The organism is Burkholderia sp. AU33803 (genome assembly GCF_002223095.1).
GTDB lineage: Bacteria > Pseudomonadota > Gammaproteobacteria > Burkholderiales > Burkholderiaceae > Burkholderia.
This window is the reverse complement of record NZ_NKFJ01000009.1, coordinates 459,144-516,814: the sequence shown is the minus strand read 5'-3', so window position 1 is coordinate 516,814 and position 57,671 is coordinate 459,144. Positions and strand designations below refer to the sequence as shown.

The 57,671-nt window shown below is 66.5% G+C and carries 52 protein-coding genes (2 of these 52 cut by a window edge); 24 read left to right on the top strand and 28 right to left on the bottom strand.

Translation table 11 applies throughout. The features are described from left to right. The 4 genes from argE to CFB41_RS36835 form a co-directional block, all read right to left on the bottom strand. Positions 1–904, bottom strand: the 5' portion of a protein-coding gene (gene argE / locus CFB41_RS36850; protein ID WP_089460102.1) for an acetylornithine deacetylase. The gene continues 260 nt to the left of window position 1, outside the view; only the first 904 of its 1,164 coding nucleotides appear in the window; the start codon lies at positions 902–904; the stop codon falls past the left edge of the window. Beyond that, positions 897–1,574 carry a DUF1028 domain-containing protein gene (locus tag CFB41_RS36845; RefSeq protein ID WP_089460101.1) on the bottom strand — a complete coding sequence of 226 codons (678 nt, stop codon included), beginning with the start codon at positions 1,572–1,574 and terminating at the stop codon, positions 897–899. The genes argE and CFB41_RS36845 overlap by 8 nt, the downstream gene beginning before the upstream one ends. An 8-nt stretch (positions 1,575–1,582) precedes the next feature. After that, complete coding sequence (locus tag CFB41_RS36840; RefSeq protein WP_011349682.1) at positions 1,583–2,020, bottom strand: RidA family protein; 438 nt, start codon at positions 2,018–2,020, stop codon at positions 1,583–1,585. Between the two features lie 68 nt (positions 2,021–2,088). Next, positions 2,089–3,429, bottom strand: coding sequence for an NAD(P)/FAD-dependent oxidoreductase (locus CFB41_RS36835; protein ID WP_089460100.1), 1,341 nt, complete (start codon positions 3,427–3,429; stop codon positions 2,089–2,091). 568 nt (positions 3,430–3,997) lie between these two features. Between CFB41_RS36835 and CFB41_RS36830 the strand changes: the two genes are divergently transcribed. Together CFB41_RS36830 and CFB41_RS37995 are read left to right on the top strand one after the other, a co-directional pair. Next, entirely contained in the window at positions 3,998–5,047 is a 1,050-nt protein-coding gene (locus CFB41_RS36830) for a YhcG family protein (RefSeq protein WP_089460099.1), read from the top strand. A 433-nt stretch (positions 5,048–5,480) separates the two neighbouring features. Continuing rightward, positions 5,481–5,888, top strand: coding sequence for a hypothetical protein (locus tag CFB41_RS37995; RefSeq protein ID WP_144030002.1), 408 nt, complete (start codon positions 5,481–5,483; stop codon positions 5,886–5,888). A 224-nt stretch (positions 5,889–6,112) separates the two neighbouring features. On the opposite strand, the gene CFB41_RS36825 is transcribed toward CFB41_RS37995, so the two are convergent. From CFB41_RS36825 to CFB41_RS36805, 5 genes are read right to left on the bottom strand one after another with little or no spacing between them, the layout of a single operon-like run. Further along, entirely contained in the window at positions 6,113–6,616 is a 504-nt protein-coding gene (locus tag CFB41_RS36825) for a pentapeptide repeat-containing protein (protein WP_089460098.1), read from the bottom strand. Continuing rightward, entirely contained in the window at positions 6,613–6,915 is a 303-nt protein-coding gene (locus CFB41_RS36820) for a hypothetical protein (RefSeq protein WP_089460161.1), read from the bottom strand. Before CFB41_RS36820 ends, CFB41_RS36825 begins: the two co-directional genes overlap by 4 nt. A 10-nt stretch (positions 6,916–6,925) precedes the next feature. Continuing rightward, entirely contained in the window at positions 6,926–8,557 is a 1,632-nt protein-coding gene (locus CFB41_RS36815) for a tetratricopeptide repeat protein (RefSeq protein ID WP_256941411.1), read from the bottom strand. A 38-nt stretch (positions 8,558–8,595) separates the two neighbouring features. Continuing rightward, the gene (locus CFB41_RS36810; RefSeq protein WP_089460096.1) at positions 8,596–10,671 is read right to left on the bottom strand and encodes a phospholipase D-like domain-containing protein; all 2,076 of its coding nucleotides are present in this window, start codon (positions 10,669–10,671) and stop codon (positions 8,596–8,598) included. A gap of 35 nt (positions 10,672–10,706) precedes the next feature. Beyond that, the gene (locus CFB41_RS36805; protein ID WP_089460160.1) at positions 10,707–13,574 is read right to left on the bottom strand and encodes a type VI secretion system Vgr family protein; all 2,868 of its coding nucleotides are present in this window, start codon (positions 13,572–13,574) and stop codon (positions 10,707–10,709) included. A gap of 473 nt (positions 13,575–14,047) precedes the next feature. Here CFB41_RS36805 and CFB41_RS38405 point away from each other — a divergent pair, with 473 nt between their 5' ends. Together CFB41_RS38405 and trpS are read left to right on the top strand one after the other, a co-directional pair. Continuing rightward, positions 14,048–14,203, top strand: coding sequence for a hypothetical protein (locus CFB41_RS38405; RefSeq protein WP_179250327.1), 156 nt, complete (start codon positions 14,048–14,050; stop codon positions 14,201–14,203). Positions 14,204–14,415: 212 nt separating this feature from the next. Continuing rightward, complete coding sequence (gene trpS, locus CFB41_RS36800) at positions 14,416–15,429, top strand: tryptophan--tRNA ligase (protein ID WP_089460095.1); 1,014 nt, start codon at positions 14,416–14,418, stop codon at positions 15,427–15,429. A 121-nt stretch (positions 15,430–15,550) separates the two neighbouring features. On the opposite strand, the gene CFB41_RS36795 is transcribed toward trpS, so the two are convergent. From CFB41_RS36795 to CFB41_RS36770, 5 genes are all read right to left on the bottom strand, one after another. Then, entirely contained in the window at positions 15,551–15,961 is a 411-nt protein-coding gene (locus CFB41_RS36795; RefSeq protein WP_089460159.1) for a VOC family protein, read from the bottom strand. A 270-nt stretch (positions 15,962–16,231) separates the two neighbouring features. Then, positions 16,232–16,618: a VOC family protein gene (locus CFB41_RS36790; protein ID WP_089444124.1), complete on the bottom strand. Its 387-nt coding sequence runs from the start codon at positions 16,616–16,618 to the stop codon at positions 16,232–16,234. 219 nt (positions 16,619–16,837) lie between these two features. Then, a complete protein-coding gene (locus CFB41_RS36780; protein WP_089460094.1) occupies positions 16,838–17,758 on the bottom strand; it encodes a bestrophin family protein in 921 nt (306 codons plus the stop codon). Between the two features lie 190 nt (positions 17,759–17,948). Further along, positions 17,949–18,956 (bottom strand): cytochrome d ubiquinol oxidase subunit II, encoded by a 1,008-nt coding sequence (cydB, locus tag CFB41_RS36775; protein ID WP_089444122.1) that lies wholly within the window; start codon positions 18,954–18,956, stop codon positions 17,949–17,951. A gap of 2 nt (positions 18,957–18,958) precedes the next feature. Continuing rightward, the gene (locus CFB41_RS36770) at positions 18,959–20,359 is read right to left on the bottom strand and encodes a cytochrome ubiquinol oxidase subunit I (protein WP_089460093.1); all 1,401 of its coding nucleotides are present in this window, start codon (positions 20,357–20,359) and stop codon (positions 18,959–18,961) included. 427 nt (positions 20,360–20,786) lie between these two features. On the opposite strand from CFB41_RS36770, the gene fdhD reads away from it, so the two are divergent. From fdhD to moaD, 5 genes are all read left to right on the top strand, one after another. Further along, positions 20,787–21,665: a formate dehydrogenase accessory sulfurtransferase FdhD gene (gene fdhD / locus CFB41_RS36765; RefSeq protein ID WP_089460092.1), complete on the top strand. Its 879-nt coding sequence runs from the start codon at positions 20,787–20,789 to the stop codon at positions 21,663–21,665. Next, positions 21,665–22,879 (top strand): gephyrin-like molybdotransferase Glp, encoded by a 1,215-nt coding sequence (gene glp / locus CFB41_RS36760; protein ID WP_089460091.1) that lies wholly within the window; start codon positions 21,665–21,667, stop codon positions 22,877–22,879. Before fdhD ends, glp begins: the two co-directional genes overlap by 1 nt. A gap of 202 nt (positions 22,880–23,081) precedes the next feature. Further along, positions 23,082–24,206, top strand: a complete 1,125-nt coding sequence (gene moaA, locus CFB41_RS36750) for a GTP 3',8-cyclase MoaA (protein WP_089460090.1) — start codon at positions 23,082–23,084, stop codon at positions 24,204–24,206. A 47-nt stretch (positions 24,207–24,253) separates the two neighbouring features. Then, on the top strand, positions 24,254–24,823 hold the full coding sequence (locus tag CFB41_RS36745) for a molybdenum cofactor biosynthesis protein MoaE (protein ID WP_089444117.1): 570 nt from the start codon (positions 24,254–24,256) through the stop codon (positions 24,821–24,823). 52 nt (positions 24,824–24,875) lie between these two features. Further along, positions 24,876–25,133 (top strand): molybdopterin converting factor subunit 1, encoded by a 258-nt coding sequence (gene moaD / locus CFB41_RS36740; protein WP_039342384.1) that lies wholly within the window; start codon positions 24,876–24,878, stop codon positions 25,131–25,133. 74 nt (positions 25,134–25,207) lie between these two features. Here the strand turns inward: moaD and CFB41_RS36735 are convergent, their stop codons facing one another. Next, entirely contained in the window at positions 25,208–26,125 is a 918-nt protein-coding gene (locus CFB41_RS36735) for a LysR family transcriptional regulator (protein WP_089460089.1), read from the bottom strand. 147 nt (positions 26,126–26,272) lie between these two features. On the opposite strand from CFB41_RS36735, the gene CFB41_RS36730 reads away from it, so the two are divergent. The 3 genes from CFB41_RS36730 (at position 26,273) to CFB41_RS36720 (ending at position 29,976) form a co-directional block, all read left to right on the top strand. Further along, positions 26,273–27,211, top strand: a complete 939-nt coding sequence (locus tag CFB41_RS36730) for a hydroxymethylglutaryl-CoA lyase (RefSeq protein ID WP_089460088.1) — start codon at positions 26,273–26,275, stop codon at positions 27,209–27,211. Between the two features lie 7 nt (positions 27,212–27,218). After that, positions 27,219–28,370 (top strand): CaiB/BaiF CoA-transferase family protein, encoded by a 1,152-nt coding sequence (locus CFB41_RS36725; protein WP_089460087.1) that lies wholly within the window; start codon positions 27,219–27,221, stop codon positions 28,368–28,370. Positions 28,371–28,536: 166 nt separating this feature from the next. Beyond that, the gene (locus tag CFB41_RS36720; RefSeq protein WP_089460086.1) at positions 28,537–29,976 is read left to right on the top strand and encodes an MFS transporter; all 1,440 of its coding nucleotides are present in this window, start codon (positions 28,537–28,539) and stop codon (positions 29,974–29,976) included. A gap of 53 nt (positions 29,977–30,029) precedes the next feature. Here CFB41_RS36720 and CFB41_RS36715 read toward each other — a convergent pair whose 3' ends face one another. Continuing rightward, positions 30,030–31,454, bottom strand: a complete 1,425-nt coding sequence (locus CFB41_RS36715; protein WP_089429568.1) for a PLP-dependent aminotransferase family protein — start codon at positions 31,452–31,454, stop codon at positions 30,030–30,032. Positions 31,455–32,061: 607 nt separating this feature from the next. Here CFB41_RS36715 and CFB41_RS36710 point away from each other — a divergent pair. The 3 genes from CFB41_RS36710 to CFB41_RS36700 are packed head-to-tail and all read left to right on the top strand — an operon-like array spanning position 32,062 to position 36,191. Beyond that, positions 32,062–32,643, top strand: coding sequence for a helix-turn-helix domain-containing protein (locus tag CFB41_RS36710; RefSeq protein WP_089460085.1), 582 nt, complete (start codon positions 32,062–32,064; stop codon positions 32,641–32,643). Further along, positions 32,636–33,958 carry a HipA domain-containing protein gene (locus CFB41_RS36705; protein WP_089460084.1) on the top strand — a complete coding sequence of 441 codons (1,323 nt, stop codon included), beginning with the start codon at positions 32,636–32,638 and terminating at the stop codon, positions 33,956–33,958. Before CFB41_RS36710 ends, CFB41_RS36705 begins: the two co-directional genes overlap by 8 nt. Before the next feature lie 55 nt (positions 33,959–34,013). Further along, positions 34,014–36,191, top strand: a complete 2,178-nt coding sequence (locus tag CFB41_RS36700; protein ID WP_089460083.1) for a DUF4132 domain-containing protein — start codon at positions 34,014–34,016, stop codon at positions 36,189–36,191. Positions 36,192–36,217: 26 nt separating this feature from the next. On the opposite strand, the gene CFB41_RS36695 is transcribed toward CFB41_RS36700, so the two are convergent. The 3 genes from CFB41_RS36695 to CFB41_RS36685 form a co-directional block, all read right to left on the bottom strand. Continuing rightward, positions 36,218–37,129 (bottom strand): hypothetical protein, encoded by a 912-nt coding sequence (locus tag CFB41_RS36695; protein WP_089460082.1) that lies wholly within the window; start codon positions 37,127–37,129, stop codon positions 36,218–36,220. Between the two features lie 90 nt (positions 37,130–37,219). Next, complete coding sequence (locus CFB41_RS36690) at positions 37,220–37,543, bottom strand: TfoX/Sxy family protein (RefSeq protein WP_089460081.1); 324 nt, start codon at positions 37,541–37,543, stop codon at positions 37,220–37,222. Positions 37,544–37,883: 340 nt separating this feature from the next. Beyond that, positions 37,884–39,617: a site-specific integrase gene (locus tag CFB41_RS36685; protein WP_089460080.1), complete on the bottom strand. Its 1,734-nt coding sequence runs from the start codon at positions 39,615–39,617 to the stop codon at positions 37,884–37,886. Here CFB41_RS36685 and CFB41_RS36680 point away from each other — a divergent pair. Continuing rightward, a complete protein-coding gene (locus tag CFB41_RS36680) occupies positions 39,616–41,103 on the top strand; it encodes a M48 family metallopeptidase (protein ID WP_256941407.1) in 1,488 nt (495 codons plus the stop codon). The genes CFB41_RS36685 and CFB41_RS36680 overlap by 2 nt on opposite strands. A 126-nt stretch (positions 41,104–41,229) precedes the next feature. Here the strand turns inward: CFB41_RS36680 and CFB41_RS36675 are convergent, their stop codons facing one another. After that, positions 41,230–41,421, bottom strand: a complete 192-nt coding sequence (locus tag CFB41_RS36675) for a DUF2964 family protein (RefSeq protein ID WP_089460078.1) — start codon at positions 41,419–41,421, stop codon at positions 41,230–41,232. A gap of 13 nt (positions 41,422–41,434) precedes the next feature. Beyond that, positions 41,435–41,914, bottom strand: a complete 480-nt coding sequence (locus tag CFB41_RS36670) for a universal stress protein (RefSeq protein ID WP_089460077.1) — start codon at positions 41,912–41,914, stop codon at positions 41,435–41,437. 295 nt (positions 41,915–42,209) lie between these two features. Between CFB41_RS36670 and CFB41_RS36665 the strand changes: the two genes are divergently transcribed. The 3 genes from CFB41_RS36665 (at position 42,210) to CFB41_RS36655 (ending at position 45,370) form a co-directional block, all read left to right on the top strand. Continuing rightward, positions 42,210–42,971, top strand: coding sequence for a 2-keto-4-pentenoate hydratase (locus CFB41_RS36665; protein WP_089460076.1), 762 nt, complete (start codon positions 42,210–42,212; stop codon positions 42,969–42,971). 292 nt (positions 42,972–43,263) lie between these two features. Beyond that, positions 43,264–43,818, top strand: a complete 555-nt coding sequence (locus CFB41_RS36660) for a GNAT family N-acetyltransferase (protein WP_089460075.1) — start codon at positions 43,264–43,266, stop codon at positions 43,816–43,818. A gap of 139 nt (positions 43,819–43,957) precedes the next feature. Further along, positions 43,958–45,370, top strand: coding sequence for a 3-deoxy-D-arabino-heptulosonate 7-phosphate synthase (locus CFB41_RS36655; RefSeq protein WP_089460074.1), 1,413 nt, complete (start codon positions 43,958–43,960; stop codon positions 45,368–45,370). A 45-nt stretch (positions 45,371–45,415) separates the two neighbouring features. Here CFB41_RS36655 and CFB41_RS36650 read toward each other — a convergent pair whose 3' ends face one another. The 3 genes from CFB41_RS36650 to CFB41_RS36640 form a co-directional block, all read right to left on the bottom strand. After that, positions 45,416–46,468, bottom strand: a complete 1,053-nt coding sequence (locus tag CFB41_RS36650; protein WP_089460073.1) for a helix-turn-helix domain-containing protein — start codon at positions 46,466–46,468, stop codon at positions 45,416–45,418. 249 nt (positions 46,469–46,717) lie between these two features. Next, entirely contained in the window at positions 46,718–46,912 is a 195-nt protein-coding gene (locus CFB41_RS36645; RefSeq protein ID WP_256941406.1) for a hypothetical protein, read from the bottom strand. Between the two features lie 55 nt (positions 46,913–46,967). Then, complete coding sequence (locus CFB41_RS36640; protein WP_089460157.1) at positions 46,968–48,488, bottom strand: hypothetical protein; 1,521 nt, start codon at positions 48,486–48,488, stop codon at positions 46,968–46,970. Between the two features lie 455 nt (positions 48,489–48,943). Here CFB41_RS36640 and CFB41_RS36635 point away from each other — a divergent pair, with 455 nt between their 5' ends. Together CFB41_RS36635 and CFB41_RS36630 are read left to right on the top strand one after the other, a co-directional pair. After that, a complete protein-coding gene (locus CFB41_RS36635) occupies positions 48,944–51,112 on the top strand; it encodes a hypothetical protein (RefSeq protein ID WP_089460072.1) in 2,169 nt (722 codons plus the stop codon). Positions 51,113–51,128: 16 nt separating this feature from the next. Then, complete coding sequence (locus CFB41_RS36630; protein WP_089460156.1) at positions 51,129–51,836, top strand: DUF3142 domain-containing protein; 708 nt, start codon at positions 51,129–51,131, stop codon at positions 51,834–51,836. Positions 51,837–51,864: 28 nt separating this feature from the next. Here the strand turns inward: CFB41_RS36630 and CFB41_RS36625 are convergent, their stop codons facing one another. Beyond that, complete coding sequence (locus tag CFB41_RS36625; protein ID WP_089460071.1) at positions 51,865–52,515, bottom strand: LysE family translocator; 651 nt, start codon at positions 52,513–52,515, stop codon at positions 51,865–51,867. Positions 52,516–52,680: 165 nt separating this feature from the next. Between CFB41_RS36625 and CFB41_RS36620 the strand changes: the two genes are divergently transcribed. After that, on the top strand, positions 52,681–53,601 hold the full coding sequence (locus CFB41_RS36620) for a LysR substrate-binding domain-containing protein (protein WP_089460070.1): 921 nt from the start codon (positions 52,681–52,683) through the stop codon (positions 53,599–53,601). A gap of 105 nt (positions 53,602–53,706) precedes the next feature. Here the strand turns inward: CFB41_RS36620 and CFB41_RS36615 are convergent, their stop codons facing one another. After that, a complete protein-coding gene (locus tag CFB41_RS36615) occupies positions 53,707–54,543 on the bottom strand; it encodes an alpha/beta fold hydrolase (protein ID WP_089433600.1) in 837 nt (278 codons plus the stop codon). 156 nt (positions 54,544–54,699) lie between these two features. Then, complete coding sequence (locus CFB41_RS36610; protein ID WP_089460069.1) at positions 54,700–55,530, bottom strand: oxidoreductase; 831 nt, start codon at positions 55,528–55,530, stop codon at positions 54,700–54,702. Between the two features lie 94 nt (positions 55,531–55,624). Between CFB41_RS36610 and CFB41_RS36605 the strand changes: the two genes are divergently transcribed. Continuing rightward, positions 55,625–56,596 (top strand): AraC family transcriptional regulator, encoded by a 972-nt coding sequence (locus CFB41_RS36605; protein ID WP_089460068.1) that lies wholly within the window; start codon positions 55,625–55,627, stop codon positions 56,594–56,596. A 32-nt stretch (positions 56,597–56,628) separates the two neighbouring features. On the opposite strand, the gene CFB41_RS36600 is transcribed toward CFB41_RS36605, so the two are convergent. After that, positions 56,629–57,285, bottom strand: a complete 657-nt coding sequence (locus tag CFB41_RS36600) for a CoA pyrophosphatase (RefSeq protein WP_089460067.1) — start codon at positions 57,283–57,285, stop codon at positions 56,629–56,631. Positions 57,286–57,532: 247 nt separating this feature from the next. Between CFB41_RS36600 and CFB41_RS36595 the strand changes: the two genes are divergently transcribed. After that, positions 57,533–57,671: the start of a PhzF family phenazine biosynthesis protein gene (locus CFB41_RS36595; protein ID WP_089460066.1), read on the top strand. Its footprint extends 719 nt past the window's final position; 139 of the gene's 858 nt are visible here — the first part of the coding sequence; it begins with the start codon at positions 57,533–57,535; its stop codon lies beyond the right edge, outside the window.

The following is a 57,671-nucleotide window of genomic DNA, read 5'->3' as shown; positions in this document are numbered from 1 at the left end:
CGCCCAGCGGCTGCAGTTGAATGTCGGTATCGGGCTGCACCGCGCGCATCCTCGGCAACAGTTCGGATTCCGCATAGTCCTGCAACTTCCTCGGCACGTCGTGCGCATCGAAATCCGGCAGCGCGCGCACCTCGAAATCGAACTCGCATTCGGCCGGCACGATGTTCAGCGCGCGGCCGCCCTTGATCAGCCCCGTCTGCACTGTCGAGAACGGCGGATCGAACCGCGCATCGTGCCGTTCCGGCCGCGCGAGCGCCGCGCCGATCTCGCCGAGCCGGCCGATCAGCTTCGCCGCATAGTCGATCGCGTTGACGCCCGACGGCGCGTACGCCGAGTGGCAAGCGGCACCCTTTACATGGCAGCGCATCGCGAGCTTGCCCTTGTGACCGAGCACCGGCTTCAGCTCGGTCGGCTCGCCGATCAGGCACAGGCGCGGCCGGTGCTCGCGCGCGGCCAGTGCATCGAGCATCGGCCGCACGCCGAGGCAGCCGACTTCCTCGTCGTACGAGAACGCGAGATGCACGGGCATGCTCAGCGGCCGGGCCACGAACGCCGGCACGGCCGCGAGCACCGACGCGATGAAGCCCTTCATGTCGGCCGTGCCGCGGCCGTACAGGCGGCCGTCGCGCTCGGTCAGCCGGAACGGCTCGACCGTCCACGCCTGCCCGTCGACCGGCACCACGTCGGTATGGCCCGACAGCGCGATGCCGCCGCGGTCGCGCGGCCCGATCGTCGCGTACAGGCTCGCCTTCGTGCTTTCCGCGTTGTAGAACAGTTCGCTTTCGACGCCGAAGCCCGCGAGATAGTCGCGGATGAAGCCGATCATCTCCAGGTTCGACTCGCGGCTGACCGTTGCGAAACCGATCAGCCGTTCCAGCAGCGCGCGGCTCGACGTGTCATTCATCGCCCGGCACTCCGTAGCTCGGCGCGGCGGTGGGGTTCAGCGCGCGCGTCTGGTAGTCCTGCATCTGCGGCCGATACGCCTGCCACAGCGCATCGAGCTGCCCGATCGGATCGGCCTCGGCCCAGTCGACGCGCAGGTCGACGATCGGCCAGGTCACGTCGCCGGCCACCTTCAGCGCGGCCGAATGCACCGGCCCTGCCTCGCCGCCGGCTGCCATCGCCGCGCGCATCGCGGCCAGCAGGCGATCGGCGAGCAGGCCGGGCGCCTGTTCGAAGGCGCGCGCCATCGCGTCGATCACGGCCGGCGCGGCCAGCAGGTTGCCCGCCGCCACGCATTGCTCGCCCTGCACCGCGTGATGCGTGCCGAGCGCTTCCTTGCCGGTAAAGCACGCCGTCTGCCCCTGCCCGTCTATCACTGTGACCTGCCGGTACTGGCTCCAGCCGTTCGCGCTGAGCGCGCGGTCGAGCGCCGCGGCGGGCGCGAGTTGCTCGTGCTCGATCAGGTCGAGGATCTGGGGCCCAAGCGCCGGCAGCGTGATGTTCTGCGTCGCGACGGCGCCGACGCCCGCGCGCACCCACGGGCAGCGCGCGCCCACCGCGATGCTCGACGAGCTGATCGCGATGCCGAGCTGGCCCGTCTCCGGGCAACGCCCGACGATGGAGAAAGTCATGTCGCCCCCTATGCGCGGTTCGGCTGCCAGTTGTCCGGGATCACGGCGATCACGTCGATTTCCATCAGCCACTGCGGCTGGCCGAGCGCGGACACGACGAGCCCCGTCGAGATCGGATACACGCCCTTCAGCCACTTGCCGACTTCCTGGTACACCGGCTCGCGATAGCGCGGATCGATCAGGTAGGTCGTCGTCTTCACGATGTGCGTGAGGTCGCTGCCGGCTTCCTCCAGCAGCTGCTTGACGTTCTTCATCGCCTGCTCGGCTTGCGCGCGCGGATCGCCGAGGCCGATCAGTTTGCCGTCGAAATCGGTGCCGACCTGGCCGCGCACGTAGACGGTATTGCCCGCCCGCACGGCCTGGCACAGGTCGTTGTCGAGCGTCTGGTTCGGATAGGTATCCTTCGTGTTGAACATGCGGATACGGGTATGGGTGGGTTGGCTCATCGGAATCCTTCAGTCGTCAGGGGTCACGCCGCCGCACCGGAAGCAGACGCGGTGCGGCGGGGGTTCGGTCAGTTCACCGCGTCGGCGAGCGGCTGCGTGTCGGCGTGCGGCGCGGCGCCGCGCTGTTCCGCGTGCACGGTCAAGCGGCGCTGCGACGCGTCGTGGTACTCGAGGTAGGTGCGCTGGATCGCGATGTGATCGGCGATGTGCCGCGCGTCGTGCCACACGCCCCAGATGAAGCTGGAGCCGCGCCGCGACAGCCACGGCAGCCCGAGGAAATAGATGCCCGGCTCCTTCGACACGCCGCGCTGGTGCTGCGGCTTGCCGTTGTCGGCGAACGCGTCGACCTTCAGCCAGCCGTAGTCGACCGCGTAGCCGGTCGCCCAGACGATCGACGTGACGCCAGCGCCGGCAAGGTCGAGCGCGAGGATCGGATGCGCGACGCAATCGGGATTCGGCAGGATGCGGCGGGCTTCCGGTTCTTCCGGCAGGTCGAGGCCGTTGCGCGCCGCATAGGCGTCGGCCGCGTCGAGCAGCGACAGGTAGTTGTCGTCGCCGCGTGCGAGATTGATCGCGAGGTCACGTTCGAACACGGCCACGCCGCCGTCGAACGACTTCGTCAGCCCGACGAGCGTCACGCCCTGGTTCGCGAGCTTGCGGAAATCCACCGTATGGCCGCCGCGCGCACCGCTCACCGCGATCGTCACGTGTTCGCGGCCGGGCGTCGCGACTTCCTTGTCCCATTCGCCGAGCACGCCGAGCCACCAGCAGAAATCGCGGCCGCGATACGCACGCGGCGGCCGGTCGTGCGGGCCGACCGACAGGTAGACCTGCCGGCCCGCGCGCTGCAGCTCGTCGGCGATCTGCACGCCCGACGACCCCGCGCCGACCACCAGCACCGCGCCGTCTGGAAGCTGCGCCGGGTTGCGATAGTCGGCGGAATGAATCTGCACGAGGCGCGCGTCGTCCGGCGCGATCGACGGAATCACCGGGCGCTGGAACGGCCCGGTCGCGACGACCACGCGGTTCGCCTCGATCGTGCCGTCGGATGTCTCGACGATGAAACCCGGCTTGCCGGCATTGCGCACGACCTGCTTCACCTCGACGCCGGTACGGATCGGCGCGTTGAACTTGCGCGCGTACGCTTCGAAGTAGTCGGCGACCTGGTCTTTCGTTGCGAACGCATCGGGATCGAGGCCGTCGAATTCGAGGCCGGGGAAACGGTCGTGCCACGCGGGGCCGTTCGCGACCAGCGAATCCCAGCGACCCGTGCGCCAGCGCTCGGCGATGCGGCTGCGCTCGAGCACGAGATGCGGTACGCCCAGCTTGCCCAGGTGCTCGCTCATGGCCACGCCGGCCTGACCGGCGCCCACGACGAGCGTATCGATTGAAGTTGTTTCGACTGCCACGGCTGTCTCCTTCTGAAGTGCGGCTCGGCGCGACGTTCGGACGGTCGCGTGAGTTGGAATGGAGACATTCTGCTGATGCGCAGGCAGGCGCGAAATGATGATTTTTGTTGGTGTTGACGAACAAAAAGCTGGGGGTGGTGGGAGTGGCGAGCGGTGCGGGTGGCTTTCTCGCACGCTCACGAGAAGCGATTGCCGCGTCTAGCAGCAACGCGAAATCCGCTTGATTTGCCTCATTCTTATTCGGTTATCAAGCGGAGGGGGAACGTTGGAATACAACGCCTCGGTCAGATGAACAACCGATCATCCTTAGACCGCTCATAGGAAAGTTCGGCGAAGCTGATCGTCGGCCCCCCATCCGCGATTTCGGCTGCACCTCGTGAAGGAGCCGCGAGCGTCAATAACATGAGAGCATTTTGTCGCTGCATGTCTGAAACTCAGCACACGTGGCTTTTATCTCATAAATAGGGTCGAAGTTATAATCGAGGCGCGGCACAGGTCGCGCTTGTCGGTTTTCGGCTTCGCCGAGATAATTTCCTTCCGGGCGTGACAGCCGCCCCCAACGAAACACATGACCCAAGATCTGAATACGCCTGCATGGGCTGAAGATTATCGTCACTGGTTTACCGAGCTCAAGCAGCGCGTCGAGCGCGCTCGGCAGCGGGCCGTCGCCAGCGCAAATCGCGAGCTGGTCTCACTGTACTGGCAGATCGGTCGCGATATTCTCGATCGGCAGCAAAAACAAGGCTGGGGGGCCGGCGTCGTCGACCAACTGGCGCGTGATCTCAAGGCAGCGTTTCCTGACATGCGCGGGTTTTCTCCGCGCAACCTCAAGTACATGCGAGCCCTCGCACAAGCCTTTCCGCGACCGGAATTTGTGCAACAGCCCGTTGCACAATTACCGTGGTCGCACGTTGTCACACTGCTCGACAAGCTTGATGATGCCCCGCAGCGGCTTTGGTATGCGGAAAAGTCGCTCGAGCACGGATGGTCGCGCAGCGTGTTGACCATGCAGATCGAGACGGCCGCTCATGCGCGCGCCGGTAACGCCGTGACGAATTTCGCCGACCGGCTGCCGCCTCCGCAGTCGGATCTCGCCCGCGACGCGCTCAAGGATCCTTATGTCTTCGACTTCCTCGGCCTGACCGAGAATGCCCAAGAGCGCGATATCGAACGTGCGCTCACGCAGCACATCACTCGTTTTTTGCTCGAACTGGGCGCCGGGTTCGCATTCGTCGGGCGTCAGTACCGGCTGGAAGTTGGCGGCGACGAGTTCTTCATCGATCTGCTCTTCTACCATCTCAAGCTTCGCTGCTATGTCGTCGTCGAACTGAAAACGACTCCGTTCAAGCCGGAGTATGCGGGACAACTGAACTTCTACCTTTCCGCGCTCGACGCGCAGGTCAAGGCGCCGGAAGACCAGCCAACTATCGGCCTGCTTCTGTGCAAGGAGAAGAATCGGCTAGTCGCGGAATATGCGCTCCGCGGCGTGACTCAACCGATGGGCGTGGCTGAATATCAGCTCATGCGCGAGGTTCCCCCCTCACTTGAGACGGGCCTCCCGACCATCGATCAGATCGAGGCCGAGTTGCGCCCCGATCTTCCGGATGCCCCTGCGTAATTCGGTGGTCAACGGCTCGCCTCGCAGTCAACTTGCTGGGTGCAGCAGATAGAGATCTGCTCACGCCACATGGTGAACTGTCTGCGGATCCGATGGCTAATCCAAGCTCACCGGTCTCGTCTCGATAAACTGGCCGCAGTAGCTTCATAGATGGATCTGGACGAGCATCCTTGGTCATAAGCCAAAAACGCCTAAAGGAGTGAACACATGGAGCCGGTTGGCATTATGTTGCTGTAAAGGTCAGCAATGAACAGCTGATCATATTCTATGAGGACTGGGGCGATGCGTTGATCGACGATGTTCGCTGCATATTCTGCAAGAAGCCGGGCCTGCAGTCGAATACCCTTTTGGTGGTTTCATCGACCCGGCGACCGGGTACTACCACAACCCTGGAAACAAACTGGTCATCCGGTATGACGAAGCCACGGAGAACTTGTTCTATTTCTATCAGCTTGAATTGCGCGATCCGGCCAGCATGGCAGAGGTCCCCTCTTTCCGGGCGTTTGCCCACGTTGCAGGATATAGAGACCGGGACGGGGCGGACTACGTTGCCTTCTCGCCGAGTGCGCCAAATTTCCTGATCGACCCGCTTTGGCGCGTCTATCAGTTCTCACGTGACGGGCTGAACGAAATTGCGGTTGATGCGCTTCCGACTGATCGACAACGCGAGATTGACGTGTTGTCCTGGCGATACTACTGTGGCCCCGTCGAAGCCATGTTCCAGAGAGCAGACCGTGACGAAGACGCTTCGTATTCCGCAACTTCTTTCCTAAGAATTGCTTTGATCCGCCACTTCTGTCTCTGCTGGGTGTCGACATACCGTCCAACGATTCGCGAATGACGCCAGCCCCTTATCCGGCGTATCGCTCCGAGATGCCATGATTCCCTCCCTGCGCAGTCGCTCGGAAAAGACTTGTACCTGACACGCGTTCCGCGATTAAAGATGACGACACGACCGAGCGGACGAGCGAGCCGCTTCGAAACGCGCGACCGAACATGGAACACGTAACCGTTGCGGGCCAACTCGCAACTCGGTTGACGAAGCCCGGTAACGCCCCCCTCGACTCAATGCCCGCCGTTGATTTCCGTATCTTCGAAGGCGAGATGCTCGAAATAGCTCCCGGTGAAATCGACGTCGAGTCCTTTGAGACCGTGGGCTTCAACCGTGGTACCGGTACAGTCCAGCACCTGCACCGAATGCCACGTGTTGCCGTCGAACCTGACACCGTTCCACTTGCATCCGAGAAATTTCACGCCATTGAACGTGCTGCCCTGAAAGGCGGCGTCATGGAAGCTGCAATCGACGAATGTGCATCCGGAAATCGCAATCTCGGCAAAATCGCAACCTGCGAACGTGCAGGCCGAGAACCGGCAGCCCGTCCAGCCGGCTTGCCGGAATGACGTGCCGGCGAAGCTGCTACCGCTGAAGCTGCTGTCGGCAAATTGCGCGAGCCCCAGATCGAGGCCGGCATAGGCCGAACTGTCTGCCTGACCGGACAGTCCCGCGGGCGCACCACCCGCGCCCTTGCGCCACTGATCGTGCTTGTAGATGATTTCAGAACTGCTCATCGATCTGCTTCCCGGTGCGCTGGAGCGGCGGCATTGCTCTCATCCTTGCCCGAGGGCTGTTTATCCTCATCGTCGCCGGATGTTGCCGATCCCCGAGTGGCGAACCATGCGACCAAACCACCCAAAGCAAGCAGCGGACCGAGAAACAGGAAATGCTCGATCGCGAAATCACTCACATCGTGCGAACCGTAGCTACCTCCGCTGATCTGGGCCACGGCCGCTATTGCCGCAATCGCACCCCAGGCGGCCAGGATCAGACCGCCGACACACACCATCGCGGCAATCGTCGATTTACGCATCTCCGCCCCCTCAAGCGTTCTCGGAAGCATTGCCGACGCTGACCTGGGGCAGTTTCGCGAACCCCAGGTGATTGGCCTCGTTCCACCACGTCCACGTCACGTCCGCCGGCGATACGTCCAGATGCATGGCCCGCGGATCGGGGAACGTGTCGCCTTGCCTCACGTAGGCCTGGCGATACCACTGGTTGAACGTTGCCGCCCAAGGATGATCGCCCGCCACATCGGCCTGCCAGATGCCCGTCACTGGGCACGCGCGCGTGCCGCGACACCGGATCGCCGGATCGGGAAATTCGACGGCGCGCACGATGCCCTGCGTGACGCGCGGGTGCGATTCCAGCGGTTGCGCGGGCATTGGAATCACGTCACCGACATAGTGGAAGAAGATGCGGCCATCCTCCGGTATCAAACCGGGGCGGCTCCGATCGAACAGTTCTTCCTTCCGGTAATGCATCGGTACTTGAGCCGCATTCCATGCGAAATGACGTTCGGCGACCGGATATTTCAGTTGTGCCAGCCAGTAACCACCGACAGGAGCGGCAGTCGTTTCCGCCTGCGGAGGCACAGCGACCTGCGGCCGCTCCAGCAGCATGTAGCCATCGGGCACGTGAGCGCGACCCGTACGCAGCGACGCGGGGCGCACAGCGGGCTTGGCCGGCGACGCCGGCGCAGACGTCACCGCCTTCGCCGCGTCGATCAACGTCTCCTTGTTGCCGTCCCACTTGGGCAGTTTGGCAGGCGGCAGCGGCACCACCTTGTCCAGGTTCGGCAAACGCAGGTCGGGGGCGCGTTCCAGGCGATCGGCAAGGACGCTATAACGCTCGGCACGGGCGCGATCCTTCACGCCACCTGCTACCGGATCGCCATCATCGAACGCACCGAACAAATATGCAGCACTTTTGGCGCTACCGAATTTCACGCCTTCATGCAGAATCTTGAGCGCTCGCGCATTGTCCTCGTCCAGCGACTTGTCGGAGCCAACCAGCGTCGTTCCAAGCGCATACGCGGCATCGCCGCTACCCTGGGCAAATCCACATTCAAGCATTTTGAGCGCAATCTTTCGGTTCCCCCAGAAACCGGATTTCGGATCATCGTAGACTGCATCGAGCTTGCTGCCCAAATAAGCCATGGCGCTGGGGCTGCCCTTGTCCGCTGCAAGTTGCCAGAAGGCGTATGCACGACTGGCATCCTGCTTTACGCCCACCCCGTTCATGTGGTACGTGCCCATCAGATCGTAAGCTGCGGGGATGCCCAGCTTCATTGCACCTTCGGTGATCTGCACAGCTCGCTCGGTATTGCGATCCACACCCAACCCCTGAGCGTAGGCGTTCGCCAGGTTGAGCATCGCCTTCCAGTGCTTGCGCTCGGCAGCCTTCTCCCATAGCGCAACTGCACCAACGTAGTCGCGCTGGTTCGGCCACAACAATGCACTTGTCATCTTCATCGCCTGCTGATTCCAGCGATCTGCTTCCGGGTCGACTGCCGGAACGACAGCGGCTTCGTGTACGCAGACGAACGTATCCCGATGGGGGTTGAAAGCGTCGAGCGACATGTTTCGCGGAAGAGAATCATTCATCGAGCAGGCGGTGCAAGCAAAAAGCAGGGTGAGGGAAAACACGCCGGCGAGGCGCAGGCGTTTGGACATAGTCGAACTCATTGGAACTCGCATATTCTGAAAGCGCGTTAGGCCAGCCGAACACTGGACGTGCGATCGTCTTGAAACCCCATCAGAAAGCCAGTCGGCTCCAGGCCGCGCTTCTTTTGAATGGCATTCGTATCCATGAGTTTTTGCCATTTCATGAACGTTTCCTTGATGGCGACAGGACTCCCATTTCCACCGTCATGGGCGCCACCGGTATGTAGCTTCCAGATTCGCTTCCGCAAATCGGTGCTCTTGGCACGATCATCGCTGCCCACATTGATCTCCGCGTCAACCGCCATGCTCCGCAAATTCAGGTTGGCGCTTCCCAATGTGAAGAAGCTGTCGTCGATCAGCAGCAGCTTACTGTGAATGTAGATTTCCCGGTATCGGGCCGCGATTGACTGCGTCGGCAATGGCAGCATCGGCGCCAGGTCCGGGTCGGGCAATTCACCCTTGGCTTGCTGCTTCTCCGCGTATTCATTCCAGCGGGTCCGCTTCTCTTCCGTTTCGGTGTTCAGCTTGGAACTGCGCCAATTGCGATCAAAGGTCCAGAGACTACCCACCAGCGCACGGATACCCATTTGATCCAGCGATTTTTCCAGGGATCCCTTGTCGCCGAGATCCTTGGCACTTTGCGCCGCCGGCGAAAGCGGCGCAGGATAAAGATCAGGATCTATACTCGCGCCGCCCGCCTTCTGCCGCTTGACGTAGGCGTCCCAGGTCGCTTGCTGCTGCCGATTGCGCGCGAGTTCGTCTTCGACGGCCTTATCCTGATTCGGCATCGACGTCCCATGCCCCAGCACCTTAACGGTATCGTGCGTGCGCGGCACCATCTGCACCCGCTCAGGCGTAGGGATGACGACCATCACGTGCAAATTCGGTATGTCCGCAGGACTCTTGCCGGCAGCCTGGCTGCACGAGAGAAACTCGGCCCGCAATTCCTTCAGTTTTTTCGGCCACTCGGTATATTGAAAATACTGGTTCTCGATGTAGATATAGTTGCGCGCGAAGGACGTCGCCTGCGCATACAGGGCCTTGACGGATTTGTCCTTTTCTTCAGGCTGGGTGCGGACGACTTGCGCACGCTGGCACGGCGTGCCGAGATTCTGCGTCAAGCCGGGAGGCACTTTCTTGAGATCGTGCGTTCGCGACAGGTTCACGCCCTTGCCCTTGGCACGATTCCACGCGTCGGTAAAGTTCTTGCTCACCGCCACCAGCGCCTCCCCGCGGATCCGGCACGCATAGTCCTGGTAAGGCTTGAGGCCCGGTTCAGTGTCATTGGCCCCTTCCCACGCCTCACCACGGCGAGGATCATTGAATAGGTGCTGCTGCGTGTCCCAATAGTCCGTCACGCTATTCAGGCCCATCACGTAGCCGATGGCGTGCACGCCGCCTTCGTGGTCGTAATCGATCAGGATAGTCTTCTGGTGGTCGGTGGCGACCTTCTCCAGCCCTAGTACCTCGGTGAAGTCACGTTTGCCCGGCTCGCTCTTCAGGCTTTCATGAACATCCTTGCTGCTGCCGTCCCGCGTACGAATCGACACGTTAGGCAGCCGACCGGCAAACGCATCGTCATACCATCGCGAATTGAAATCCTCGCGCCGTTCCTGCGGAGTTTGAGGTTGAGCCGGATTCTCGGTCGGCAAATAGATGCCGCCCTCCATAGCGACCTTGATGGCCTGCTTATCGTCATAGTTCAAGCGACCGCTGCTGTGACCCGGCATGTTGTTCGAGCCGAGACTTCCGATGAAGCCATACCACGAAAGCAAACGAACCTGCACGGGTTTGCCGTTGTTGAATTTCCCGGCCGCGACATCGCGCAGCAATCCACCCCACGTATCCCCGCGCGGCCAGACCTTGCCGTTCCGGATCAACTCCATTCCGGGATCAAAGCCCCAGCAGATGATCTCGACACTGTGCTTGGCCGCCTTCAAATCGGCCGCAATCTGCTTGAACGCATCCTCGCCACAGATGAATACGTCGAGATTGTTCTTTTCGTATGGCGGCGCATAGTAGTCCGCCTGCTTTTCCAGAAACCACTGCGCACTGGCGACCGTCTGCCGCTTGCAAACGTCGACCGGCGCCTTCGATTTGTTTTGGGTATTGGTATCGGACATCAAGTTTCTCGTCGAAAACAGTGGCAAATCGCCGGTCAGCCCTCTGCGTGGCGCTGGCGCGATTCCGGATCGCCGTCAACCGCCCGCCAACCCTGCGCGGCCAGTGCCTCGTCATCGGTCAAGCCGCCCTCCTTCACGGGCACGTCGATCTCATGCCCGTTGTGCAGCTTGACCGTATAGGAAGATGTGCCCCTCTGGTGATTCGCAATGATCAGTTGACCATGCTCGTCAGTCACACCGTCCGCAATCTTGGCCGATCCCTTGTAAAGCGTGTATGGCTCGTAGGCGAGCGGCCGGCCGTCCTCCGGATGCGAACGGAGCACCACAGCGAGACTGTCCTGCTGTTCCAGTTCCTTGAAGGTCAGGGGATCGGGTGCTTTCACGGGCTTGTTGTCCGGTCCGACGAGACTGTGCGACGCCGCATGTTCACGCCATACACCGCTCGTACCGTGCACGACACCGCCGCCATTCCATTGGCTGTAACTCGATCCGCCGTTGATCGATGCTTCGTCGCTCGCCTGGGTATTGACCTTCGGCGACCGAAACACGATTTCCTCACCTGCCTCCAGAATGATCCGTTTGGCGGCCTTCACGACGACGTCTTCCTTGTGCGCTTCGATCCGGAGCTTGCCGTCTGCCGTGACGAGCGTCATGCCCTTGGCCGCGAATGCGCTCATCCAGTCTCCGACGCGCATCAGCAACCGACGTCCCGCGCTGATCTGCGTGTTGCCAGCACTCACGGCATCGATGTTGGTCTGCGCACCGAGCACCATCGCGTCCTGGCTGGCCACGGTCACGCCGGCCGGCCCTTCGATCGCCACCATCGGCGCACCGCCGGTGCCACCACCCTGGTCAACATTGCTGCCAGCGTCCCAGCCCTTGATTTGCGATGTGATCTTCTCGATGCGTGCAAGGTCGGTGTTGTCGGCGTCATTCGCAGCGGACGCATCACCGAGGTTCCGTACCAGGTCTTGCAATTGTTCGACCAACGTCTGCAACGCCGTGCGTTCGAGCATCTTGCCTTCGGCACGCCCCTGCTGCTGCGCGGTCACGTAGACGCCTTTCGCGGCACGAATGACCGCCTGGGCATCGGTTCTGGCCTCGAGGCCATCGCCGCGAGGCGCCCCTTTGCCGTTATCGCGAGGCTCGGTCAGGTAGCCCAGGTTCAACTGGGTATAGGTGTGCTCGCTGGCAAGCTGACTGCTGATCTGGCCGGGCGTATCGTCGAAGCGCAGTTGGTTGTAGCGATCCGCCTTGACCTCCTTGGTCTTGATGCCAGAGAGATATCGATTGCCCGGAAGCGAGCCCGTGTGGCTGAACGTGGTCGGCATATTGGGACCGCCGTGCAGCACCCCGATCACAACCATCTTGTCGGGATCGCCATGCAGATGGTCGATCAGCACTTCCATACCGGCACGGGGCAGCATGTCCATGCCGTAGTTCGGGCCGGCCCAGGGGCTGACCCATCGCACCCACGCGCTGTCCCGCTCGGTTCCGCTGGTGCCGGCGCCCTGCGCATGGGCATGATCGTCGGCACGCAAACCGAGAATCTGCACCTTGATGCGACCCAATTCGTCGCAGTGCACTTCCTCGCCATCCTGGCCAACCACTTTCGCAGTAAACGGGTGCACTGGCGGCAAGTCGACACGCGGATCGTAGCGAGGCGTCAGCGGCACACCGCGGCGCACGCAGATGAACGTGTTTTCGTAGCGAACTCCGGCACCCTCTTCGACCGGCAATGCGTCGAAACGCCAGCGACTCGCGGTAAACAACGCTTGGGCCCGCTCGTCGAGCGTCTTCGAAAAATTATTGGTGGCCCGGTGGTGAAGGCTGGTGACGACGAATTGCCGCTGCTCTTCGGGCCGGGTGTCGACCTCCGGATGCCCAAGCAGCGTGAACCAGAAGCCCGGCGAGATATTCCGGACATCGCTCGACGCATGCACGCACTCGGCACAATGCTCGTGTGCCAGAATCCGAGCCTTCGCCAGGCGCTCCTGGTCGGCATCCGAGTCCGCCGCATGCGGAACGTCGATGACCGAATCGGCCAACAGCTTCGCGAGGTCGTTGCCCGCCTCGCCCTGATCGACGATCGTCTCCTGCTCGGACTGCGCCATCCTGCCGGTCTTGTAGTCCCAACTGGCGCGCCGAACGCTTCCGGGCGTCAGCGCACGGGCCGTGGACCACAGCGTGACCGAGTCACGCTCCCGCGACTGCGTACCGCGGTGGTAAGGCACCTGGCCTGCCGCCGCCTGCGGCAGCTTCGTCGGATCGTCGCAGAACACGAGCGTGTGAACCGGCGTGTCGGCTGCCGCCCCATCATGCTTGCCGGCCCTGGCGTACCAGAAAATGCCGTCGCGTCGACACAAGCGGCGAATGAAGGCCGCATCCGATTCGTCTGCCTGACGCGTTTGCTCACGCTTCGGATACCGGTCGCGATCTAGCACGAGCTCGAAATCGAAAGCCTGCGCCAACGCAGAGCTGCGTTGCTGCCATTCGTGCAACAGCGTCTCGAGAATGTCCGGGATACTCATCGAGCGGAACGTTCTGCTGTTGATACGCTGATCGAGAATGCCCAGCGCGTCTCTCAATGTCAGTTGTACGCACGTGAGGGAGCCGTCCGATTGGCCGGCGCGGACATCCGTGATGATTCCGTTGATCGGGTACGGCTTGCCTCGATCCGTCATCAGCTGCACCGAAAGCGGCAACCCCAAAAAGGTGGAGAGCGGAAGATCCGGGCGTGAAGATAGACAGGTCAGGTGCCCTTCGATGCCAACACAGAGGCCTTCCGTCAAATCGATGCTTTGCGGTACCAGCACATGGGCCAGCGCATCCTGGTGACGGCCCCAATGAAACCGGATCGCACGATTGTTCTGATCGAGGGCACCCACGAAGGCGCGCAGCATTTCGGTCACGTTCACTTGTCGATAGGGCATTCGGCAACGGCGCTCTCAGACCGCCAAGCCACCTGCGCACTTAATTATTTGGTCACCGATTTTAAATGCAACGTTCACACAAAAACAATCACACCATGCTAGATTTCGCGCGATCGCGCGACGGAAGGTTCGGCGCATCCCAGAGAAATACAATTTATTGATTTTATTGAGTTTTTCATTCTTTCAAACGACCAGCGACAAGCATCTTCGTGTTTAAACGCACGTCGAGCCGGCCATTGCCCGACATTTCTTGACGGTTCCCGGGCTACCAAGCTGATAACATGCGCGTCGCATGCGACCGATCTGCCCGGGATCGTCGCGCGCCGAGCCGACACCCGCACCGAATGCATGATCAGGCCCCGTTGAACCCCGCAACACCACGGCATCGCCCCGCGCGACCCGTTGCAGCAACCGTTGGAGTGGCGCTCCCCGCGCCTGTAAGCATGAAGAACTCGAAGCAGCCCCCCCGCACCCCGCACCACAAAGACCGCACGCCGCTGGCGCGCGCCGGCGCGCTGCTGCTGATGGCCGGCCTGCTGTATCTGCTGTGGCCGTCGGCCGAAACCGCGTACCTCGCGATGGAGTCGGTGATCCGCTGACGCGCCCGGCCATCCGTCCCCGCACTACGCTATACTCACGCAATGGAAACCCGACCCGCCTCGCCGAACGTGCATTGCTGGTGGCGCGCCTGACCCAGGCGGCCCGTTTCCTTTTGCATGTCCCAAACGTGATGCCGCCAGCGATGGCGGCATTTGCGTTTCTGCGCAGACACCATGGCTGGCGGCTTCGATAACCTGGAGCCACGACCAACATGACCCACCCGACCCGACCGACCATCCTCACCGGCGACCGCACGACCGGCCCGCTGCATCTCGGCCACTACATCGGCTCGCTGCGCGCGCGCGTGCAGATGCAGCACGAAGCGAAACAGTTCCTGCTGCTCGCCGACACGCAGGCGCTGACCGACAACATGGGCCGCCGCCAGCGCGTCACCGAGAACGTGATCGAAGTCGCGCTCGACTATCTCGCGGTCGGCATCGATCCGGCGATCTCGACGATCGTCGTGCAGTCGCAGGTGCCCGAACTCGCCGAGCTGTCGCAATACCTGCTGAACCTCGTCACGGTCGCACGCCTCGAACGCAATCCGACGATCAAGGAAGAGATCCGCCTGCGCGGTTTCGAGCGTGACATCCCGGCCGGCTTCCTGACCTACCCGGTAAGCCAGGCGGCCGACATCACCGCGTTCAAGGCAACGCACGTGCCGGTCGGCGACGACCAGTTGCCGATGATCGAGCAGACCAACGAACTCGTGCGCCGCTTCAACGCGACCGTCGAGCAGCCCGTGCTGGTCGAATGCGAGGCCGTGCTGTCGGCGGTCACGCGGCTGCCGGGGATCGACGGCAAGGCGAAGATGAGCAAGTCGCTCGGCAACGCGATCACGCTCGGCTCGACGCCGGACGAGATCACGCAAGCGGTGAAGGACATGTACACGGACCCGAGCCACCTGCGCGTGAGCGATCCCGGCCAGGTCGAGGGCAACGTCGTGTTCACGTTCCTCGATGCGTTCGAACCCGACGTGCAGAAGGTCGACGAGCTGAAGGCGCACTACCGTCGCGGCGGGCTCGGCGACAGCGTCGTCAAGCGCGTGCTGAACGAGCGGCTGCAGGCGTTGATCGAGCCGATCCGCGCGCGCCGTCGCGAATTCGAGGCCGACAAGGCCGAAGTGATGGCGATCCTGAAGCGCGGCACGATGCACGCACGCGACGTGGCCGGCGCGACGCTCGCCGAGGTGAAGGGCGCGATGGGGTTGAATTACTTCGATTGAACGGCACCGGCTGCGAGCACGCGAACCGCTTTGCGCGCCGGTCGGTATCGAGCCGGCGCGTGGCGTTCACCGCGTCACGTGCGCGAGCGATCGAGCGAGTGTCCAGTGAACCGCACCTTCCTCACGATGCCTGCGCCGGCACGGACGCATTGCACACCGCCTCGACCCGATTGCCGGCCGGGTCGACAAGAAACGCGCCGTAGTAGTCACCGTGGTAATGCGGCCGCAAGCCGGGTTCACCATCGGACCGCCCGCCCGTCGCCAGGCCAGCTTCGTAAAACGCATCCACCTGCGCGCGGCTCGCGGCCTTGAAGCACCAGTGCCGCTTGCTCGCGCCGATTTCAGCGGGATCCAGATAGACCGCCAGGAAAGTCGATGCGGTGTCGTTCGCGTTGCAACGTTCGCCATAGCCGAGCGCGGTCGGCCGGTCATAAACCTTGGCTGCGCCGAGCGCGGCCATGATGGCATCGTAGAACGGGCGCGCCAGGTCGATATCCGGCACGCTGATTGACACGTGATCGAGCAATTGCATCGCATCCACTCCGTTGAAGGGCACACGAGTCTACCTGAGCGGGGCATTTCCGACTGCAGTGGCCCTGCTGCTCGTGGGCGATTGCGCCTCCACCACCGTCGCTCGAGCGGCTATCCGAGCCGACGGCGGAGCGGCCGCTGGTCCACTCGCGACCTCCCGGTACAAAGCGAACGCGGATGGCGCATCCGGAGCCGCACGCAGGAACGCAGCTGGATGCACGATGCGCCGCCGGTCGCGGTGCGCTGAGCGCCCGGCGCGCGGCGTGTTACGTCACTTCATTTGCATCAGCTGAATCAGGTTCCCGCACGTATCGTCGATGATCGCGACACGCACGGGCCCCGCGTCCATCGGTTCCAGCGTGAAGTGGACACCGAGATCCGTGAGCCGCGCGAACTCCGCATCGAGATCGTCGACCTGGAACGATGCCGCCGGAATGCCGTCCTCGTACAGCGCCTGCTTGTAAGGCCCGACCGCGCGATGGTGGCTCGGCTCGAGCAGCAGCTCGGTGCCGTCCGGCTGGTCCTTCGACACGACCGTCAGCCAGCGGGTCTCGCCCACCGGCACGTTGTTCTTCAGCTTGAACCCGAGCTTGTCGGTATAGAACGTCAACGCCGTGTCCTGGTCGTCGACAAAGATACTCGTCACGTAGATTCGCATTCCAATCGCTCCTGTCGCGGCAGCCACCGCGCTGCCGCTATTCTTCGCCGAAATCGATGACAAACACATCACCGCCGTCGATCGGCGTGCGCAGGGTACCGTCGACGTCGTCGGCGATCACCGCATCGCGGTCGGGATCGTGCGGGAAACGTACGACCTGCCCGACCTTGCCGCCCGACGCCGGCCCGAAATCGACACAGCGCTGCGACGCGCCGCCGCTTACGTGATCTGGTACGTCGACGCCGGCACGAATTCCTCCGGCAGCGGGCGGTCGCCCAGTTCGAGTACCGACCGCTCGATCGTGCGCGTCATCGCATCGAGCGCCAGCGCGTTCGGCGCGAGGCCGAACGGCTCGGCCACCTCGCTCGCGATCGCTTCGAGCGCGATCAGCGTGTACGAGATGAACACGCAGATCAGCGGCGTGAAGAACTCCGTCGAATCGACGAGACCGAACGGCAGCAGCACGCAATACGCATACACGGTGCGATGCAGCAGCACACTGTACGAGAACGGGATCGGCGTCGACAGGATGCGTTCGCAACCACCGACCGATTTGCCGACCTCGTCGAGCTGCGTCTCGAACATCCAGCAGGTCGCATCGCTACCGGGCGCACGGCCCAGCGCGCGGACGATGTCGCCGCGCAACTCGTCGAGGATCGCGACGGGCTTGAAGCATTTGCCGCCCAGCTCGGCCGTGTGGTCCGCCCCGAGAATGCGCTGCAGGTCCGCGGTCGGATCGGTATGACGAAGCTGATGCTTGAGCGCATAGGTGAGCGCGATCAGCAGGTCGGCGAGCCGGTTGCGCTCGGCGTCGCTCACGCTGTCGGGCAGGTAGCGATTGAACTGCGACGTCAGCGTGCGCGCCGCGATCAGCAGGTTGCCCCACAGATGCCGCGCCTCCTTGAAGCGCTCGAAGCTCGCGCTGTTGCGAAACCCGAGAAAGATCGCGAGCGCGAGCCCGAACAGCGTGAACGGCGCGGTGTTGAGCGGGATCTTCTCGCCGAAGATGCGCCCGTTCGTGAAGACCGCCAGCGTGCTGACGACCGCCATGAACACGAGCTGCGGAATGATCGATTGCAGCACGGAGCCGTTCCAGACGAACAGCATCCTGAGCCAGTTTTGTTGTGGTCGGACGATCATGGTGTTTTCTCGACTGCCAGGGAATGCATCAAGCGGCACGCCGGCGCCCGATGCGCACCGGCCCGCGCGTGGCGGGCCGGTGCCGGGTGAATGGCGGGCCGGGCAACGCGCTGCGCGTGATGATACGCCCGCGCCCGCCCTGCCCGTCACCTCATGCGGCGTTCAGCGATGGCCGCTCAGCGACAGCCGCTCAGTGATAACCGATGTCGCCCTCACGCACCTTGCCGCGGAACACGCGGTACTGCATCGCGTTGTACACGAGGATGATCGGCAGCACGATCACGGTGCCGACGAGCGCGAACAGCTGGCTCGAGTGGCTCGACGACGCGTCCCAGATCGACAGCGACGGCGGCACGATGTTCGGCCAGATGCTGATCACGAGCCCCGTGTAGCCGAGGAACACGAGCGCGAGCGTCAGCAGGAACGGCGTGGCCTCGTGCGCGCGCTTCACGGTGTGGAAGATGCCCCACACGCAGGCGACGACGAGCACCGGCACCGGCAGGAACCAGCCGAGGTTGCCGCTGCCGAACCAGCGGTGCGCGACGGCCGGCAGCCCGATCACGGTCCACAGGCTGACCACGCCCATCACGGCGAGCAGCACGCCCGCGAGCGGCTTCATCAGCAGCCGCATCTTGCGCTGCAGTTCACCGTCGACCTTCAGGATCAGCCAGCCGCAGCCGAGCGTCGCATACGTGACGAGCACGCCGATCCCGCACAGCAGGCTGAACGGCGACAGCCAGTCGAACGGCCCGCCCGCGAACTGGTTGTTCTCGATCTTGATGCCCTGCAGCAGCGAACCGAGCACGATCCCCTGGCAGAACGCGGCCAGCGCCGAGCCGCCGATGAACGCGAGATCCCACATGTGTTGCGTGCGCGTGGCCTTCGCGCGCAGCTCGAACGCCGCCCCGCGGAAGATCAAGCCGACCAGCATCAGCACCAGTGGCAGGTAGTTCGCCGGGAGCAGCGTCGAATACACGACCGGGAACGCGCCGTAGAGCCCCGCGCCACCGAGCACCAGGAACGTCTCGTTGCCGTCCCACACCGGCGCGACGGTGTCGAGCATCACCTGGCGCTCTGCCTTCGCGTCGAAGAACGGAAACAGCAGGCCGATGCCGAGATCGAAGCCGTCCAGCATCACGTAGATGAATACGCCGAGGCCGATGATCGCGGCCCAAATGACAGGAAGATCGATGTGCATGGTTACTCCGCCTCGGTGACGTTCAGCGGCGTGGACAGCGCGCTCTTGCGCAGCCCCGGATGCCGGTGCAGCTCGATGTAGCCGGCCTGGGCCGCCGGCCCGTGCTTCATCAGTTTCAACATGTAGTAGATCCCCGTTCCGAATACCAGGAAGTACACGACCACGAAGACCAGCAGCGACACGCCGACCTGCTGCGCGCTCAGCGGCGCAACCGAATCGACGGTGCGCAGCACGCCGTACACGGTCCAGGGCTGCCGCCCGACCTCGGTCGTGATCCAGCCGGCCAGCAGCGCGAGGATGCCCGACGGCCCCATGCAGACGACGAACCACTGGAACCAGCGCGTCTCATACAGGCGCCCGCCCTTTCTCAGCAGCAGCCCCAGCAGCGCGGTGAGCAGCATCAGCATCCCGAGGCCCGCCATGATCCGGAACGTCCAGAACACGATCGGCGAATACGGGCGGTCCTGCGGCGGGAATTCCTTCAGCCCGCGAATCTCGCCGTCCCAGCTGTGCGTGAGGATCAGGCTGCCGAGGTGCGGCACCTGGATCGCATAGCGCGTGGTTTCGGCCTGCATGTCGGGCAACCCGAAGAGGTTCAGCGCGGTGCCACCCTTCTCTGTTTCCCACAGCCCCTCGATCGCCGCGATCTTCGCCGGCTGGTATTCGCGCGTGTTCAGCCCGTGCGCATCGCCGACGACGATCTGGATCGGCGCGAGCACCAGCAGCATCCACAGCGCCATCGAGAAGCTGCGCTTCACCGGCTCGTCGCGGCGCCCCTTGAGCAGGTGCCACGCGCCGCACGCGGCGACGATGAAGCCCGCGACGATGAACGCCGCGATCGTCATGTGCACGAGCCGGTACGGGAACGACGGGTTGAAGACGATCTTGAACCAGTCGACCGGCACGACGAGGCCGTTCTCGATCTTGTAGCCCTGCGGCGTCTGCATGAAGCTGTTCGACGCGAGAATCCAGAACGTCGAGATCAGCGTGCCGACCGCGACCATCAGCGTCGCAAAGAAGTGTGCGCGGGGGCTCACGCGCTGCCAGCCGAACAGCATCACGCCGAGGAAGCCGGCTTCGAGGAAGAACGCCGTCAGCACTTCATACGTGAGGAGCGGGCCGGTGATGTTGCCCGCGACCCGCGAGAAGCCGGCCCAGTTGGTGCCGAACTCGTACGCCATCACGACGCCGGAGACCACGCCCATCCCGAAGCCGATCGCGAAGATCTTCGACCAGAACTGGAACATGGATTTGTAGGCGGCATCGCCGGTGACGAGGTAGCGCCATTCCAGCACTGCCAGGAAGCTCGCCATACCGATGCTGATCGCGGGAAACACGATGTGGAACGACACCGTGAACGCGAATTGCAAGCGGGCGAGATGGAACGCATCGAAGATTTCCATGACCGTAATTTGCTCGTGGTTGTGAGGACGTACGCTCGAAGCAGGAAATCGCGCGACGGCTTGGCGACAACACATGCGAACACAAGCAGTCACTCGCATGGCATCGAAGCGTGAATGACGATATCGCGTTTGCAACGATACTCGCAATCGTTCGAACGTGCGTTGAAACTGTGCTGCTTACGCCGCCGAAGATGTGTGCACGGAAAACACATTTCGTGCCTGCCGGATGGTCAGCTGTACTGCTTTCCGCATTGCGGCGCTGTATATCCGGCGCGCCTGTCATCCCCCTTAACATCCCATGAAACGCCTGCCCGAAGCGACGGCGCGCCCCCTCGGCCGCGCCGCCCGGCAGCCTCTCGATTCCCCTGGTCCGGCGTACCCGCCCGACCCGGCCGGCCCGCCGGCCGATCCGCCTGGAGAAAACCGCATGGAGTCCTGCATCCGCCGCGACGCTCCAACCGGCAGCACCGCGTGTCAGGTGACGCGTCACCGTGCCGGCGAAGCGCGCGACACCGTCGACAGCGTCGTCGAGGAAACGCCGGTTGCACTCGTGTTCAACGACATTGCGCACACGGTCATGATGGCGACGCCGATCGACCTCGACGTGTTCGGCCTCGGCTTCGCGCTGAGCGAAGGCATCGTCGAACGCGCATCGGACGTCTTCGACATCGAAAGCGAATGCCGTGCCGGCAGCGCCGAAGTGCGGCTGACCGTGTCGCAGCAGGCATTCATGGCGATGAAGGCGCACCGGCGCGCGCTGGCCGGCCGCACCGGCTGCGGCGTCTGCGGGATCGAAAGCATCGCGCAGCTCGACCTGCACCCGCCGCGCATTGCCGCCGCCGGCACGGCCGCCGGTATCGGCGCGGCAGCGATCGAACGTGCCGCACGCGCGTTGCCGGCCCATCAGACGCTGATGCGCGAGACGGGCGGCATCCACGCGGCCGCGTGGTGCAACCGCGACGGCGACGTGCTCGACGTGTTCGAGGACGTCGGCCGCCACAACGCGCTCGACAAGCTGATCGGCCGGCTCGCGCGGCGCCGCGCGAACCTGCACGACGGCTTCGTGTTCCTGTCGAGCCGCGCAAGCTACGAGCTGGTGCGCAAGGCCGCGCGGGTCGGCATCCCGATGATCGCGACGATCTCGGCGCCGACCTCGCTCGCGATCGACGTCGCCCGCGAAGCCGGCGTCAGGCTGGTCGGCTTCTGCCGCAACGACGGCTTCGTCGAGTACGTGTCACCCGACGTCGCTCGGCCCTCTCAACCCGATCAACCCGCGCTCGCTCAAGCGCATCCGGCGCTTTCCTGATGAAACCCCTGACCGATTTCGACACCGCGCAGCAGCATTTCGCCACTGCGTTCGCGCCGCTCGGCGCCACCACGTCCGTCCCGATCGAGGAAGCCGCCGGCCACGTGCTGGCCGCGCCGCTCGTCGCCGTACTCGACCAGCCGCCGGCCGACCAGAGTGCGATGGACGGCTACGCCGTGCGTTACGCGGATCTCGCGCACGGCGAGCCGCTGCACGTCGCGCAACGCTGCTATGCGGGCGACACGCCAGCACCGCTGGCCCCGCGCACGGCCGCACGCATCTTCACCGGCAGCGTGATTCCGCCCGGCGCGGACACCGTCGTGATGCAGGAACACGCACGCGAGCAGGACGGCTGGGTCGCGTTCGACGCGCCGCAGCGCAGCGGCTCGCACATCCGCCGCCAGGGCGAGGAAGTGCGCGCCGGCGACCCGCTCGTGCCGGCCGGCGTGCGCATGGGCCCGATGCACGTCGGCGTGGCCGCCGCGCAGGGGTTCGCGCGCGTCGACGTGCGCCCGGCGCTGCGCGTCGGCATCCTGACGACCGGCGACGAGCTCGTCGCGTGCGGGCAGCCGCGTGCGCCGCAGCAGATTTACAACAGCAATGCGCCGATGCTCGCCGCGCTGGTCGCGGGAACCGGTGCCGAGGTCGCGATGCGCCTGCATGCGGCCGACACCGCATCCGCCGTCGATCGTGCGCTGCGCGATCTGCACGCGGGTTGCGACCTGGTGATCTGCGTCGGCGGCGCGTCCGTCGGCGACAAGGATCTGCTGCGCCCCGCGCTGGACGCGCTCGGCGCGTCGTTCATCGTGGCCGGCGTGCGCATGAAGCCGGGCAAGCCGGTGGCGCTCGCCCGGCTCGACACGCGGCCGGTGGTGTTGCTGCCCGGCAATCCGGGGGCCGCGATGACCGCGTTCACGCTGTTCGTCGCGCCGCTGATCCGCCGCCTGCAAGGGCGCCACGCACGCGTGCCGATCGTGCCGTCGCTGCCGATCGACGCCGACTTCGAACCGGATCCGCAGCGCGAACGCTTCGTGCGCGTGCACTGCACCGTCGGCCTCGACGGCACGCCCGCGCTCGACACGCTGCGCCAGCAAGGCGCCGGCACGCTGCAGTCGCTCGTGCAGGCGAGCGGGCTGGCCCGACTGCCGGCCGGACAGCGCATCGTGTGCGGCGACGCGGTACCGTATTACGAATTCGCGCACTGGCTTGCGTGAGCGCGATGATGCTCACGCGCCCGATTCACGGTATCCGTCGCCGCGCAGGTCGTACGACGAACTGTATCCCTGCAATTCGGGCGCGATTGTGTCCCTGCCGCGAAAACCCCGCGGACTATCCTCACGATGAGGCTCGTCACGCGCCGTGCGCCTGCCCATCCGCACACGCACGGCCGACCGGCGACGCCCCACCGCTTACTTCTTGCAGGCAGACGAACCGATCGTGAATGCCATCGTTTCCGCCGCGCCGGCCGCTGCCGCACTGTCCGGCGGCGCATCGCCCGGCGCTTTCCCCCGCACGTCCGACACGCTCGGCCGCCCGCTGCGCGACCTGCGCCTGTCCGTGATCGATCAATGCAATTTCCGCTGCGGCTACTGCATGCCGCGCGAAAGCTTCGGCGCCGACTATGCGTTCATGCCGTCGTCCGAGCGACTGTCGTTCGCGCAACTCGAAAAGATCGCCCGTGCGTTCACGTCGCTCGGCGTCGAGAAGATCCGCATCACCGGCGGCGAGCCGCTGCTGCGCCGCAACCTCGAAGCGTTGATCGAACGTCTCGCCGCGCTGACGACCGTCGACGGCAAGCCCGTCGAGATCGCGCTGACGACCAACGGCTCATTGCTGGCCGCGAAGGCGCGCACGCTGCGCGACGCGGGCCTGTCGCGCGTGACGGTCAGCCTCGACGCGCTCGACGACGCGGTGTTCCGCCGGATGAGCGACGTCGACATGCCCGTGTCGCGTGTGCTGGCCGGCATCGAGGCCGCGCAGGCGGCCGGGCTTGCGCCAGTCAAGGTCAACGCCGTGATCGAGCGCGGCGTGAACGACGACCAGATCCTGCCGCTCGTGCGGCACTTCCGGCACACGGGCGTGGCCGTGCGCTTCATCGAATACATGGACGTCGGCGGCGCGAGCTTCTGGTCCGGCGACAAGGTCATGCCGGCCGCGCACATGCGCGAACTGATCGACACACACTATCCGCTCGTGCTCGTCGGCGAACCGGCGCACGACGCGACCGCGATCCGTTGCGCGCACATCGACGGCGCAGGCGAAGTCGGCTTCATCGCGAGCGTGTCGCATCCGTTCTGCGGCACCTGTTCGCGGGCCCGCGTGTCGGCCGACGGGCAGCTCTACACGTGCCTGTTCGCGACGCAAGGCACCGACCTGCGGCCGTGGCTCGACGACGCAACGTCGAGCGCCGACCTCGCCGCCGCCGTGCGCGATCGCTGGACGCACCGCGACGACCGCTATTCCGAGCGCCGGGCCGCACGGCCTGCCCGCGCGCCGGGCAAGACCTATCCGACCGTGCGCATGTCGCTGGTCGGCGGCTGAGGGGCCGCCGCGCGACCCCGGGACGCACCGCCAACAGGAGAATCGTCATGACGAGCTTCACCGAATCCCGTGCCGGGCTGCCGGACGATCCGATGCACGCGGGCAGCCCCGCGCCCGACCACGCGACCGACCCGCATCCCGAACCGCCACCGTCGATTGCCGCGGGCTTCGAAGTGCGCGTGCAGTACGCGTCGATCGATGCCGGCGCCGAGCTCGCGCCGATCGTTCGCAATCCGAATGTCGGTGCGGTCGTGAATTTCCTCGGCGTCGTGCGCAACGAAGGCGACGTCGATGACGTGATCGCGCTCGAGGTCGAGCACTATCCGACGATGACCGAACAGGCGCTGTGGAGCATCGTCGAGGAAGCCAGCGCGCGCTGGCAGCTCGAAACGATCAGGATCGTGCATCGCGTCGGGCGCATTCCGCTCGGCCAGGCGGTCGTGCTGGTCGTGGTGGCTGCCGCGCATCGCGGCGCCGCGTTCGATGCGTGCGAATTCCTGATGGACTTCCTGAAGACCCACGCACCGTTCTGGAAGAAGGAGATCCGCCACGACGGCGTATCCGGCTGGGTCGAGGCGAAAGCGCACGACGACCAGGCGATGCGGCGCTGGGGCTGAGCGGGCGCACCGCGCCCTTTCCGATTCCGCCGCTCCTTCTCAAGACAACGCAATGAAACTGACGATCAAATACTTTGCAAGCATTCGCGAGCAACTCGAGCGCGACGAGGAAATCGTCGAGATCGATGCGCGCGAACTCACCGTCGACGCGCTGCGCGACACGCTGGCCGCACGCGACGCGCGCAGCGCGGAAGCGCTGCGAACGGACCGCCCCGTGCGGGCCGCCGTGAATCTCGAGATGGTAACGGGGGGATTCGTCGTGCGCGAGGACAGCGAGGTAGCGTTTTTCCCGCCGGTGACGGGGGGCTGAGGTCACGACGAGCCGGAAGGAACCCGGCGCGACATCGATTGCCCGTTGCAGGTCACACGCATCGACGCTGCGTATCAGCCGCCCGCGGCCGGCATCGCGGCCCGGCTCGACAGATAGTCGACCATCCGTTGCGCGGCCGGTTGCAGCGCGTCGAAGCTCCTGAAACAAACGACGAACCGGCGCTTCGCCCACGCGTCGACGAGCGGGATCACCTTGATGCCGAACACCGGCCGATACGTGTCGGCCACTTCCATCGGCACGACACTGATCCCGAGCCCGGCCGCTACGACGCGAAACGCGGCATCGAAACCCGACACGATCACGCGATACGACACGGTCGTGCCGGCATCGGCAGCCGCGCGCTGCAGCAGCGTGTGAACGGCGGTCGTCGGCAGCAGGCCGACATGCTCGTAGCCCAGCGTCTGCTCGAAGCGCAGCGACGGCTCGTTCGCGAGCGGATGATCGCGATGCACGGCCAGCGCCAGCCGGTCCTGCCGATACGGCCGATGCTGCAAACCTTGAAGATCGACGTTGTCCCAGCACACGCCCACGCTCGCCGCGCCCTCACGTAACTGCCGCACGAGTTCGGACGACAGCCGCTCTTCCACGTCGACCCGGATGTTCTCGTTGGCCGGTTCGCGCATGAACGACGAGATGTCGTCGAGCAGTGCTTCCGCGATCGCCGATGCCGACGCGCAGATGCTCACACGCCCCTTCAGCCCGCCGCCGAACGCGGCGACATCGCTCGCGATGCGCTCCATCGTGAAGAGCACGCTGCGCGCGTGCTCGAGCAGCGCATTGCCCGCGGCCGTCGGCTCGACGCCGCGCCGCGATCGCGTGAGCAGCGGCACGCCCAGGTCGCTTTCGAGTTGCGCGATGCGCTTGCTGATCGCCGACGGCTCGATATGAACCGCCTCCGCCGCCCGCGCCATGTTGCGGTGATCGCACACGGCCACCAGCAGCCGCAGCGTTTTCAGGTCGATGTCACGCATCCGCCGTCTCCAGGCAATCAGGCAATCAGGCATTCCATTCCGGAAACATGGCGGTTCCGAAATACCGCTTTAATGTCCATCAGGAATGTCTAAAGTTAGCACGACGCCGGTGCATCGACACGGTCGAAATCAACGGAGACAAGCGACATGCGGTCGTTCCCCCAGCATGCAGTCATACGCGAAGTCGGCTTGCGCGACGGGCTGCAAAGCATCCCGCGCATTCTTCCGACGAAACGGAAGATCGAGTGGATCGGCGACGCGTATGCGGCCGGCCAGCGCGAAATCGAGGTCGGATCGTTCGTGCCGGCGCGCCTGCTCCCGCAACTAGCCGATACGGCCGAGCTCGTGGCGTATGCGAAGACGCTGCCCGGCCTGCGCGTGTCGGTGCTGGTGCCGAACCTCAAGGGCGCGGAACACGCGCTCGACGCGGGCGCCGACCTGATGCTGGTGCCGCTCTCGGCGAGCCGCGCCCACAGCATCGCGAACCTGCGCAAGACGCCCGACGAAGTCGTCGCCGAGGTGGCGCGCATCCGCGCCGCGCGCGACGCGGCCGGCTCGAAGACGCTGATCGAAGGCGGCATCGGCACCGCGTTCGGCTGCACGATCCAGGGCCGCGTCGCGCAGTCGGAGGTGCTGCGTTACCTGCATGCGCTGCTCGATGCCGGCGCCGACCGCGTGAGCCTCGCCGATACGGTCGGCTACGCGGGGCCGGCCGCCGTCGGCGAACTGTTCGGCAAGGCGCGCGCCGCCGCCGGCGAGCGCTTCTGGTGCGGCCATTTTCACGACACCCGCGGCCTCGCGCTCGCGAATGTGTACGCGGCGCTCGAAACGGGCGTCGCCCGCTTCGACGCGACGCTCGCCGGCATCGGCGGCTGTCCGCATGCGCCGGGCGCGAGCGGCAACGCATCGAGCGAAGACCTCGCGTTCATGCTTGCCGACATGGGAATCGAGACCGGCATCGACATTGCCGCGCTGCTGACGCTGCGCGCGAAGGTCGCGCGCTGGCTGGACGGCGAAACGCTGCACGGCGCGCTGTGGCGCGCGGGCCTGCCGGCCACCCACGCCGCCGCCACCACCACCGTCTGAATCCATCATGAACCACGACACCCGACTTCCACTCGACGGCATTCGCGTCATCGAATTCACGCACATGGTCATGGGGCCGACGTGCGGGATGATCCTCGCCGATCTCGGCGCCGAAGTGATCAAGATCGAGCCGCCCGGCGGAGACAAGACGCGCAACCTGCCCGGCCTCGGCATCGGCTTCTTCCGTTCGTTCAACCGCAACAAGAAGAGCGTCGTGCTCGACCTCCATACGCCCGAGGGCAAGCAGGCCGCGGTCGAACTGATCGGCACCTGCGACGTGATGCTCGAGAATTTCCGCCCCGGCCTGATGGCGACGCTCGGCCTCGACTACGACACGCTGTCGGCCCGCTACCCGGCGCTCGTCTACGTGACGCACAAGGGCTTCCTGCCCGGCCCGTACGACCGGCGTCTCGCGCTCGACGAAGTCGTGCAGATGATGGGCGGGTTGTCCTACATGACGGGACCGGTCGGCCGGCCGCTGCGCGCCGGTACGTCGGTCAACGACATCATGGGCGGCATGTTCGGTGCGATCGGCGTGCTCGCCGCGCTGCGCGAACGCGAACGCACCGGCCGCGGGCAGGAAGTACAGAGCGCGCTGTTCGAGAACTGCGTGTTCCTGTGCGCGCAGCACATGCAGCAATACGCGATGACGCATGAACCGCCGCCGCCGATGCCTGCGCGCGTGTCCGCGTGGAGCGTCTACGACGTGTTCACGCTCGCGGACGGCGAACAGCTGTTCATCGGCGCGGTCAGCGACCGGCAGTTCGTCACGCTGTGCGACGTGCTCGCGTGCCCCGGGCTCGCCGCCGAACCGGATTTCGCGACCAACGCGCAGCGGGTCGCCGTGCGTCCGCGGTTGCTCGAACGGCTCGGCGCAATCCTGAAGGACCATCGCGCCGCCGAGTTGTCGCCGAAACTCGAAGCGGCCGGCATTCCGTATGCGCCGATCGTCCGTCCCGAGCAACTGCTCGACGATCCGCACCTGAAAGCGAGCGGCGGGCTGGTGCCGATGCAGACCGACGACGGGCGCACGACCGATGTCGTGCTGCTGCCGATCACGATGGGCGGGCGACGGCCCGGCGTGCGCCAAGCGCTCGCGCGCGTCGGCGAGCACACGCAGGAAGTGCTGGCTCGGCTGACACGCCGCGCGGTCGCATGAGCGGCAGCCGCCGAAGGCCCGGCAGCAGGTTGCGGGCGTCGATTCAGGCGCGGTCGCGCGCCGCCATGAATCCGGCACCCCGTGCACGCCGCGTGCGTCTATAACCGTTATCAAGGCAGGCAGCTCGAAGAAGCATGCCGCCGGTCAGAAGATCAGGAGACAACCCATGCATCAGACCGTCACCGCGGGCGGCGCCCCGCTCGATACGCCGCAGGTACGCGCCGGCATCCGCGCCGGCGCGGACATCTCCGCGCGCATGGACCGGCTGCCGATCACCCGGCACCAGTGGATGCTCGTGCTGCTGATCTCCCTCGGCGGCTTCTTCGAAGTCTACGACCTGATCTTCACCGGCTACATCGCACCGGGCATGGCCAAAAGCGGCCTGTTGCAGACCACCACGCAGGCATTCTTCGGCTTCACCGGCATCGCCGCCTTCATCGCGGCGACCTTCGCGGGGCTGTTCGCCGGCACGTTCGGCTTCGGCTGGATGCCGGACCGCTACGGGCGCCGCGCCGTCTTCACGTACTCGCTGCTGTGGTACTCGATCGGCTCGGCCATCATGGCGTTCCAGACGACGCCCGAAGGCGTGCTGTTGTGGCGTTTCATCACCGGCATCGGCGTCGGGCTGGAGATCGTCACGATCGACACCTACGTGACCGAACTCGTCCCGCAGCAGATGCGCGGCCGCGCGATCGCGTTCAACCAGGTGGTGATGTTCGCCGCCGCGCCGGTCGCCGCGATCCTGTCGTGGTGGCTCGTGCCCGCGACGGTGTTCGGGCTCGACGGCTGGCGCATCGTGGTGCTGGCCGGCTCGGCCGGCGCCGTGATCGTCTGGTTCATCCGCCGTGCGGTGCCCGAAAGCCCGCGGTGGCTGGCCGCGCACGGCGATGCCGAACGAAGCGAGCGGATCGTGAGCCGGATGGAAGCGATCGCCGAGCGCGAGTCGGGCATGCCGCTGCCGCCGCCCGCGCCGACAAGCGAAGCGCCTGAAGTGCACCGCGCGGCGTTCGCGGCATTGTGGCGTGCGCCTTATCGCACCCGTCTGCTGATGCTCGTCGTGTTCAACTTCTGCCAGGCCATCGGCTACTACGGATTCGCGAACTGGGTGCCGACACTGTTGATCGGCCAGGGCATCACCGTCACGAAGAGCCTGCTGTACGCGTTCGTCATCGCGTTCGCGCTGCCGGCCGGGCCGTTGCTCGCGATGCGCTTTGCGGACCGAATCCAGCGCAAGCACCTGATCGTCGGCGGCGCGCTCGCCGTGATCGTCTGCGGGCTCGCGTTCGCGCAGGTCAGGACCGTCGTGCCGCTCATCGTATTCGGCGTGCTGATCAGCCTCGCCGGGCAGACGATCTCCGTCGCCTATCACGCATACCAGTGCGAGCTGTTCCCGACCGAGGTGCGCTCCCGCGCGAGCGGCATCGCGTATTCGGCCAGCCGCGCCGGCGCGATGATGTCGGGCTTCATCATCGCGGCGCTGCTGAAGGATTTCGGCGTGCCCGGCGTGTTCACCGGGATCACCGTGTTCATGCTCGTCGTGGTCGTCGTCATCGGCGCGTTCGGCCCGAGGACCAATGGCGTGCGGCTCGAGGAGCTCAATCGCTGACGCCTGGCGCCGTCCGGGTTACGCCGGACGGCGCCAGGCAAGAACGCCCCCTTCTACCGCATGCACGCCGCCGCCAGCTTCCCGACCGTGATCACGGCTTGCTCGATCTCCGGCGACCACGGGCTGCTGTAGTTCAGCCGGATGAAGTTCCGGTAGCTGTCCGTGATCGAGAACATGTAGCCGGGCCCGATCGTGATCCCCTGCTCCAGCGCGAGCTGGTAAAGCCGCATCGCATCGATCTGCGCCGGCAGTTCGACCCACAGCACGTACCCGCCCGCCGGGCTCGAGATACGCGTGCCTTCCGGGAAGAACCGCGACACCATCGCGCGCATCAGGTTCGCCTGCTGCGCATACGCCTTGCGCAGGCGCCGCAGATGATGCTCGTAGCCATCGCGTTCGAGAAACTCCGCGATCGCGAGCTGCGGCAACGACGGCGTCGCAAGCGTGTTCAGGAATTTCAGCTTCTCGACCTGGTCACGATAGCGGCCCGGCAGCGCCCAGCCGATCCGGTACGCGGCCGTCAGGCTCTTCGAGAACGACGAGCAGTGCAGCACGATCCCGCTGCGGTCATACGACTTCAGCGAACTCGGATGCGCATCGCCGAAATACAGTTCGTTGTACACGCCATTCTCGATCAGCGGCATCCCGGTCTTCGTCGCGAACTCGACCAGCTCGCGCTTGCGCTCGTCCGGCATCTGGAAGCCGAGCGGGTTCTGGAAGTTCGGCATCACCATGCATGCGGCGATCGGCTGCGACTTCGCGATCGCGGCCAGCGCCGCGATATCGATTCCGTATTCCGGGTGCGTCGCGACCTCGATCGCCTTCATCCCCATCCGTTCGATCGCGTGCAGCATCGCGTAGAACGTCGGCGATTCCACCGCGATCGTGTCGCCCGGTTTCGCAACGGCCTGCAGGCACAGGTTGATCGCCTCCGTCGCGCCGACCGTCACGATGATCTCGTTCGGGTCCACCGACATCCCGTTTTCCAGGTAGCGGCGCGCGATCTGGCGGATCAGTCGCGGATGGCCGGGCGGCAGCCCGTCCGTCACGCCCCACAGCGACTTGTCGCGGCCGGCCGCATACGCGTAGCGGTTCAGCTTCTCGAACGGAAACAGGCTCGGGTCCGGGTACGGCGAGCCGAGCGGCACCGCGTCGTCCGTGCCGATCGAGCGCAGCGTCGACAGCACGAGCCGGCTCACGTCCACCGACGACGAGATCGCGATCGGCTTCGAAGGGCGCAGCTCGCGCACCGGCGCATGGCTGTCGTCGCGTCGCAGGTTCACGAAATAGCCCGACTGCGGGCGGCTCTCCAGCAGCCCGCGGCTTTCCAGCAACAGATACGCATGCAGCACGGTCGTGATGCTGATCCGATGCTGCTGGCTCGCCTGCCGCACCGACGGAATCCGGTCGCCGTGCCGGTACACGCCCTGGCGGATCAGGCGCTCGATATCGTCCGCGAGTTTTTCATAGAGTTTCATCGCGTACCTCCCGCCGGGCGGCGCAGCCGGGCTGCCCTGCCGTTTGCGTCCGATACGCGCGTGTTGCGCCCGCCGACCGGGCCGTCGTGATTCCTGATCCTTCCCTCCGGTTTTGCCTTTTCCATCGCACTGGCTCTCTCTTGAAGATGCGCCGACAGGGTTCCGGTGCGACTGGATCCGCGGCACTGTGCACTTGATGATGGAATCTTAAGAGCAGAACAGTTGGCGACGAGTACACACATCGTTCGCGCGAACAAGAGTACAGTTCGGCGCGCATCGCTCACGGTAGGAAAACTGTACGTCTTAAGAATGGGCCGCGAGGGCGGTGAATCGCGCGCAGCGACGCCGGACGGTGCGCGGGGCTTTCGGGGAAGGCACGACAACGAACCGCGAATGCACCATGAGGTCGCGGAGCGGCCGGTACACGTTGCCGGCCATTCGGAGATGAAAAACTGTTCGATCTAACAGTTTTTCGTTCGATACCGTCGCCAACGAGCCAAAACTCGTCGATCGCACAGTTTTCCCTTGAATTCTTGCATCGAGATGCAATACTGTTTGATCTCACAGTTTTCATCCTGCCGAGCCGGCAACGGTAGCAGGGCCCACCATGCGATACACGATCGAACAGGCATCCGACATCGGCGGCGTGATCCGCGCCGCGCGGAAAGTGCAGCAATTGCGCCAGGACGACGCGGCCGGCAGCGTCGGCGTCAGCGAGTCGTTCATGGTCAAGGCCGAGCGCGGCGCGGACACCATCCAGTGGGCCAAGGTGTTCCAGATCCTGCAGGGGCTCGGCGTTCGGGTCGTCGTCGACATTCCCGACGCCAGCGAGGAACTGCTCGAACGCCTGTCGGCGCGCGCGAGCCATCGGGCCGGCGTGCGTGCAAGGCGCGCGGCCGAGCGCCTGCTGCTGCGCGCGGACGCCGCGCATCCGGCCCCGGCCGGCGAATCCGCGCCGCCCGCCCGCGCGGCCGCACGCGTGCTCTCGGCCGCACGTCTCGTGCTGTCGCCTGCCGAAGCGTCCGGCGTGGGGACGGACGACACGCGCCGCCCGCGGATCAGGACGACCGACGCCGGCCGTCAGGCCTCGGCCCGTGCAATCGAGATCGCGCGCCGCGTGCTGACAGACGCCGGTGAAGCCGTGCCCGACCACGCGCGCCCCGCCGACGAGGACGCGTCGCATGACTGAGCGCACCCTCGTCGCCGCCATCGACGGCCAATCAATCGGCACGCTGCATGAAAACCGCAATCTGTGGGCATTCGAATACGCGCCGTCGTGGCTCGCGCAGGCGTCCCGCTTCGCGCTGAGCCCGCATCTCCCGCTGCAGGCCGGTGTGCTGCGCGACGGCGCGACCACCCGCCCCGTCCAGTGGTATTTCGACAACCTGCTGCCGGAAGAATCGGTGCGGGCGCTGCTTGCGCGTGACGCGGGCCTGCCCGACATCGGCGACGCGTTCGCGCTGCTCGAGCACTACGGACGCGAATCGGCCGGCTCGGTGACGTTGCGCCTGCCGGCGGACACGGCCGACGAGGACACGCGCCTGCGCCCGCTCGACGATACCGAACTCGACGCGCGCATCCGCCACCTGCCTGCCGTGCCGCTGACGCACGACGCGCCGAAGAAGATGTCGCTCGCCGGCGCGCAGCACAAGCTGCCGGTCGTGCTGCGCGACGGCGCGCTGTTCGAGCCGAGCGGCCAGGCGGTGTCGACGCACATCCTGAAGCCGAATCATCCGCACGCGCACGACTATCCGCATTCGGTCATCAACGAGTGGTTCGTGATGACGCTCGCGCGCCGCGTCGGCCTCGACGTGCCCGAGGTCGAGCGCCGCTACGTGCCGGCGCCCGTGTACGTGATCTGCCGCTTCGACCGCGCGCAGACGGATACCGGCGTCGAACGACGCCACGCGATCGATGGTTGCCAGGCGCTCAACCTGCCCGCGACGATGAAATACACGGGCTGGTCGCTCGACGCGCTCGCAACGCTCGCCAACGCGTGCCGCGCGCCCGCACCGGTTCGCCTGCGCCTGTTCCGCTGGCTCGTGTTCTGCATCGTCGTCGGCAACGGCGATTCACACCTGAAGAATCTGAGCTTCCTCGTCACCGATAGCGGGCTCGCGCTGGCACCGCACTACGACCTGCTGTGCGACGGTGTCTACGAAACCGCGACTTATAGCGCGCGCAGCCGCTGGCCGGACCTGACGGAATTCACGCGGCCCGTCGCGGGTGTGCAGCGCTATGCGGATTTCACACGCGACGTGCTCGACCAGGCCGGCGCGACGCTCGGGCTGACGCGCGCGACCGCGCATCGCCACATCGACGAAGTGCTCGCGCGCATTCCGGCGCAGGCCGACGCGCTGCTGCTCGAGATCGCCGCCGACAACGACGCGATGAAGACTGCCCGCCCCGAACTCACAGCGACGCTCGGCGGCGAGATGCACCTGCTGCGCGCGATCCGCCATATCGTCATCCACGAGATGGTCGAGCGGCTGCGCCCGCGCTGACGCCAAACACCACCCAAGGCGATCCGATGCCGCCAAGCGAGGGCCGCCGAACCTCATGACCCAATCCGTCCGCCCGCCCATCGTCGACCCGCTCGTCGCTCGACTGACCGGCAGCGCCGACCACCCGCGCTTCACCGGCGCGCCGCTCGACCTGTCGACGCTCGACGCGCACGCGCTCGGCGCGGTGTGGCCGGCGCTGCGCCGCACCGAGGAACACGTCGCGCAGCACGACTACGCGTACGACGATCCGCGCGCCGAATTCGCGCGCTGGCTACGCACCCAGATCGACGCACTCGAGCTCGCGCCGCTCGTCGACGCCGAAGCCGCGCTCGAACTGTTCCGCGACATTCCGGCCGGCGCGTGGCAGCGCGCGTTACAGGAACTGTCGTGTCTCGACGCGCTGCCCGCGCCCGCACTGCAGGCCGAACTCGCGCGCATCCTCGGCGATCCGCAGAACGACGGCCTGCAACGACTCTCCGTGTACGGCGAATATGCGCTCCATTCGTTCGCCGGCCGGCGCGACATCACGGCCTTGCGCGATGCGTATGCGCAGTCAAATGCCGATTCCCCGTTTCGCGTGCGCGAGCTCGACGTGCTGCCCGAACTCGGGCCGGCCGCGCTGCTCGCGCTGGCCGCGACGAACGACGGCTATTTCGCGCCGAAGCGGCTGTGGTTCAACGCCGACGATCCGGCCGTCACGCTCGCGGAAGAACCCGCTTACGTCGACTTCGCTCGCGACACGCTGACCGAAGCCGCGCGGCACGTCGCCGCGATTCACGCGGGCGAAGTCCCCTATCAGGCCGATCGCGCGTTCACGACCGACGACGCGCAGGTCGTCGCGCGCGCGGCGCGCGTCGCGGCCTATCGCGACGCGCCGTGGCTCCCCCCGCTGATCGGGCCGCTGCTGACCGGCGTGTGCGTCGCGCCGACCGCCGCGAAAACCGCGCCATCGCAATCGCTCGCGATCGCACTCGGCCATGCGGTCGAGACGATCCCGACACCCGAGACCGTGCGTGCGCTGCGCGATGCGCTGGCCACCGTGCGTCACGCGGGCGTGCAGAAGAAGCTCGCGCGTAACCTGAAGCCCGCTGAACGCGCGCTCGGCGAACGGCCGCACACCGCGCTGCGCATGACGCTCGACGCGAAGCCCGACAAGAAGCAGCTCACGATGCTCGCCACCTGCATGGAAGCGGGTTTCTGGCAGTCGATGACGCTCGGCCATGTCGAATGGCGCGAGCGCCTCGTCGATGCGCCGGCCGGCGCCGCGTTCTCGACCCGCACGATCTGGCACGCACGCGCACGTGACGGCACGACCGTTTCGTTCATGCCCGATATCGCGAAGGGCAAGGTCGTGCTGCGCGACGCCGCCGGCGTGGCGTGCGAACTCGATGCCGACAGCGAGATCCGGCTCTGGCATCCGCTCTTGGCCGATGCGGACGAGCGGCTCGCGTGGCAGCGCGCGATCGTCGGCCGTGCGATCCGGCAGCCCATTCGGCAGGCGTTCCGCGAGTTCTACGTGCCGGCCGACGAAGACACCGCGAACAGTCATTCCGCGATGTTCGAAGGTCATGTGCTCGCGAGCCGCCCGCTGCTCGGCGTCGCGCGCCGCGAAGGCTGGTCGATCCGCGCGTACGACGACGGCCTCGCACGCGAGTTCGGCGACGTGCGCGCGACCTTCAGCGTCGCGGCGCGGCTCTTTCCGGGCACGGACGGCCAGGGCACGTCGGGCCGGCTGCACGTCGAACGCAGGCGCGAGCGGCGCTGGGTGGCCGCGCCGATCGGTGAAATCGATCCCGTGGTGTTCTCGGAGGTGGCGCGTGCGGTCGACCTGCTCGTCAGCGTCGCCGCGTTCGCGCTCGACGATGAAACGACGCGCGCGGCCGACACGCCGGCGGACCCGGTGCGCCAGCGCGCCGCGCGACACCAGCGCGAACAGCGCCTGCACCGGCTGTCCGACTTGCCGCTCGGCGCGATGGCGCGGCATCGCAAGCAGGTGCTCGCGTTCGTGTTCGCCGAACCGATCGCGCAGGGGCGGGTGACGCTCGACGAACGCCATGTGCGCGTCGGCGCATGGTCGGTGCATTGCGCGACCGGGCGCGTGACGCGCGACGGCGAACCCGTCGAACCTTCGATCGAACCGCCGCCGTCGCCGCTGCGCGCGGTGCCGTGGCTGCCTTACGACGAAGCGCTGCTGCAGCGGATCGTCGATGTGGTCGCGGGGTTGCTCGACTGAGGCGGCGGTGCGGCAGCAGGCACCGCCTACCGCACCGCCTGCTGCCGCTGCACCTCCTGCGCTTTCATCTGCAGATACGCGCCGCGTTCGACCTCGTGCAGTTGCTGCGGATACTGCTCGGTCGCGTCGAACCAGCGCGCGAGGCGCTGGTCGAGCGGCTTGTCGAGCGTCGCGAGATACGTGTCGATCGCGAGGTAGTAGCGCATCGTGTTGCGCTCCAGCAGCCCGCGCACGCCACCGACGTACTGCGGCTGCGCAGCCGATCCGCCGCTGATGGTCGTGAAGCCGACCTTCTCGCTGCCGACGGTCGCGAGGTAGGTCTTCATCGCCATCCGGCCCACCGTGCCGAAGCCATACGAATACGTCAGATGCAGGAACGTGCGCGACGTGCCGACCGGCACGGCCTCCAGCGCGATCCGGTAATCCTTCGTGCCCATCGGCCCGCTGTCGGCGGTCAGGTCGACCTGGAAATAGTCGGGCGTCGCGGCCGCCACGCGATAGCGGAACTGCACGCGGTAGGTGTCCGGCAGCTTCTGCTGGATCTTGCGGCCGAGGTTCACGTCGAGCACCGGGCCATTGCTGCCGGTCGACGCGTGGCAATACTTCGTGTTCAGGTGCAGGATCAGCACCGCGCACCAGTTCGCGGGGCCCTGAGCGGGATCGTCGAGCTGGCTGCTCACGACCGCGTACGGATAGTCGACCACCGCGTAGATGTCGCCCTTCAGCGACGACGACGCTTCCGCCGATTCGAGGACCAACGGCCGGTGAAACGCGTTGTCCTTCAGTTGCGGGCCGAGGCTGCGGTAACGCTCGAGCAGTGTCGCCGCATCGTCCGCGCCGAACGACAGCGCGCTCCAGCCCGCGCACAGGGCCGCGACGAGCGCGTGCCGGGCGCGGCGCGCACGCCACGTGCCGCGCGAATGGCCGGATGTCTTCATTCTTGTGCTCCCTCCGGATGCGCGATGGTCGCGCACATGTGTCACAGAATACGCCTGGCCGCAGCGCAACATGGCATGCGAAACGGGCCGCTATCGGCTCAGCTTCACCGGCACCGGCAACTGCGCGGCGGTGATCCGGATCAGCGCCGACAGCCATTCGCGATCGTCCCAGCGCTCACCGGAGATGACGAGATGCGGCTTCGCGGCCGGATACGGCGAACCTTCTTCGCACGTGCCGAGAAACGCGCGGCCTTCGGGCGTCGGCTTGACGAACAGCCGATCGTCGCAGACGAGCGCGACCATCTTGCCGTCGCAATAGATGCCGTATTCGCCGAACATCTTGCGCGCCGATACCGTGCCGGCCGCCGCCATCTGCTCGACGATGAAATCGACTGTGCCTTGGCTCGATGCCATTCACTGCTCCCGGCAAAATGGGTATGACCCCGGCACGCTCCCGAGCGTTCCGCCTGATTGCGGATACGCTGCAGTGCGTCGTCCCTTGGTCGGAGGAGCGCGCATTCAGGCACGTGCGATCGCAATCGCCCGCCCCTGCCCGACATCGCTGACAGTTACATGACGGTGCGGTGAATCGCCCGATAGCGCTTCACAAAAATCGGGCTTCGCCTACGTGCCGGGAGAGCGGCACGGGCCGGCCGGCGATTGAGCGGCCGGCGACGGCGGAACAACGCATTGCGCCGCGTCGCCGATTGCCACCGCGTCCCTCCCCGGACGCAGCGCCGACAGCACGACGCCGTTACTTGTCGGCCGCGAACGCGCTCGACATCTGCCGCGCCCGCTTCACGTCGTCGCCATGCAGGTAAATCGACGTCGTGGAAATCGACGCATGGCGCAGGTTGTCGCGCACGGTCGTCAACTCCGCGCCGCGCGCCAACGCGTGCGTCGCATGCGTATGACGCATCCAGTGCGGGCTGGCCTGCCGCAGCTTCTGCGCGAGCGCGGGGTTGTCGGCCTCGACCTGATCGGCCGTCTGCGCGAAGAAGCGCTGCATCACCTTCCACAGCCGCACGCTCGTGATCGCGGCCGCGCCGTCTTCCGCGAGGCTCGGGATCAGCGGCGTGTCGGGCCGCCAGCGCGACGGCGTGACCGGCAGCCGGCGGGCGACCAGGAAACGGTCGAGCCCCGTGCGCGCAAGCGGCGGCAGCGCGACGCGCGCGGCCTTGCTGCCCTTGCCGATCACCTTCAGCCACGCGTCGCCGTGCGCATCGGTCTCGATGTCGCCGAGCGTCGCGCCGACCAGCTCGCTCGCGCGCAGCCCGGTCGCATAGCCGAAATCGAGAATGAAGCGCAGGCGTTGCGCGGCGGCCGGCGTCCAGCCCGACTGCGGCGCGGCCGGCGTGCCCTTGCGGAACTCGAGCCCGTCTGCGATCGTGCGCACGAGCAGCCACTCGCCTTCGGTGAACGCATGCGACGTGTCGAGTGCGTTCGGGCCGCGGGTGTCGCGCACCTTGACGCCCGCGAACGGATTCGCGAGCAGGTAGCGCTGCTCGATCAGCCAGCGGAACAGCGCGCCGAGCACCGACAGCGTGTAGGCGGCCGAGCGCGCGGACAGCGCACCCGAGAACGGCCGCCAGTCGGGCGCACTGCGCGGCCGCACGGGCCCGACCCAGCGCTCGTGCGGTGTCGGGCGCCGCACGAACGCGCGATACGCGACCGCATCCTCGGTCGTCAGCGACGACAGTGCGCGGCCGCGCTCGACGATCGCCCACAGGATCAGCCGCTCGGCTTCCTTCCGGTACGCCCGCCGCGTCGCGGCCGATTCGTGCAGCGACAGCCACGCGTGCACGGCCGCGTAATCGTTGTCCGCATCGAGCGTGCTGGTCGCGCGCGGCGCGCGGAACGTGCCGGCCGAGCCGTCGACCTCGTGCGGCAGCTTCAACTGCTCCCACGGCACGATGGCGCCGCGCGGCGTCGCCGCGATCAGCGCGCGCGCCCGTTCGGTCAGCGCCGGATGCGCGGCGAAAAACGCCTCGATGTGCCGCGCACTGGCCACGCCGAGGCCCGCGATCGCACGCCACCACTGGCGCCGGCGCGGAATCCGCACCGTGAGATCGGCGAGCGTCGCGATCCCGTGCGCACGCAGTGCGCCGACCGCACGCGCGGGCAGCCACAGGCCGACGTCGTCGCTGATCTGCGGGACCGGCGCACGCGCATGACGCAGCAGGCCGATCGCTTCGGCTGCCGCCTTCGCTTGCTGCATACGCTCACCGTCGGCGTGACCGAGCCGCTCCGCGAGATCGGGCCGGCCCACCTGCCGCGCGACGCGCACGAGGCGGCGGCGAATGGCACCGATCACGCCGCGCGCCGAGCGCCCTTCGCCGAGCCGATCGGGCAGGTAACGCTCGACCGCCTGGCGCACGGTCATGCCCGCGTACCACGCACGCAGCGCGGCCAGTTCGTCGGCATCGGGAAAGCCTGCGGGCGCAGGGGTGGAATCGGGGGAAGGCGGTGAGGCGAGGCGCGGTTTCATGACCGCGAGTTTGACAGAAGCGCGCGCGATCGGGTACGTCGCGCGCAGGGTTCCGGACGAGATACGCGTTCACACGCAGGACGCCCGACGCGCCCTGCTATGCTGCGCACTGCATTCCCGCGTCATCCGTTCGCCGCTTCCTCGCATCACGTTGCAACGGGCGGGTTCCGCGTTGAATTGCGCTGGGCGATCCGGCCATCCGTCTCGGTATGCGCAGCCGGATATCAAAGGCCGCGTGGGTCGTCCAATGCATTTCCGGCCGTCGGTCAATCACGCCTTTACCAACAAGAACCGCCATTCCATGACATCCCGCCTTGTCGCCGCGCTCGTTGCCGCGGCCTTGAGCTGCACCGTGCTGCCCGCCGCCGACGCACGCACCTACGTCGCGCCGACCGCGTCGTTCGGAACCGGGGCTTACGTTCACCGGTTCGTGCTGCGCGACCCCGTCACGCACCGGCCGCTACCGAATGCGCGCTACCGGCTGCTGCTGCCCGGGCAGGCGATCGCGGGGCTGCCGCCTCATGAAAATGGCGGCGAAAGCGTCGTGTTCGGCACGACCGATGCCGCCGGACGCACGGTGCGGATCCGCCTGCCCGCCCGTCATCCCGAGCGTGAGTGGGCGCTTCAGCCCGTCGTCGGTGAAGGCGACATGGGCGGAACGTTCCGCGTGATCGACATCGATACGGGGCGACCCTACGGCCATTACTCGTACGTACTCGACGTGACGGGCGCGTATCTGGCCTGCGGGCAGATCGACGCCAACGGCTATACCGTCTTCGCGCAATCGCACGAGGACCGCAAGCTCTGGTTACACCCCACGGTATTGCGGGTGCCCGCGGACACCGACTGGTGCGCAGGGCCCGCCACGGACATCGCCAACCGTGCCGGCAATCCGGGCGTGCCCGATCTCTACACGCAGTACCTCGGCAGCCTGGTCGCCGACGGCCAGCATCTCGGCCGGGCACTCCGGCAACAGATCGCGGCCAAGATGGTCGCGCTGGCGATTGCCGAACGGGACGAAGGCCGCATCGACACCGCGCTCGAGGTGGGCAATTTCACGGATCGCATGTTGAACACGGTCGGTTACGACCTCGTCAATGCCGGCCTGAAGATCGATCGTGCGATGGCGATGATCGATGCGCGCCTCGCGAAATCGCCGGACGACGCGTATGCGCTCGACAGCAAGGGCTGGGCACTGTATCGCCTTGGTCGCAACGACGACGCGCTGACGTGGTTCGACCGCTCGATCGCGATCTTCGCGAAGGACGGCGACATCGACAAGGATGCGCGCGAAGCCTATGCAAGCGGGCTGACGCACAAGGGTGAAGTGCTGTGGAAGCTGGCGCGCCGGGATGAAGCGCGCGAGGCGTTCGCGCAGGCGCGGCAGGTGCAGCCGGAGAACGCCGACCTGGCGGAGACGTTGAAGCGGCTGGCGATACCGCTCGGGCAGGATGGCGCGAAGGCGCCGGGTACGGCCAACGAATAGCCGGCGACGCGAGCGGGCACGCAAGCGGATGCCTGGCGCTGCAGCGGCTGTCGCGGGGCGCGTGGAGCGCGGCGGCCGGCCGTGTCCGGCACCTTCACCGGATGGGGCCGGCCACGCGCGCTTCCGTCACTCCTCGCCCTTCGCGCCCGGGTTGAGCATCACGACGAAGCCGGCCGCGCCCACCACCAGCGCGATCGCGCCGCCGCGCAGCGCCATCGTGTTGTCGAACAGCAGCCCCGACACGACGGCCATCATCCCCGCGAGCGACACGAACACCGCGATCGCCGCGACGACGATCCGGGACTGGCGGCGAATCATCGCGCGCGCCGCGTCAAGCCGCCGCGGCGGTAGCCGCTACGTCGTGATCGTCGCCGCGAATCAGCAGCACCGGGCACTTCGAGCCGCGCACGAAGCGCTCCGCGACGCTGCCGAGCAGCACGCGCCGGATCCCGCGCCGCCCGTGCGTGCCGACCACCGCGAGATCGATCCCGCCTTCCTTCACGTAGCGCTGCAGGCGCTCCGCGATGTCCTCGCCGATGCTCTCGGTCTCGACGAGTTCGGCCTCGCCCTTCGCGCCGGCCAGCGCGATGATCTGCTCGGCTTCGCGCAGCACCTTGCGCCCGTCGTCGCGGATCTCCTCGACCAGTGCGTGCGGATCGAAACGGCCCGCGTAAGTGAACAGCACCGACTTGTCCACCACATACACGACGCTGACGTGTGCGTCGCCGGCCAGCGCGACCTTCACTGCCTCGGCAAGCGCCTGTTTCGACGAAGCGCTGCCGTCGACGGCCACCATGATCTTCTTGTACATGCGAACCTCGCTGGGGTGAGTTGCCACGCGTCTGGTCGCGCGGCCTTGTCACCATCATCGGCGGATGGCGGGTTCGAATGTTGATGGCGATCAAGGTCGACCGGCGGGCGTCCGTGCGGCAAAGCGTCGCGACGTGATGCCGATACCGCTCGTCTGCGGCAAGGTCGCCAACCTGCCCGACACGGAAGCCGAAGCAGCGGGATCGAGCGGTCATCGTGCCGAAAGCGCTATCATCGAATGTGCGACTTTCGTCCGGCCCTTTTTTGCCGGCCCACTTTCAACTCGCTCAACCGACATGACAACGACTACCGAACGCGTGGACGGCGCCGCCCAGCATCTCGTCGCCGCCCGCCATGCCGGCTCGCCCGGCCCGCTGCTGCCCGATGCGCTGCGCCCCGAGGACGTCGAGACCGCCCTCGCGATCCAGCAGCGCGTGGCCGACCTGCTCGGCGAACCCGTCGGCGGCTGGAAATGCGCGCTGCCGCCGCCCGACCGCGTGATCCTCGCGCCGATCTTCGCGTCGACGATCCGCGAGGCCGATGCGCCGTACCGCGTCGTCGGCGGGCCGATCGTGCGGATCGAACCGGAAATCGCGTTCGTGCTCGATCGCGACCTGCCCGCGCGCGAACAGCCGTACGACGAACAGGACGTGCGCGACGCGATCCGCGAAGTGCGCATCGTGCTCGAAGTGCTCGGCTGCCGCTATGCGGAGCCCACGCGCGCGTCGAAGTTCGAGCTGCTGGCCGACGGGCAATTCAACCAGGGGCTGTGTGTCGGCCCGGTCGTGCCCGACGGGCTGAACGTGCCGCTCGAGACGCTGGCGCTGTCGTTCGAAGGCGCACTGAACCGCACGATCGACGGCCGTCATCCGGACGGCGATCCGCTGAAGCCGCTGGTGTGGCTCGTCAATTTCCTCGCGTCACGCGGCGACGCGGTGCGCGCCGGGCAGATCGTGACGACCGGTTCGTACGCCGGCGCGATCGACGTGCCGCTCGGCGACGCGCTGACGGTGCGCTTCGGCGAACTCGGCAGCCTGTCGGTGACGTTGACGGCGTGATGCGCGTGGTGGGCGGGAGCGGTTGCGCTGATCGCTGATCACAGCGTGACAGCGGGGATCGATGCGTGGCGTGTTTCGTGACCGTTTTCGGGTGTGCGGCTGCCCGTGCTGCCTTGACGGCAATGTCATCGCGACCACGCCCACAACCACACAACCAAACCCCACCCATGCCGATGCCGACAGCGATTCGCCAAGCAGCGCCACGCTGATGCCGACGCCGGAAGATCGTTCGTCTATCTTTGGACGACATGAGGTACTGTACAAACCGCCATAACAGACGCCGAGGGCTTCAATGGATGAAACGACAGGCGCGATCAAGCGCGCCGCTCGCTACCGCGCAGCACGCGAGCAAGACGTCGACGCGCTCGTCGAACTGGTCAATGCGGCGTACCGCCCGACGACGTCTGCAGGCGGATGGACACATGAGTCGGCCCTGATCGACGGCCCGCGGATCACGTCGTCGCAGCTCGGCACGACGCTGCGGGCCCCGGACTCCGTCCTGCTCGTCGCCGAGATCCACGGCAGTATCGCCGGTTGCATCGAAGTCAGGAACGACGGAAACGCGGCCTATATCGGCACCTTGGCCGTCGCGCCGTCAATGCAGGATCGTGGGCTCGGAAAGGCGTTGCTGCACGAAGCCGAGCAATTCGCCGTTCGCAGCTGGCAGATCGAGACGGCCGTGATGGTTGTCCTGTCGGCACGCCGCGAGCTGATCGACTTCTACTTGCGCCGCGGCTACACGCGAACCGGCGAGCGGATGGGCTACCCGTTCGACGCGGGTGTCGGCAGGCCTCGAGACGAAAGCCTGACCATCGAAACGCTGATCAGGAACATTGCGCGCGACTGATGCCGCGTGCCGTCGCATCGAGCCCTTTCGCAACGACATGCCCCGTATCTCGCTCGTCCCGGCGTGATAACGTTGCACATCATCGCGTCCACTCCCCCCAACCCCGGACACGCGCATCGCCTTCAAGCCGATACCGACCATGTCGCTGACACCGCTTCCCGCCCTGCTCGACGAAACCCTGCGCACCGTCGCGCGCCGCTACCGGCTGCCGCCGCTCGACAGCGCTTCGTCGCCGGCCGACGCCGCGAACCCTGCGGCCACGCTCGCGATCGTGATCGAGGAAGCGCGCCGGATGCGAAGCGACGGACAGATGCCCGACGCGGCACTGCGGCAGCGCTTCATCGACGCCCTCGCGCGGATGATCCGCGATGCAATGGACACGCACGCCGGCGATCCCGCCTTTCAGGCCGCGGTGCTGCGGCACGATGCGCCGAGCGTGCGCGAATACGCGTCGTTGTCAGCGCACGCCGAGCAGGACCGTCGCGCGCTGCACTCGGCCGTCAACGCGATCGCGCACCCGGCCAAGCTCGAGCGCAGCGCCCGCCCATGGCAACGCGACGGGCTCGCGCGGCTGCATGCGGCCGCCACCGCCGCGTCGTGGCGCGACCTGCACGACACGCTGCGGCACCTGCTCGCGCTGCCCGACATGGCGACCGACACCGCGTTCGAGCAGGACATCGTCAAGCTGAAAGACAGCGCCGCGCTCGAACGCCTGCTGCGCGTCGACGCACTGGCATCGGACGAGCACGTGCGTCGCTACCGGGCGCTCTGGGTACGCCAGGGCCCGCTCGAAGGCAGCACCGTCGCCGTCGCGCAAGGCGTCGCGTCGCAGCAGCGCGGTGCGGCCGTCGAAGCGCTGGCCGCGCAGGCGCTCGACGCACTGGCGCGCCGGCTCGACGCCGTCGACGCCCGCCGCACGTACCGGGTGGTGACGTCGATGCGCGTGCCGTCATCGATTCCGGGCCGCCACGATCGCGCGAAAACCGAATGGGACGCGATCCTGCTCGAACGCACGCGCGGCGATGACCCGGCGCCCGTCTGGAACGTGCGCTTCCTCGTCGAAGCGAAAGCATCCGCGGATGCCGCGACGACCGATCTGCCGCGGCTGCTGCGCGGCCTGAACCTGCTCGCGCAGGCCGACCCGGACACGCTCTATGCGTTCGAAACGCACCAGGGCACGGTGCGCGTGCACGGCGCGTCGCTGCGCGCGCTGACGACCGACGAAGCGACGCTGCCACGCGAAGTGCTCTATTGCTGCGATGCGTCCGCCGACACGACGCCGCGCCTGCTGGGTGCCGCGAGCCGGATGCAGTTGCTGTCCGCACAGGCGAGCCTCGAATACGCGAGCGCGCTCGCGCAGCGGCCGGATGCCGATCCGGGCGGCCTGGGTGTGGTCTGGCACGCGCTGCTGACGCTGCCGCAATGGCATGCGGTGCTGCACCAGTACCCGTCGTTGCGGCAGGTGCGCGAGCTGATGGTGGCGATCGACGACTTGCGGGCCGCGATCGACGATGTCGATGAAGGCGGTGTGGCGAGCAGCGCGTACGCGTGACGCACGACACGAACCGCCGTGCGGCGGCCGGCATGGCCCGCCCGCTCAGTTGGTGAGCACGCCGAACGGCAACGTCCATCCCGTCAGGCGGCCGCCGTCCGCCCATCGATCCTCGGCCGCATCGCATGGCAGCAGAACCGGCGCGGTCGCGCACTCGAGGGTTTCCTTCGGCGTATGGCCGAACTCCGCCTTGAACAGCCGGTGGAAATATTTCTCGTCGGGAAAGCCGTGCGCCCACGCGATTTCCGCGATGCGCCGATGCCGGCGCTGCGGGTCGCCCAGCACGTGGTACGCATGGCGCAGCCGCCGGCGCGTGATCTGCCGCATCACGCCGCCGTCTTCCTTGAACAGCTGGTAGAGCCGCGCTCTCGACACGCCGATGTCGCGGCAGATCCGGTCGGGATCGAGGTCGGGCTCCAGCAGATGCACGTCGATGTAGCGCCGGACCCGCTCGGCCAGCGCCCCGTCGATCGGGCCGCGTGCGTCGTTCAGCGCCTGCGTGGTGGGTGAAATGGCCGCGGCCAGCAGCAGCAACATCGATTGCACGATGCTCGGGATCTCGTGGGTGCGCAGATTCGGCAGGTTGCGGAACAGCGACAGCATGTGGTCGCCGAGCAGCCGCCCCACGCCGCTCGTCAGCGTCTGGCCGTGCGCCTGTGCGGCATGGCTCGGCAGCAGGTGCCTCGGCACGACCAGGCTGATCACGTCGCCGGCCTCGACCCGGCAGTCGTTGACCTGCGCGACGTCGTAGACGAACACGTCGCCGGCGCGCTTGACCAGTTCGGGGCCGCCAATGTAGCTGGCCAGCTGCCCGCCGAGCAGCAGCGTGAAGCGGATCGAATCCTGGCCGTCGAGCCGGATTCGCCGTGTGGTGCGATTGACCCGATAGGCCGGTGCGCGCGACCGCCATTGCCGCCCCGACAGGATCAGCGGGCCGAGCGCCGCGCCGCTCGCTTCCGCGTCGAACACGCCGTGGCCGCCGTCGCCATCGAGACGGTAGTCGCACAGCATGTCCTTGACCCAGACGTGGAACCGGTCCCGCTCGGGGTAGTCGATCGTGCGAAACTTGAAAACAGGGACGAATGCCGCTTGATCCATGACAGTTTTTTATCGAGCCGACACGAGAGGATAGATCGGTTCGTCGATTATCGGACCAAATTGCGCCGGTGCAAGGCCCGCGCGGCAGGTCGTCCACACAAGCGGCCGACCGGCGCCCTGCGACGGGCGCCGTCGATCTCGCCGCCATCCGCGTGGCGAATGGCGTTCCCGGTTGTCGTACGTCGGCCGATCGATCGGCGTGAGCCCCGGAATCATGAACACCGCCCTTGCCGGTCGTCGCGACGTCACTTACCCTCTGGCCGACCAGCGCGTCCTTCTTCCCGCCCCGTGCTGCACGTTGGCGATCGTGATCTCGTCGAACGACGCGAGGCCGAGCGTCTTCGCGGTCGGCGTCCGCACGTCGACCCTGTTCATCTGCGTCGGACCGCACGCGGCCGACACGAGGCCGGCGACCGCCTCGCCCAGCGCGATCCGCAAGGTCACGCGCACTGCGAGACTTGCTTCATGGCTTCGTCTTCGAATGCCCGACGCGACGCGATTACGCGCCCGGCGTATAGAAACTGGACTGGATCTGGCTGCCGATATTCGCGGCGAACCCCTGCCAGACGAGCGCCATCGCCCCCGCTGCGTTGACGGCCAGCGCCGGCCACGTTCCATCCTGCGGATCCGCCGTCGACGTGCTCCACGCGCCGTGCCGGTAGCCGGCCACGAGGAGGACCGACGCGTTCGGCGTGCCCGTGTCCTCCCAGGCGACCGTCACGTTGCCGGCCGGGTCGATCACCAGCGGCGGGTACTGGAGCGCCGCCCCGTTCAGGTGTTCCGTCAGCTTCTGCAGCGGCCCCCAGTTTCCGCTGGCGTCCGACACGCTCGCCTGCAGCACCGCGCCGCCTTCGGCCCACATCGCGGCGGCCACGCCGTTTTCGTTGACGGTCAGCATCGGCGTCGCGATGAAGCCCGTGGGCACCACGATCGCCGGGGCAACCGGCTGGGCGGGCTGCCATCCGGTTCCGGACACGTAGCGCTGCGACATCGTGGCGTTGTAGAGCTTGCCGCCCGTCACGTCGAGTTGCCCCCAGACCAGCGTGATGTTGCCCTTCGCGTCCATGCCGGCGACCGGCGAGATGATCGTCGTGAACAGGCTCGAGTTCGAGACGACCGGGTTGACGTTGGTCCAGCCGTTGGTCGCGTCGTACGTGGCCGTCCACAGCGCCGATTTCGTATGGTTGGTCTGCCGCCACGCGAGCACCGCCCGGCCGGACGACAGGACCGACAGCATCGGCCGCACGTTGTCGGTGTCGCCGGTCACGGCGTCCGGGCCGCTCTGCACCGGCATCTGGATCAGCGCCGTCGACGACCACTGCCCGGACTGCGTATAGCGCGTCCACGCGATGCGCGTATCGAGCAGGCTGATCGACTGCGTCCAGGTGACGAGCGCGTTGCCCTGGCTGTCCATGCCGGCCGAATAGGACGACCCGGCCATGTCCGGCGCCAGCGTGACCGGCGTGCCCCAGCCGCTACCCGGGCTGTACGGACGCGCCCACAACGCGTACGTGTTGGCGCCCGGCGTCCATTCGGTCCAGAACGCGACTGCCTGCCCGCTCGCATTGCCGACCAGTTTCGGCTGCACCCCGGTCAGCGTGTTCATCGCATGCGAACCGTCGCTCGTGTCGAGCCGCGTCGCGCTGCCCCAGCCCGAGCCGGCCACATGCCGCGCGCCCCACATTTCGTTGCCGTTCGTGCCGGCCGGGCCATTGGTCATCCAGGTGGCGAGCGCGTTGCCGCTCGCGTCGATGGTCACGCTGGGCTGGCCTTCCGGCCCCTTGCCGTCCACGGCCGCAGCCGTCGACCAGCCGGCCTGCGGCTGCGTCGTCCCGCCGCCGCCCGTCGGGCCGCCGTTCGATCCGCCGTTCGATCCGCCACCGGGCGACGTCGGGCCGGAAGGCGTACCGGGCGTGGTCGGCGACGACGTCGACCCGCCGCCGTTCGTGGCGACGTCGTCGCCGCCGCAGGCGGACAGCGCGAGCGCGACTGCCATGACCATCCATGTAATGGGTTTCATCGGAATCCTCTTCTTTTCGTGTGCCGGCGCACTCTCGTCTGCCGTTCGCCGCACGATGCGTCGCATCGACCGGCCTATTGATAAGCAATACTATTGAATAGGCATGGAAACCGGCGTCCGCTCGCCTTCAATCATGATCGACTCCGTCGTGCGGATCGATGCGAACGCCGCTTCCGGCAGACCGCCCCCGTCAGGCAGCGAGGACGACGACAAGTCGTCTATCGTCGGATGTCCATCACTGCCGGCTGCATCTTAATTCAGACGATCCGGATTCAAGGTGGCGTAGCGTCTACACTGAGTGGACTTCCATTTCGCCGGCCCGCATTCGATGCGGCGATCGGCCGGCCTGCGCGCACGCACGGGCAAAGCGACCGGTGCGGTACGATACGCGCCGGGGCGAAACGCCTCACCTGAGAGACCCGGCCGCTGCGGCCCCCTACCCGGCACAAAAAGAAATGCCTAAAAGCCCCATGCTGCACCGCCACCTGTTCGCCGCGCTGGCGGCCAGCCTGTTCTGGATTCCTGTTGCCCATGCCAGCGGCGACGACGGCTGCTATTCACCGACCACGCTCCGGCAGACCACCTACTCCTGCGCCAACGTGCCGATGCTGAGCCCGGCCAACGACACACGCATCAACGCGATGCTGATGATGGTCGACAGCGCCAAGGTCGCGCAGGCATTTCCCGACCCGAAGACGATCCCGGCGAAAGACCGGATCCACCAGATCATCGTGCCGTTCCCGATGGACTTCTCCGGATGGATCTATATCGGGCAGAAGGAGCCCGACAAGACCGGCAGCGCAACGGATGCCGAAGCGCCGTCGAACCAGTACGCCGACGGCGAAGGCAGCATCTGCCGCAGCATGGCCTCGGGCGCCGACGCGTTCAACGACGCACTGGGCAGTGCCGGCGGCCTCCCCGCCGATGAAGCCGCGCGCCTGCGCGCGGCACGCGCCGACATCGCGCAGAAGACCTGCGCCGCCGGCGGCGCGAGCGCCGCGTGGACGAAACCGCCGGTCAAGTCGCCGCTCGGCCAGCAGTTCGCCGCGTACCTCGACGGCACGAACGCGTTCTACCGCGCCGACTTCCTCACCGCGACCCGTGCGTTCGCGAGCGCGTCGCACAGCGCGAACCCGTGGCTGAAGGAAACCGGGCTCTACATGGCCGGGCGCGCGCAGCTGAACGCCGCGCAGGCCAACGTGTTCGACCACGACAGCCCCACGCCGACGCGCGGCCGCGTGACGAAGGTGTCGCTCGACGCCGCGAATACGGTGTTTCGCACTTACCTGAAGGTGTATCCGCAGGGGCGCTATGCGACCTCCGCAAACGGGCTGCTGCGGCGGGTCGCGTGGCTCGGCGGCAACGTCACGCAGCAGGCCGACCTGTACGGCCACGCACTCGCGCGCTGGTCGCCGGCGACGTCGAACGTGCCGCTGATCCAGCTGGCGAACGAACTCGACAGCAAGCTGCTGTTCGGGTCGGAATTCGATGCGAGCCAGATCCAGTCGCCGACCGTGCTCGCGACCGTCGACCTGCTGCGCATGCGCACGTCGGACAGCAGCGATTCGAGCCGCAAGCCGCTGACGCTGGACGACCTGCAGGCGCAGAAGCCGCGCTTCGCGAACGCGCCCGCGCTCTACGACTACCTGCTCGCGACCTGGTACGTCCAGATCGGGCACAAGCCGGACGCCGCGCTCGCGTTGCTGCCGCAGACGCCCGCGGAGCCGCTCGACTACTTCGGCCTGAGCCAGCAGGCGCTGCGCGGGTTCGCGCTGGAGGATAGCGGCCAGTCCGACAAGGCGCGCCAGCTGTGGCGCGACCTGATCCCGCACGCGACCTTCCGGTTCCAGCGCGAGGCGCTGGAACTCGCGCTCGCGATCAACCTGGAGCAGGCCGGGCTCGTCAACGACGCGTTCGCCGACGATTCGCCCGTGCAGAACGCCGCGATCCGCGCCGTGCTGCTGCAACGCTCGGCCCATGCGGACCTGCTGCGCGCGCAGGCGCAAAGCCAGGCGAACGGCGGCGCGCTGCGCGACACCGCGCTGACCACACTGCTGTACAAGGAGCTCACGCGCTCGCATTACGCCGAGTTCATCGCGGATGCCGCGCTGGTGTCCGACAAGCCGGACGATCGGTTGAAGCCGTTCGTCGCGGCCGGCGCGAGGAACGAAGACGCTTATACGTGCCCGTCCGCGCACGACATCGCCACGGCGCTCCAGCAGAATCCCGCCGATGCGAAAGGGCTGAACTGCCTCGCCGATTTCGTGCGCCTGCACCCGCCCGCACCCGGCGTCGAAAGCGATCCGGTGCCGATGTGGATCCGCAACGCAGCGACGAAGGCCGCCACGGGCATTCCGCCGACGCTCGGCGCGGGGCCGTCGCAGTTCGACGGCAAACCGTACGAGCGGATGTCGAGCTACGTGACGGTGATGGCCGATGCGCAGGCGAACCCGAACGACCGCGCCTACGCGTACTATCGTGCGATCAAGTGCTATGCGCCGGGCGGCACCAACGAATGCGGCGGCAACGACGTGCCGAAGAACGTGCGCAAGCGCTGGTTCGATACGCTGAAGGCCAGCTACGCGGGCAGCCCGTGGGCGCAGAAGCTTCGCTACTACTGGTAAGCGCCGCGTGAAGCGCATCGCGCGCGTGGCGTGCATCGCACTGCTGCTGGCCGGACGCGTCGCACTCGCCGGCACCGTCGACGCCGCGCGGTACGACGCGTTCTGGCTGTGGGCAGGCGTGAAGCCGCAGGCGGTCGTGCACGGCGCGCGCACCGTGTACGTGCTGCAAGGGCAGATCGAGGCGTCGCCGCGGGACGAGTCACAGGTCCGCGTGATCGCGCAGGGCGTGGCATTTCCGCCCGCGCCGCAGGCACGCGTGTGGCTCGTCTATCGCGCGCATACGCTGCGCTGGACGCCGCGCGTCACGCAGATCATGCTCGCGCAGCTCACGCGCTGGCGCGCGTCGGGCCGCACGATCACTGGCGTCCAGATCGACTTCGATGCGCGCACGCGCCACCTGCAGGATTACCTCGCATTCCTGCGGTCGCTGCGCGACACGCTGCCCGCCGACTATCGGCTGAGCATCACCGGGCTGCTCGACTGGAGCAGCCGCATCGATACCGACCAGGTCAACCAGCTCAGGGGGATCGTCGACGAAGTGGTCGTGCAGACCTACCAGGGCCGCCGCACGATCCCCGACTATGCGGACTACCTGCCGCGCGTCGCGCGGCTGCAGTTGCCGTTTCGCATCGGCATCATCCAGGGCGGCGAATGGGACGCGCCGCCGTACCTCGCGACGAATCCGTGGTTCCGCGGCTACGTCGTGTTCCTGCGCAACGACTGATATGACTCGCGCGGTCAATCGGGACCGCTTACGCGGCGCCCGCGATCGTGCTGCCGAGCCCAGCGAGCGCAATCACGAGCAGCGCGCCCGCCGACGACGCCGTGATCCAGCGCTGCTTGCGATGAATCAGCGGATGGTTGATCGCGGCCATGTAGCTGGTCAGGATCGTGAAATCGACCGCGATCCACAGGGCGGCCAGGATCGCCAGGCTCACGCGTGAATCCGGCGTGATGCCGACGAACTGCGGAAAGAACGCGACGAAGAACAGCAGGTCCTTCGGATTCGCGATGCCGACGAGAAAGCCGCGCACGACGCCCGGCAAGCCGCGCGCCTGCGACGCCGGTTCTCCTTCCCGCGCGTCATTGCCGTCGCGCGTGCGGCCGGCGCGCCATTCGCCGAGCAGCGTCCGGATGGCCAGCACCGCGATGAACACGCACCCCGCCACGTGCAACCCGGTCAACAGACGCTCGCTGACGAGCACGACGCCGAACACCATCAGCATCGCCCCCGCGATCATCACGAGGCTCGCGGCATTCGCGCCCACCGCGGTCAGCATCCCCTGGCGGAAGCCGCGTCGCGCGACGGTGCCGACCACGAGCATGACGACTGGGCCGGGCGTCGCGATGAGCAGCACGATCGCGGCGAGATAGGCGAACAGCAGCGGGTAATGAAGTGCCATGACAAAAAGTTGTTGGGTGGATTGACGCGCGTGCCCGCCACGGTGGCATCATCGTGCTTCAGCGCACGGGAGTGCACGGCTTTCCGAAGTATTGCGTACCCTGCGCGCTGTTGAAAAACGGAAAATCCTGCCGGATGACATGAGTTTTATTCCTGCTCAAAACCCATGAAGGCCAAACCGCTCCCGCCTGTCTACGCGCTGCGCGCGTTCGAAAGCGCCGCACGCACCGGCTCGTTTACGCTGGCCGCAGAAGAACTGAGCCTCACGCAAAGCGCGGTGAGCAAGCACGTGCGGACGCTCGAGGCGTACTTCGGCCGGAAGCTGTTCGTCCGGCACGGCCCGAAAATGACCGTGACGGCGGAAGCGCACATCTTCGCGTCGGGCCTGCGGCGCGGCTTCCGGCAGATCGAGGAAGCCTGCGTGCTGTTCCAGTCGCAACGCGACGTGCTGCGGCTCAAGGCGCCGTCCACGCTCACGATGCGCTGGCTGCTCGACGCACTGGCCGCGTTTCGCGCCACGCGGCCCGCGTTCGAGGTGCAGATCGCGAGCGTGTGGATGGACGTCGATACCGTCGATTTCTTCAGCGAATCCTACGATTGCGCGATCCTGCTCGGCGCAGGCAGGTTCGGCGAGGCCACGCAGTGCGTGAAGCTGTTCGACGAATGGCTGATTCCGGTGTGCTCGCGAGCGACGGCAACGGTCGCTCGCACGAATCCGGCGGCGTGCGAGCTGATCCACCCGTCGCCCGACCGGCGCGACTGGCGCCGCTGGCTCAAGGGCAGCGGCCATGATCTCGAGGTGGACATCACGCGCGGGCAGGTGTTCGACATGCTCGAACAGGGGATCGCGGCGGCAATTGCCGGCCACGGCATTTCGATTGGCGATCTCGCGCTGTGCGCGACGGCCATCGACGAGAAGCAGCTCGTGCTGCCGTTCAAGACCGCCGTCAATACGGGGGACGCGTACTACCTCGTCTGGCCGGACGACTCCGCCAAGGCCGCGCAGGTGCGCGAGCTACTGGCGTTCCTGGAGAGCCGGAGGCCGCGCCTGACGTTTCCGGGCATCCGCTTCAACGGCCCGGGCTGAGGCATGCAATCCGGCCGCGTGGCCGACAACGCGACGGGGCGCGACCGCGCGCCGCCGGCCCGCAATGGCGGCGCAGCCCGCCGAAGCGGGCCTGCGCCAACCCTGTTACGCCTGCACGAAAGCCAGCAGGTCGGCGTTGAGAACGTCCGCGTTGATCGTCAGCATCCCGTGCGAGTAGCCGGGGTACGTCTTCAGCGTGCCGTTCTTCAGCAGCTTGATCGACTTCAGCGCGGCATCCGCGATCGGCACGATCTGGTCGTCTTCGCCATGCAGCACGAGCGTCGGGACGGAGATCGACTTCAGGTCCTCGGTCTGGTCCGTTTCCGAAAACGCCTTGATGCCTTCGTAATGCGCCTTCGCGCTGCCTTCCATCCCCTGTCGCCACCAGTTGCGGATCACGCCCTGATGCACGGTTGCACCTTCGCGGTTGAACCCGTAGAACGGGCCGCTCGGCACATCGAGGAAAAACTGCGCGCGATTGTCGGCGAGCGCCTTGCGGAAGCCGTCGAACACCTCGATCGGCAAGCCTTCCGGGTTCGATGCGGTTTTCACCATCAGCGGCGGCACCGCGCTGACCAGCACCGCCTTCGCGACGCGGCCGGCCGGCTCGCCGTGCTTCGCGACGTAGCGCGCCACTTCGCCGCCGCCGGTCGAGTGGCCGATGTGCACCGCATTGCGCAGGTCGAGCGCCTCGACGACCGCGAAAGCGTCCGCCGCGTAATGATCCATGTCGTGGCCGTCCGACACCTGCGCAGACCGGCCGTGGCCGCGCCGGTCGTGCGCCACCACGCGATAGCCCTTCTGGACGAAGAAAAGCATCTGCGCGTCCCAGTCGTCCGAGGACAACGGCCAGCCATGATGGAAGACGATGGGCTGCGCGTCCTTCGGGCCCCAGTCCTTGTAAAAGATCTCGACGTGATCCTTCGTTGTGACGTATGGCATCGCGATGACTCCTGTGAGGTGGATGAACGGCGCACTGGCCGGCAGCCATTATCGGACAGGTTTGTTAAACGAGGATGCCAAGTTGCGAATGACCGTCGACGATGTCGACGACGTGGACGAACCCGCTACGGGCGAACGATCGTGCGGGGCCGCGCGTCAACCATCCGTCGACACCGTCACGGCCTCCCACGCGCGGATTTCCGCGTCCAGCGCCGCCAGTTTTCCACGTACGAGCCGCAGCGCGTCGCTGCCGAGCAGGAGGTGCGCGGGCGGATGGTCCGCCGCGATCGCCGCGAGCATCGCCCGCGCAGCCTTCGCCGGATCGCCCAGCTGCTTGCCGCTCTTCTCTTCGCGCGCCTGGCGGATCGGGTCGAACAGCGCGTCGTAGTCGGCGATCGAGCGCGGCGTGCGCGCCATCGAGCGGCCGGCCCAGTCGGTGCGGAACGACCCCGGCGCCACGGCCGTCACCGCGATGCCGAACGGCGCCAGCTCCTTGCCGACGGTTTCGGTCACGCCTTCCAGCGCGAACTTGCTGCCGCAGTAGTACGCGATGCCCGGCATCGTGATGTGGCCGCCCATCGACGTGATGTTCAGGATGTGGCCACGCCGCCGTTCGCGCATGTAAGGTATGACCGCCTTCATCATCGCGACCGCGCCGAACACGTTCACGTCGAACTGCCGGCGCATCTCCGCGAGCGGCGCCTCTTCCATGATCCCTTCGTGCCCGTAGCCGGCGTTGTTCACCAGGACGTCGACGGGCCCGACGTTCGCCTCGATTTCCGCCACGACGCCGTCGATGCGGTCGAAGTCGGTCACGTCGAGCACCCGCGCGAACGCCTGTGCGGACAGCGCGTCGAAATCCTGCGCCGCCTGCGCGCTTCGCACGGTGCCGACCACCGTGTAGCCGGCCGCGAGGGCCTCCTGCGCGAGCGCGCGGCCGAAGCCGCTGCTGACGCCGGTAATGAGAATGAGCTTGCCGGATGCCATGTGAGCTTCTCCCGAATGTCGATTGGAGCATGCATACTAGTCTGACGAACTCTGTCGAATAAGCCCGATTCCGCTGATTTTCTTGCACAAAACTATGAGCGCCGATCCCATTCCTGCCCGATCCCCGTCGCTGCCGCCGCGCGACCGGAAGCGCCTGGTGGCGCTGCTGCGCACGCTGGCGCCCGACGAAGGCTACAACCTGACGGCGCTGCCGAGCGTGCGCATCCTGCGTTCGAACCGCGCGCTGTCGCGCACGCCGGTGCTGTACGACCCGGGCATCGTGATCGTGTGCCAGGGCAGCAAGCGCGGCTACTTCGGCGGCGAGCGCTACCTGTACGACGAACATCACTACCTGGCGGTGTCCGTGCCCGTGCCGTTCAGCATGGAAACCGACGCCACGCCCGAGCGCCCGCTGCTCGCGCTGTATCTGCACCTCGATTTCACGATGGCCGCCGAACTCGCGGCGCAGATCGACCGCGAAGGGACGGCGGAGCCCGTGCAGGCGCCCAGGAGCATGATGTCGACGCCGATGGATGCGACGATGCACGCGTCGGTACTGCGTTTCGTCGAGGCGATGCACCGGCCGCTCGACGCCGCGGTGCTCGGCCCGGCCCTGCTGCGCGAGCTGTATTTCCGCGTACTCACCGGCGCGCAGGGCAGCGCGATGCGCAGCGCGCTGGCGATGCGCGGGCAGTTCGGAAGGATCGGCCGGTCACTGCGCGTGATCCATGCCGATTACGCGCAGCCGCTCGACGTGCCGCAACTGGCCGACGCAGCCGGCATGAGCGTGCCGAGCTTTCACAGTCACTTCAAGGCGATCACGCAGGTGTCGCCGATGCAGTACCTGAAGTCGACGCGGCTGCATCAGGCGCGCTTGCTGATGGTGCGCGAGGACCTGACGGCGGAGGCGGCCGGTTACGCGGTCGGCTATGCGAGCCCGTCGCAGTTCAGCCGCGAATTCAAGCGCCTGTTCGGCCTGACGCCGGCGAAGGAAACGCAGCGCATGCGCGACAGCTTCGCGATTCCGGAAGCCTTCGAGGATGCGCCATTCGTGTCGTCGCATTGACGTGCGTCGGCGGGCGACCGTCACGCATGGCGTCAACGCATGGCATCGCGTACCAGAGCGGCGAGCGATCTCAGGATGAGCGCCGTCACGCCCCAGATGTCCTGCGTCTGCTCCGCCCAGTACCATGCGCCTACGCGCTCGCCGTCCGTGTATTGCCGCAGCAGATCCGGATTCAATAGCACAGCGAACGGAAACTCGAAGATCTCCGCGACCTCCGCAGGCGCCGCCTCCCATTTCGCCGTGTCCGGCACGATGCCGATCACGGGAAAGATCGCGTGATGGCGCTTTCTGGTTTTGTGGATCGGCAAGCTGCCGGCCACGCGGACCGCGTCAGGCGCGAGGCGGATTTCCTCGAATGCCTCGCGCAAGGCGGTCGTGCCGATATCGCGGTCGGACTCGGCCGGGCGCCCGCCGGGGAAACTCACATGCGACGAGTATTCGCTGAGGTCCGACGCGCGCAGGGTCAACAGGATCGTCGGCTCGCGCCGCGCGACGATCGCGACCAGCACTGCCGAGAATTTCCACTGGCCATCGTTGTCCGCGAGGCGTTGCTTCGCGGTCGGCCAATCGGTGTCGGCAGGGATGCCGTGGCCTTCGACGCCACGGACGATCGCGTCCAGGAGCGGTTGGGGCGAGCCGGTACTCACCTGAGCGCCACCAGTATTCGAAGCGCCTTCGTCAGATCCCATGTCTTCCCCTTCCACGCTTGAACCTGCACGTTGCGGATAGTTGAACGATCAAATCGAATCTCCGTCGGCCAACCGGAGAACCCTGATCATGCATGAATTGCGGACCGCCCGTATGCCGCCCCTTCATCGCATCTTGCGGGCACAATGACGCATTGCATCACGACGGCATGCCGCCGCCGCTCTGCCGCGAGCCGTCGATAAACGTGGCCCCTCGGTCCGTCGACTGCCGAACCCACACGAGATTCAAATGCCTTCCTACGCCTTTCGTCTGCTGAACGTATTCGCCGAATCGACTTTCGGCGGCAACCCGCTTTGCGTATTCGACGATGCGCGCGGCATGGACGACGCGACCATGCGGGCGCTCGCGGTGCAGTTCAACCTGTCCG

Coding starts and splice junctions, on each gene's coding strand:
- trpS (WP_089460095.1), top strand. CDS start 14,416: ATGACCCACCCGACCCGACCGACCATCCTCACCGGCGACCGCACGACC.
- CFB41_RS36685 (WP_089460080.1), bottom strand. CDS start 39,617: ATGAAACCGCGCCTCGCCTCACCGCCTTCCCCCGATTCCACCCCTGCG.
- CFB41_RS36745 (WP_089444117.1), top strand. CDS start 24,254: ATGACGAGCTTCACCGAATCCCGTGCCGGGCTGCCGGACGATCCGATG.
- CFB41_RS36665 (WP_089460076.1), top strand. CDS start 42,210: ATGACAACGACTACCGAACGCGTGGACGGCGCCGCCCAGCATCTCGTC.
- CFB41_RS36730 (WP_089460088.1), top strand. CDS start 26,273: ATGCGGTCGTTCCCCCAGCATGCAGTCATACGCGAAGTCGGCTTGCGC.
- CFB41_RS36615 (WP_089433600.1), bottom strand. CDS start 54,543: ATGCCATACGTCACAACGAAGGATCACGTCGAGATCTTTTACAAGGAC.
- CFB41_RS36610 (WP_089460069.1), bottom strand. CDS start 55,530: ATGGCATCCGGCAAGCTCATTCTCATTACCGGCGTCAGCAGCGGCTTC.
- moaD (WP_039342384.1), top strand. CDS start 24,876: ATGAAACTGACGATCAAATACTTTGCAAGCATTCGCGAGCAACTCGAG.
- CFB41_RS36600 (WP_089460067.1), bottom strand. CDS start 57,285: ATGGGATCTGACGAAGGCGCTTCGAATACTGGTGGCGCTCAGGTGAGT.
- CFB41_RS36695 (WP_089460082.1), bottom strand. CDS start 37,129: ATGAAGACATCCGGCCATTCGCGCGGCACGTGGCGTGCGCGCCGCGCC.
- CFB41_RS36840 (WP_011349682.1), bottom strand. CDS start 2,020: ATGAGCCAACCCACCCATACCCGTATCCGCATGTTCAACACGAAGGAT.
- CFB41_RS36790 (WP_089444124.1), bottom strand. CDS start 16,618: ATGCGAATCTACGTGACGAGTATCTTTGTCGACGACCAGGACACGGCG.
- CFB41_RS36810 (WP_089460096.1), bottom strand. CDS start 10,671: ATGTCCGATACCAATACCCAAAACAAATCGAAGGCGCCGGTCGACGTT.
- CFB41_RS36690 (WP_089460081.1), bottom strand. CDS start 37,543: ATGGCATCGAGCCAAGGCACAGTCGATTTCATCGTCGAGCAGATGGCG.
- CFB41_RS36820 (WP_089460161.1), bottom strand. CDS start 6,915: ATGCGTAAATCGACGATTGCCGCGATGGTGTGTGTCGGCGGTCTGATC.
- CFB41_RS36680 (WP_256941407.1), top strand. CDS start 39,616: ATGACCGCGAGTTTGACAGAAGCGCGCGCGATCGGGTACGTCGCGCGC.
- CFB41_RS36675 (WP_089460078.1), bottom strand. CDS start 41,421: ATGATTCGCCGCCAGTCCCGGATCGTCGTCGCGGCGATCGCGGTGTTC.
- fdhD (WP_089460092.1), top strand. CDS start 20,787: ATGGAGTCCTGCATCCGCCGCGACGCTCCAACCGGCAGCACCGCGTGT.
- CFB41_RS36640 (WP_089460157.1), bottom strand. CDS start 48,488: ATGAAACCCATTACATGGATGGTCATGGCAGTCGCGCTCGCGCTGTCC.
- CFB41_RS36830 (WP_089460099.1), top strand. CDS start 3,998: ATGACCCAAGATCTGAATACGCCTGCATGGGCTGAAGATTATCGTCAC.
- CFB41_RS36660 (WP_089460075.1), top strand. CDS start 43,264: ATGGATGAAACGACAGGCGCGATCAAGCGCGCCGCTCGCTACCGCGCA.
- CFB41_RS38405 (WP_179250327.1), top strand. CDS start 14,048: ATGAAGAACTCGAAGCAGCCCCCCCGCACCCCGCACCACAAAGACCGC.
- CFB41_RS36795 (WP_089460159.1), bottom strand. CDS start 15,961: ATGCAATTGCTCGATCACGTGTCAATCAGCGTGCCGGATATCGACCTG.
- CFB41_RS36625 (WP_089460071.1), bottom strand. CDS start 52,515: ATGGCACTTCATTACCCGCTGCTGTTCGCCTATCTCGCCGCGATCGTG.
- CFB41_RS36650 (WP_089460073.1), bottom strand. CDS start 46,468: ATGGATCAAGCGGCATTCGTCCCTGTTTTCAAGTTTCGCACGATCGAC.
- CFB41_RS36705 (WP_089460084.1), top strand. CDS start 32,636: ATGACTGAGCGCACCCTCGTCGCCGCCATCGACGGCCAATCAATCGGC.
- CFB41_RS36845 (WP_089460101.1), bottom strand. CDS start 1,574: ATGACTTTCTCCATCGTCGGGCGTTGCCCGGAGACGGGCCAGCTCGGC.
- CFB41_RS36720 (WP_089460086.1), top strand. CDS start 28,537: ATGCATCAGACCGTCACCGCGGGCGGCGCCCCGCTCGATACGCCGCAG.
- cydB (WP_089444122.1), bottom strand. CDS start 18,956: ATGCACATCGATCTTCCTGTCATTTGGGCCGCGATCATCGGCCTCGGC.
- CFB41_RS36670 (WP_089460077.1), bottom strand. CDS start 41,914: ATGTACAAGAAGATCATGGTGGCCGTCGACGGCAGCGCTTCGTCGAAA.
- CFB41_RS36700 (WP_089460083.1), top strand. CDS start 34,014: ATGACCCAATCCGTCCGCCCGCCCATCGTCGACCCGCTCGTCGCTCGA.
- glp (WP_089460091.1), top strand. CDS start 21,665: ATGAAACCCCTGACCGATTTCGACACCGCGCAGCAGCATTTCGCCACT.
- CFB41_RS36780 (WP_089460094.1), bottom strand. CDS start 17,758: ATGATCGTCCGACCACAACAAAACTGGCTCAGGATGCTGTTCGTCTGG.
- CFB41_RS36605 (WP_089460068.1), top strand. CDS start 55,625: ATGAGCGCCGATCCCATTCCTGCCCGATCCCCGTCGCTGCCGCCGCGC.
- CFB41_RS36825 (WP_089460098.1), bottom strand. CDS start 6,616: ATGAGCAGTTCTGAAATCATCTACAAGCACGATCAGTGGCGCAAGGGC.
- CFB41_RS36620 (WP_089460070.1), top strand. CDS start 52,681: ATGAAGGCCAAACCGCTCCCGCCTGTCTACGCGCTGCGCGCGTTCGAA.
- CFB41_RS36635 (WP_089460072.1), top strand. CDS start 48,944: ATGCCTAAAAGCCCCATGCTGCACCGCCACCTGTTCGCCGCGCTGGCG.
- CFB41_RS36715 (WP_089429568.1), bottom strand. CDS start 31,454: ATGAAACTCTATGAAAAACTCGCGGACGATATCGAGCGCCTGATCCGC.
- CFB41_RS36710 (WP_089460085.1), top strand. CDS start 32,062: ATGCGATACACGATCGAACAGGCATCCGACATCGGCGGCGTGATCCGC.
- CFB41_RS36725 (WP_089460087.1), top strand. CDS start 27,219: ATGAACCACGACACCCGACTTCCACTCGACGGCATTCGCGTCATCGAA.
- CFB41_RS36655 (WP_089460074.1), top strand. CDS start 43,958: ATGTCGCTGACACCGCTTCCCGCCCTGCTCGACGAAACCCTGCGCACC.
- CFB41_RS36735 (WP_089460089.1), bottom strand. CDS start 26,125: ATGCGTGACATCGACCTGAAAACGCTGCGGCTGCTGGTGGCCGTGTGC.
- CFB41_RS36815 (WP_256941411.1), bottom strand. CDS start 8,557: ATGTCCAAACGCCTGCGCCTCGCCGGCGTGTTTTCCCTCACCCTGCTT.
- CFB41_RS36805 (WP_089460160.1), bottom strand. CDS start 13,574: ATGCTGCGCGCCTTCGTGGGTGCCCTCGATCAGAACAATCGTGCGATC.
- CFB41_RS36770 (WP_089460093.1), bottom strand. CDS start 20,359: ATGGAAATCTTCGATGCGTTCCATCTCGCCCGCTTGCAATTCGCGTTC.